46 protein-coding genes, 9 tRNA genes, 3 pseudogenes and 1 riboswitch are annotated in these 53,862 nt (G+C 45.1%); of the genes and pseudogenes, 43 read left to right on the top strand and 15 right to left on the bottom strand.

The annotated features are described in order from the left end of the window. Window positions 1–17 precede the first annotated feature (17 nt). From I8U27_RS16860 to I8U27_RS21075, 10 genes are all read left to right on the top strand, one after another. Window positions 18–93 (top strand) — tRNA-Lys (locus tag I8U27_RS16860). Between the two features lie 364 nt (window positions 94–457). Next, the gene (rocF, locus tag I8U27_RS16865) at window positions 458–1,360 is read left to right on the top strand and encodes an arginase (protein WP_181754092.1); all 903 of its coding nucleotides are present in this window, start codon (window positions 458–460) and stop codon (window positions 1,358–1,360) included. Between the two features lie 390 nt (window positions 1,361–1,750). Then, window positions 1,751–2,539: a class I SAM-dependent methyltransferase gene (locus tag I8U27_RS16870; RefSeq protein ID WP_181754090.1), complete on the top strand. Its 789-nt coding sequence runs from the start codon at window positions 1,751–1,753 to the stop codon at window positions 2,537–2,539. A 60-nt stretch (window positions 2,540–2,599) separates the two neighbouring features. Continuing rightward, complete coding sequence (ppc, locus tag I8U27_RS16875) at window positions 2,600–5,392, top strand: phosphoenolpyruvate carboxylase (protein ID WP_181754088.1); 2,793 nt, start codon at window positions 2,600–2,602, stop codon at window positions 5,390–5,392. A 569-nt stretch (window positions 5,393–5,961) separates the two neighbouring features. Continuing rightward, entirely contained in the window at window positions 5,962–6,789 is an 828-nt protein-coding gene (gene cdaA, locus I8U27_RS16880) for a diadenylate cyclase CdaA (RefSeq protein WP_181754086.1), read from the top strand. Then, complete coding sequence (locus I8U27_RS16885) at window positions 6,782–7,984, top strand: CdaR family protein (RefSeq protein ID WP_181754084.1); 1,203 nt, start codon at window positions 6,782–6,784, stop codon at window positions 7,982–7,984. The genes cdaA and I8U27_RS16885 overlap by 8 nt, the downstream gene beginning before the upstream one ends. Before the next feature lie 209 nt (window positions 7,985–8,193). Beyond that, window positions 8,194–9,534: a phosphoglucosamine mutase gene (gene glmM / locus I8U27_RS16890; RefSeq protein ID WP_181754083.1), complete on the top strand. Its 1,341-nt coding sequence runs from the start codon at window positions 8,194–8,196 to the stop codon at window positions 9,532–9,534. 384 nt (window positions 9,535–9,918) lie between these two features. Beyond that, window positions 9,919–11,745 carry a glutamine--fructose-6-phosphate transaminase (isomerizing) gene (gene glmS, locus I8U27_RS16895; protein ID WP_181754082.1) on the top strand — a complete coding sequence of 609 codons (1,827 nt, stop codon included), beginning with the start codon at window positions 9,919–9,921 and terminating at the stop codon, window positions 11,743–11,745. A 310-nt stretch (window positions 11,746–12,055) separates the two neighbouring features. Next, window positions 12,056–12,310: a DUF3021 domain-containing protein gene (locus tag I8U27_RS16900; protein ID WP_258567806.1), complete on the top strand. Its 255-nt coding sequence runs from the start codon at window positions 12,056–12,058 to the stop codon at window positions 12,308–12,310. Next, on the top strand, window positions 12,262–12,441 hold the full coding sequence (locus I8U27_RS21075; protein ID WP_258567805.1) for a DUF3021 domain-containing protein: 180 nt from the start codon (window positions 12,262–12,264) through the stop codon (window positions 12,439–12,441). Before I8U27_RS16900 ends, I8U27_RS21075 begins: the two co-directional genes overlap by 49 nt. Before the next feature lie 62 nt (window positions 12,442–12,503). On the opposite strand, the gene I8U27_RS16905 is transcribed toward I8U27_RS21075, so the two are convergent. The 4 genes and pseudogenes from I8U27_RS16905 to licT form a co-directional block, all read right to left on the bottom strand. Next, entirely contained in the window at window positions 12,504–13,943 is a 1,440-nt protein-coding gene (locus I8U27_RS16905) for a glycoside hydrolase family 1 protein (RefSeq protein WP_181754081.1), read from the bottom strand. Window positions 13,944–13,997: 54 nt separating this feature from the next. After that, window positions 13,998–15,403 (bottom strand): annotated as a pseudogene (locus I8U27_RS16910) (6-phospho-beta-glucosidase). Window positions 15,404–15,485: 82 nt separating this feature from the next. After that, window positions 15,486–16,898, bottom strand: a pseudogene (locus I8U27_RS16915) (glucose PTS transporter subunit IIA); the annotation flags it as partial. 300 nt (window positions 16,899–17,198) lie between these two features. Next, a pseudogene (licT, locus tag I8U27_RS16920) lies at window positions 17,199–18,068 on the bottom strand (BglG family transcription antiterminator LicT). A gap of 469 nt (window positions 18,069–18,537) precedes the next feature. Here licT and I8U27_RS16925 point away from each other — a divergent pair. Further along, a complete protein-coding gene (locus tag I8U27_RS16925; protein ID WP_181754079.1) occupies window positions 18,538–19,176 on the top strand; it encodes a C40 family peptidase in 639 nt (212 codons plus the stop codon). Window positions 19,177–19,592: 416 nt separating this feature from the next. After that, entirely contained in the window at window positions 19,593–20,405 is an 813-nt protein-coding gene (locus tag I8U27_RS16930; RefSeq protein ID WP_181754078.1) for an inositol monophosphatase family protein, read from the top strand. 134 nt (window positions 20,406–20,539) lie between these two features. Here the strand turns inward: I8U27_RS16930 and I8U27_RS16935 are convergent, their stop codons facing one another. Beyond that, window positions 20,540–22,249: a N,N-dimethylformamidase beta subunit family domain-containing protein gene (locus I8U27_RS16935; RefSeq protein WP_181754076.1), complete on the bottom strand. Its 1,710-nt coding sequence runs from the start codon at window positions 22,247–22,249 to the stop codon at window positions 20,540–20,542. A 312-nt stretch (window positions 22,250–22,561) separates the two neighbouring features. Beyond that, a riboswitch (Lysine riboswitch) is annotated at window positions 22,562–22,749 on the top strand. Window positions 22,750–22,849: 100 nt separating this feature from the next. On the opposite strand from I8U27_RS16935, the gene I8U27_RS16940 reads away from it, so the two are divergent. The 4 genes from I8U27_RS16940 to I8U27_RS16955 all read left to right on the top strand — a co-directional run bounded on the left by I8U27_RS16940 (window position 22,850) and on the right by I8U27_RS16955 (window position 28,837). Then, window positions 22,850–24,352, top strand: a complete 1,503-nt coding sequence (locus I8U27_RS16940; RefSeq protein ID WP_181754075.1) for an amino acid permease — start codon at window positions 22,850–22,852, stop codon at window positions 24,350–24,352. A gap of 219 nt (window positions 24,353–24,571) precedes the next feature. Next, complete coding sequence (locus tag I8U27_RS16945; protein WP_181754073.1) at window positions 24,572–25,120, top strand: hypothetical protein; 549 nt, start codon at window positions 24,572–24,574, stop codon at window positions 25,118–25,120. A gap of 527 nt (window positions 25,121–25,647) precedes the next feature. After that, a complete protein-coding gene (locus tag I8U27_RS16950; protein WP_181754071.1) occupies window positions 25,648–27,273 on the top strand; it encodes an acyl-CoA dehydrogenase family protein in 1,626 nt (541 codons plus the stop codon). Window positions 27,274–27,319: 46 nt separating this feature from the next. Next, window positions 27,320–28,837: a class I adenylate-forming enzyme family protein gene (locus tag I8U27_RS16955; protein ID WP_181754069.1), complete on the top strand. Its 1,518-nt coding sequence runs from the start codon at window positions 27,320–27,322 to the stop codon at window positions 28,835–28,837. Between the two features lie 74 nt (window positions 28,838–28,911). On the opposite strand, the gene I8U27_RS16960 is transcribed toward I8U27_RS16955, so the two are convergent. Both I8U27_RS16960 and I8U27_RS16965 read right to left on the bottom strand, forming a co-directional pair. Continuing rightward, complete coding sequence (locus I8U27_RS16960; RefSeq protein ID WP_181754066.1) at window positions 28,912–29,415, bottom strand: GNAT family N-acetyltransferase; 504 nt, start codon at window positions 29,413–29,415, stop codon at window positions 28,912–28,914. A 201-nt stretch (window positions 29,416–29,616) separates the two neighbouring features. Beyond that, window positions 29,617–30,180 carry a TVP38/TMEM64 family protein gene (locus I8U27_RS16965; protein ID WP_181754064.1) on the bottom strand — a complete coding sequence of 188 codons (564 nt, stop codon included), beginning with the start codon at window positions 30,178–30,180 and terminating at the stop codon, window positions 29,617–29,619. 259 nt (window positions 30,181–30,439) lie between these two features. Between I8U27_RS16965 and I8U27_RS16970 the strand changes: the two genes are divergently transcribed. Together I8U27_RS16970 and I8U27_RS16975 are read left to right on the top strand one after the other, a co-directional pair. Next, entirely contained in the window at window positions 30,440–31,954 is a 1,515-nt protein-coding gene (locus tag I8U27_RS16970) for a N,N-dimethylformamidase beta subunit family domain-containing protein (protein WP_181754062.1), read from the top strand. Between the two features lie 247 nt (window positions 31,955–32,201). After that, entirely contained in the window at window positions 32,202–32,570 is a 369-nt protein-coding gene (locus tag I8U27_RS16975) for a hypothetical protein (protein ID WP_181754060.1), read from the top strand. An 83-nt stretch (window positions 32,571–32,653) separates the two neighbouring features. Here the strand turns inward: I8U27_RS16975 and I8U27_RS16980 are convergent, their stop codons facing one another. The 6 genes from I8U27_RS16980 to I8U27_RS17005 form a co-directional block, all read right to left on the bottom strand. Next, window positions 32,654–34,141 carry a flotillin family protein gene (locus I8U27_RS16980; RefSeq protein ID WP_181754058.1) on the bottom strand — a complete coding sequence of 496 codons (1,488 nt, stop codon included), beginning with the start codon at window positions 34,139–34,141 and terminating at the stop codon, window positions 32,654–32,656. A gap of 4 nt (window positions 34,142–34,145) precedes the next feature. Continuing rightward, window positions 34,146–34,457 carry an NfeD family protein gene (locus I8U27_RS16985; RefSeq protein ID WP_181754056.1) on the bottom strand — a complete coding sequence of 104 codons (312 nt, stop codon included), beginning with the start codon at window positions 34,455–34,457 and terminating at the stop codon, window positions 34,146–34,148. Window positions 34,458–34,507: 50 nt separating this feature from the next. Beyond that, the gene (locus I8U27_RS16990; RefSeq protein WP_181754054.1) at window positions 34,508–34,678 is read right to left on the bottom strand and encodes a hypothetical protein; all 171 of its coding nucleotides are present in this window, start codon (window positions 34,676–34,678) and stop codon (window positions 34,508–34,510) included. 110 nt (window positions 34,679–34,788) lie between these two features. After that, window positions 34,789–35,253 (bottom strand): hypothetical protein, encoded by a 465-nt coding sequence (locus tag I8U27_RS16995; RefSeq protein WP_181754052.1) that lies wholly within the window; start codon window positions 35,251–35,253, stop codon window positions 34,789–34,791. A 31-nt stretch (window positions 35,254–35,284) separates the two neighbouring features. Next, window positions 35,285–35,572 (bottom strand): antibiotic biosynthesis monooxygenase family protein, encoded by a 288-nt coding sequence (locus I8U27_RS17000; protein ID WP_181754050.1) that lies wholly within the window; start codon window positions 35,570–35,572, stop codon window positions 35,285–35,287. Between the two features lie 108 nt (window positions 35,573–35,680). Further along, window positions 35,681–36,175 (bottom strand): AbrB family transcriptional regulator, encoded by a 495-nt coding sequence (locus tag I8U27_RS17005; protein ID WP_181754049.1) that lies wholly within the window; start codon window positions 36,173–36,175, stop codon window positions 35,681–35,683. Window positions 36,176–36,456: 281 nt separating this feature from the next. Here I8U27_RS17005 and acpS point away from each other — a divergent pair, with 281 nt between their 5' ends. The 12 genes from acpS (at window position 36,457) to I8U27_RS17065 (ending at window position 47,480) form a co-directional block, all read left to right on the top strand. After that, window positions 36,457–36,837, top strand: coding sequence for a holo-ACP synthase (gene acpS / locus I8U27_RS17010; RefSeq protein ID WP_181754048.1), 381 nt, complete (start codon window positions 36,457–36,459; stop codon window positions 36,835–36,837). Between the two features lie 64 nt (window positions 36,838–36,901). After that, on the top strand, window positions 36,902–38,440 hold the full coding sequence (locus tag I8U27_RS17015) for an NAD(P)H-hydrate dehydratase (protein WP_181754047.1): 1,539 nt from the start codon (window positions 36,902–36,904) through the stop codon (window positions 38,438–38,440). Window positions 38,441–38,494: 54 nt separating this feature from the next. Then, entirely contained in the window at window positions 38,495–39,523 is a 1,029-nt protein-coding gene (locus I8U27_RS17020; RefSeq protein WP_181754046.1) for an outer membrane lipoprotein-sorting protein, read from the top strand. Window positions 39,524–39,649: 126 nt separating this feature from the next. Then, window positions 39,650–40,081, top strand: a complete 432-nt coding sequence (locus I8U27_RS17025; protein WP_181754045.1) for a hypothetical protein — start codon at window positions 39,650–39,652, stop codon at window positions 40,079–40,081. Continuing rightward, the gene (gene alr, locus I8U27_RS17030; protein WP_181754043.1) at window positions 40,062–41,240 is read left to right on the top strand and encodes an alanine racemase; all 1,179 of its coding nucleotides are present in this window, start codon (window positions 40,062–40,064) and stop codon (window positions 41,238–41,240) included. The genes I8U27_RS17025 and alr overlap by 20 nt, the downstream gene beginning before the upstream one ends. Before the next feature lie 370 nt (window positions 41,241–41,610). Continuing rightward, window positions 41,611–41,862, top strand: a complete 252-nt coding sequence (locus I8U27_RS17035; RefSeq protein WP_181754098.1) for a CopG family ribbon-helix-helix protein — start codon at window positions 41,611–41,613, stop codon at window positions 41,860–41,862. A gap of 5 nt (window positions 41,863–41,867) precedes the next feature. Continuing rightward, on the top strand, window positions 41,868–42,218 hold the full coding sequence (locus I8U27_RS17040; protein ID WP_181754041.1) for a type II toxin-antitoxin system PemK/MazF family toxin: 351 nt from the start codon (window positions 41,868–41,870) through the stop codon (window positions 42,216–42,218). Window positions 42,219–42,434: 216 nt separating this feature from the next. Then, window positions 42,435–43,442, top strand: a complete 1,008-nt coding sequence (locus tag I8U27_RS17045; RefSeq protein ID WP_181754039.1) for a PP2C family protein-serine/threonine phosphatase — start codon at window positions 42,435–42,437, stop codon at window positions 43,440–43,442. A gap of 55 nt (window positions 43,443–43,497) precedes the next feature. Continuing rightward, window positions 43,498–43,833: an STAS domain-containing protein gene (locus I8U27_RS17050; RefSeq protein WP_181754037.1), complete on the top strand. Its 336-nt coding sequence runs from the start codon at window positions 43,498–43,500 to the stop codon at window positions 43,831–43,833. Further along, window positions 43,830–44,318, top strand: coding sequence for an anti-sigma B factor RsbW (gene rsbW / locus I8U27_RS17055; protein WP_181754035.1), 489 nt, complete (start codon window positions 43,830–43,832; stop codon window positions 44,316–44,318). Before I8U27_RS17050 ends, rsbW begins: the two co-directional genes overlap by 4 nt. Further along, window positions 44,281–45,069 carry an RNA polymerase sigma factor SigB gene (sigB, locus tag I8U27_RS17060; protein ID WP_181754033.1) on the top strand — a complete coding sequence of 263 codons (789 nt, stop codon included), beginning with the start codon at window positions 44,281–44,283 and terminating at the stop codon, window positions 45,067–45,069. The genes rsbW and sigB overlap by 38 nt, the downstream gene beginning before the upstream one ends. 254 nt (window positions 45,070–45,323) lie before the next feature. After that, complete coding sequence (locus I8U27_RS17065; protein ID WP_181754030.1) at window positions 45,324–47,480, top strand: Tex family protein; 2,157 nt, start codon at window positions 45,324–45,326, stop codon at window positions 47,478–47,480. Between the two features lie 35 nt (window positions 47,481–47,515). On the opposite strand, the gene cmpA is transcribed toward I8U27_RS17065, so the two are convergent. Further along, the gene (gene cmpA, locus I8U27_RS21195; protein ID WP_332310909.1) at window positions 47,516–47,791 is read right to left on the bottom strand and encodes a cortex morphogenetic protein CmpA; all 276 of its coding nucleotides are present in this window, start codon (window positions 47,789–47,791) and stop codon (window positions 47,516–47,518) included. On the opposite strand from cmpA, the gene I8U27_RS17075 reads away from it, so the two are divergent. Genes I8U27_RS17075 through I8U27_RS17085 form a run of 3 tightly spaced genes read left to right on the top strand, consistent with a single transcriptional unit; the run spans window position 47,741 to window position 49,716 of the window. Further along, window positions 47,741–48,214: a SprT family protein gene (locus I8U27_RS17075; protein WP_181754028.1), complete on the top strand. Its 474-nt coding sequence runs from the start codon at window positions 47,741–47,743 to the stop codon at window positions 48,212–48,214. The genes cmpA and I8U27_RS17075 overlap by 51 nt on opposite strands. A gap of 15 nt (window positions 48,215–48,229) precedes the next feature. After that, window positions 48,230–48,796, top strand: a complete 567-nt coding sequence (locus I8U27_RS17080) for a thioredoxin family protein (RefSeq protein ID WP_181754027.1) — start codon at window positions 48,230–48,232, stop codon at window positions 48,794–48,796. 17 nt (window positions 48,797–48,813) lie between these two features. After that, window positions 48,814–49,716 (top strand): NAD(P)-dependent oxidoreductase, encoded by a 903-nt coding sequence (locus I8U27_RS17085; RefSeq protein ID WP_181754026.1) that lies wholly within the window; start codon window positions 48,814–48,816, stop codon window positions 49,714–49,716. Between the two features lie 371 nt (window positions 49,717–50,087). Here I8U27_RS17085 and I8U27_RS17090 read toward each other — a convergent pair whose 3' ends face one another. After that, a complete protein-coding gene (locus tag I8U27_RS17090) occupies window positions 50,088–51,116 on the bottom strand; it encodes a ThiF family adenylyltransferase (RefSeq protein WP_181754096.1) in 1,029 nt (342 codons plus the stop codon). Between the two features lie 148 nt (window positions 51,117–51,264). Here I8U27_RS17090 and I8U27_RS17095 point away from each other — a divergent pair, with 148 nt between their 5' ends. The 10 genes from I8U27_RS17095 to I8U27_RS17140 all read left to right on the top strand — a co-directional run bounded on the left by I8U27_RS17095 (window position 51,265) and on the right by I8U27_RS17140 (window position 53,553). After that, window positions 51,265–51,591, top strand: a complete 327-nt coding sequence (locus I8U27_RS17095) for a hypothetical protein (RefSeq protein WP_181754025.1) — start codon at window positions 51,265–51,267, stop codon at window positions 51,589–51,591. Window positions 51,592–51,808: 217 nt separating this feature from the next. Then, window positions 51,809–52,522, top strand: coding sequence for a Bax inhibitor-1/YccA family protein (locus I8U27_RS17100; RefSeq protein ID WP_309506173.1), 714 nt, complete (start codon window positions 51,809–51,811; stop codon window positions 52,520–52,522). 328 nt (window positions 52,523–52,850) lie between these two features. Beyond that, window positions 52,851–52,925: transfer RNA gene (locus tag I8U27_RS17105), tRNA-Asn, on the top strand. A 6-nt stretch (window positions 52,926–52,931) separates the two neighbouring features. Next, window positions 52,932–53,024 (top strand) — tRNA-Ser (locus I8U27_RS17110). A gap of 11 nt (window positions 53,025–53,035) precedes the next feature. Beyond that, window positions 53,036–53,111: transfer RNA gene (locus I8U27_RS17115), tRNA-Glu, on the top strand. Between the two features lie 6 nt (window positions 53,112–53,117). Then, window positions 53,118–53,193 (top strand) — tRNA-Val (locus I8U27_RS17120). Window positions 53,194–53,223: 30 nt separating this feature from the next. Beyond that, window positions 53,224–53,300: transfer RNA gene (locus I8U27_RS17125), tRNA-Asp, on the top strand. A 16-nt stretch (window positions 53,301–53,316) separates the two neighbouring features. Then, a tRNA-His gene (locus I8U27_RS17130) sits at window positions 53,317–53,392 on the top strand. A 3-nt stretch (window positions 53,393–53,395) separates the two neighbouring features. After that, window positions 53,396–53,470: transfer RNA gene (locus I8U27_RS17135), tRNA-Gln, on the top strand. 7 nt (window positions 53,471–53,477) lie between these two features. Next, window positions 53,478–53,553: transfer RNA gene (locus tag I8U27_RS17140), tRNA-Lys, on the top strand. Window positions 53,554–53,862: the final 309 nt, after the last annotated feature.

A 53,862-nucleotide genomic window follows, 5' to 3' on the forward strand; every position in this document is an offset into this window, starting at 1 on the left:
TCCCCAGCCAATATTACGAGCCATTAGCTCAGTTGGTAGAGCATCTGACTTTTAATCAGAGGGTCGAAGGTTCGAGTCCTTCATGGCTCACCATTAATATGAGGTGCCGGGAAGTTAGAGTATCCGGTCAAATATCACCTGCCACGGAATCATCTGAAAAACTCTTTGGGATGACTAAGAAGCCTAGCAAGTCAACAAAGTTGATTTGCTAGGCTTTTTTGTATCTTTATTGCTATAAGGGGTTCATATTTTTGCATCATTATGATTGATTGGTTGGAAGGCTAAATCTACTATTTTGATATTGCAGCTATAAAATAATTCAATATATTGGCTATTAAATATACTGGTAAATGAATAATTATCCCAATAAAGCATTTTCATATCCATAATATTTTTGTTAGTAAACTATATCTATGTTACAATGAAATCGTTATTCCGCTTTAAAGGAGCTAATACGATGGATAAAAAACCAATAACGATCATTGGCATGCCTATGGACCTGGGACAAGGGCGGCGCGGTGTCGATATGGGGCCAAGCGCCATTCGGTATGCTTCTGCCCAAAACTTATTGAGACAACTGGGGTATGAAGTAGAAGATATCGGTGACCTTTCTGTGCCCAGCCCTGAGTCTGTCAACATAGGAGATCCACAACTTAAATATCTATCAGAGATCAGACAAGTATGTGAAAAATTGGCGGATACGGTGTCGGGTGTTGTTGAGCGCGATCGTTTCCCCCTTGTTTTTGGCGGAGACCACAGCATGGCAATTGGAACGGTTGCCGGAGTGGCAAAACATTACCAAAAGCTCGGGCTTATCTGGTTTGACGCACATGCTGATTTAAATTCGGGTGAAACCTCACCTTCCGGAAATATACATGGAATGTCATTGGCGGTCAGCCTGGGTGTGGGTCACCATGAACTTGTTAATATTGGAGGATTTGCCCCCAAAGTTCATCCTGAGCACGTTGTAATTATCGGAGCAAGGTCATTAGATCCGGGTGAAAGGGAGCTGATCCAGCACCTGGGGATAAAAGTATTTACCATGCATGATATTGACCGGATTGGGATGGCACGTGTGATGGATGAGGCGATAAGTATTGTATCCAGAGAAACTGATGGCGTTCACTTAAGTTTGGATCTTGACGGACTGGATCCAAAAGATGCTCCTGGAGTGGGTACCCCTGTCCCAGGAGGAATGACTTTCCGTGAAAGCCATTTAGCAATGGAGATGTTAGCAGAGGCACAGGTGATTACTTCAGCCGAATTTGTTGAGGTCAATCCTATTATCGATCGTGAAAATCAAACGGCGAAAGTGGCCGTGGATCTTATGGGGTCTGTGTTTGGGAAAAAAGTATTATAAGTGATTTCACTTTTTTGCTCCTTTTGCAGGCGTAATCCGGGTTTTAAGGATTGCGCTTTTTTATATGGAAAATTAATTCGGGTGGTTTTGCATTCTTCACTGTGGCATAATAAAAAAAACGAAATGAATGTTTATGCATAATACAGTATTTTCTACATTAAACAATTAAAAAGACATATTTGTGTGTATTTTGGGACTTAATTTACTTTAAAATGAAACTGAACATGATATAAGAAGACTAATCTGATAAGACAGTTAAAATTGTATGATAACAAATAGTTTGCTACAATATTAATATATTTTGAAACATTGTTCCGTTGTTTGGAACTTCGAACCCCGAAGGATTAACGTTTCCTTTCACAGATGTTCAAAAAAGGAGGTCCTTCCAGATTGACCGATAAAAAACAGTTGGTAAAAAATCAGTTTGGTCAAACAGCACCGGGGTATTTACACAGTGAAATACATGCCAAAGGAAAAGATTTAAAATGGCTCACAGAAGAAATTATTCGCGTACATCCACACCCCTTATTAGCGCTGGATATTGCGACCGGAGCCGGCCACACGGCGTTCGCGTTAAGTTCTTGTGTACAAAGAGTGGTGGGGCTCGATTTAACCTCGGAAATGGTTGAGACGGCCAAAAAAGAAGCGGAGCGTCTGGGAATACAGCATGTAACCTGGATGGTGGGAGATGCAGAAAAGATTTCCTTTCCGGACCGGCTCTTTGATATTGTTACCTGTCGCATTGCTGCTCACCATTTTCCTTCCCCTCTTCAAGCGTTTAAGGAAGTGCATCGGTTGTTAATTTCAAACGGATTATTTATTCTCATCGATAACTATGTACCTTCAGACCCGGAGATCGAAAGGTTATACAATGAAATAGAACTTTTGCGGGACCCCTCACATGTTCATGTATATACTCTTGAAAAATGGTCTGCCTTGCTCACTGAGGCGGGATTTTCATCGGTGAGGCCAGCGAAAACATGGAGCAATACCATTCAACTGGATGGTTGGTTTGACAGAGCTGCCACTCCGCTTTCGCACAGAGAAAAAGTGATAGAGCGCTTATCCGGAACACCAGAGGAGCAACAACAGGTGCTTGGCTATGATCCGAAGAGTAAAATCCCGGAACTCATTTTGCGAAAGTGTATGTGGGTGGCAACAAAAGGTGAAACAAACTGAAGTTTAACGATTTTTCCTTAAAAGGGATGCCGAAATACTTTTGGGAAAAGAGGTGTTCACATGAAATCCGGAGATCAATTAACGGATCATATTTCAAAAGATATTCCATTGCGTCGGGATGTTAAGTTTTTAGGGCATATTCTGGGAGATGTGCTGGTGATGCAAGGAGGGAAAGAGCTTTTGGATCATGTAGAAAAAATCCGTGAACTTACCAAACAGCTCCGTACCTCATTTCAACCTGAACTGCTCAAGCGTTGCAAAGAAGAGATTGAACAGCTTTCTCCCGAGATGCGCCAGGATGTGATACGCGCTTTTGCCATCTACTTTCAGCTGGTCAATATCGCCGAGCAAAATCACCGCGTGCGCCGTCATCGATATTATCGCCGTTCTAAAAATGGGGAAATCCAACCTCACTCGATCGAAAGTGCCGTTCGCCAGCTGAAGGAAAAGGGATTCACAGCGGATGAGGTGGAGCGGGTTCTGGAATTTCTTTCGCTGGAACTGGTGATTACAGCTCATCCCACGGAAGCGGTGAGAAGAACCGTTTTAGACATTCATCATCGGATTGCCAAGGAAGTGGAGCGACTTGACCACCCCTTTATTACGGAGAGCGAGCGTGAGGAAATAAGAGAAAACCTGCTTGGTGAAGTATGCACTCTCTGGCAAAGCGATGAGCTGCGCCTGCGCAAACCGACGGTGATGGACGAGGTGCGTAACGGTCTATACTATGTTGATGAAACTCTTTTTGAGGTTCTGCCGCAGGTTCATAAGGAGTTGGAACGCTGTTTGTCTGAGTATTATCCGGAACGAAGGTGGCATGTACCATCGTTCTTAAGGTTCGGTTCCTGGATCGGGGGAGACCGGGATGGAAATCCGTCAGTGACTCCTGAAGTGACATGGAATACACTTGTGATGCAACGGGAACTTGTGATCAGCAAATATGAAGCTGCTATTATGCAGTTGACCAAAAAACTAAGTTACTCGACCAGAAAAATAAAGATTACTGAAAAGCTGGCCCAGTCGATTCGCCGCGATGAGGAAACGGTTCATCTGGAGGACGTAGGGCAGGGAAAATGGAGAAACGAGCATGAACCTTATCGCCGTAAATGTACGTTTATGCTCGCCCGTCTAAAACACACACGTACAGGCGAGAAGGAATTGGGAGTTTATGAAAGTCCCGATCAGCTGTTGGAGGATTTAAAGTGTATAGATGAAAGTTTGCGGACACACCATGCGGAAGCCATCGCGGATCATGAACTTGCCCGATTGATTCGCCAGGTGGAGCTGTTCGGATTTCATCTGCTCACCCTGGATATTCGACAGCATAGTGCCGAACATGAAAAAGCCCTGACTGAAATCCTCTCAGTGCTTGGGATCGAGCCAAATTATAATCACTTGACCGAATCCGAAAAAATTCGCTTGCTCAGCGACTTGTTAAAAGATCCCCGACCGCTCACCTCTTCCTTTTTAAACTACTCTCCGGAAACGAAACAATGCATAGAGTTGTTCCGTGTTATTGCCAGGGCGAAGGAGGAGTTTGGAGAGGATGCGATTCGCAATTACCTGATCAGTATGACCCAGGGAACCAGCGATCTGCTTGAAGTGGTTTTACTGGCCAAAGAAGTAGGGCTGTACAGACAGCAGGGAACGGAAAAAATTTCCCGTCTGCATGTAGTGCCGCTTCTGGAGACGATTGATGACCTTCATCGTGCGGGAGAGATTATGGAGACTTATTTCCAACATCCCTCTTTTGTGCCGGGTAAACGGGACAATCACCCTGTTCAAGAAATCATGCTCGGTTATTCAGACAGCAATAAGGACGGCGGTGTGATCAGTGCCAACTGGGAGCTTTACCGGGCCCAATTGTCCCTGTCACGTTTGGCCCGCAAATACGGGATGGACGCAAGATTCTTTCATGGAAGAGGAGGTGCACTGGGCCGCGGGGGAGGAACCCTGAACCGCAGCATCATGGCAAATCCGGTTTCTGCTGTGTTAGGGGGAGTGAAAATTACCGAGCAAGGAGAGGTATTATCCTCCCGGTACGCTTTAAGGCCGATTGCCCTGCGGAGCCTGGAGCAGGCCACTTCGGCTCTGCTGCTGTCAGCGGCGGCAGCCTCCACCGGTGAAAAACACGATCTAAACCAGGAGTGGATTCGGGCAATTGAAGAAATATCAAATGAGTCCCTGAAGAGATACCAGAGCTTAGTCTTTGACGATCCCGCTTTCTTATCTTTCTTCCATGAGGCAACACCATTGCCGGAAGTGGGAGAATTAAAGATCGGCTCCCGTCCCGCAAGGCGGAAAAACAGCCAGCAGTTTGAAGATTTAAGGGCGATTCCCTGGGTATTTGCCTGGACCCAGACCCGTTATCTCTTCCCGGCCTGGTTCGCGGCCGGTTCAGGTTTAACCAATTATTTGTCCAGGTATCCAGAGAAGGGACTGAGCCAGTTGCAAGAAATGTATCAATATTGGCCTTTCTTCCGGTCGCTGATTGACAACTTGCAAATGGCACTGGCCAAAGCTGATTTGGTCATCGCCAGAGAATATACTTCACTGGTTAAAGACCGAAAAGCCGGGGATCGCATTTTTAAACTGATTGAAGAAGAGTTTCATCTCACTCGTGAACGGGTTTTAGAAATCACAAAACAAAAAGAGTTGCTGGATCATGTACCTGTAATCCAGGAATCGATTCGCCTTCGTAATCCTTATGTTGATCCGCTCAGCTTTATCCAGGTCTTTCTGTTAAGGGAATGGCGCAACCAGAGCGGGGCAGAACCGGATGCCAGCCTCCAGCTTGAGCAAGTTCTGCTCACGATTAACGGAATTGCCGCGGGGCTGCGCAATACAGGTTAAGGGGTCCGTCAAAGCAGGTTATTATGCCTTATTGAAATGAGGAGTTTACCCGCTCACTAATCATACATCTGGTTCTGTATCAGGAGAATACGATGATCCTGTAAATAAGATAACAAGTTGTCCGGAGGCTTTCTCTTTATTGGGAAGCCTCTTTGTCTTTTTTAAATAATGGTGCATCAGGAAGCAAAAAAATGACCCTGTGGGGCACAGGCAGAAATACTTGTTATATACAAGCAGAGTACAGGTTTCAGCACTTTCCGAATTTCCAAATATAGCCTAAGGCATTTCTTTTTTATTATACTTGTCGCATAATGAAGAGATGAACTACTCTTCCCTGACGCGGCAGAGCTTATCGTTTTATCTGTCGTGGCAACTATTCCTTCCCTGCCACAACCCTATCTGTTATTAGTTCAAAAAGCAGGATTTATGTGCTTACCTATAGACAAAAGTTTGGTCTAATCATCTCCACAAGGAGATACTGAACAAAATGGTCTATCATTCACTCCGCTAAGATGGGGAGTTTTCCCTCTCGCGATTCATAAAAGGAAATAATCTTTTGGAGGCACCTGATGCAATCATTGGATGGAATCACAAGCTATGTAAATGATGTTGTCGATATATTGATTGTGAGTTATGTTATTTATCAATTGCTCGTTTTATTGCGCGGAACAAGGGCAGTCCAATTGTTAAAAGGAGTAACCGTGCTGATCGCGATCTGGCTGATCAGCAATGTTTTCCATTTATCTACTTTGCAGTGGTTAATTGAAAATCTGTCTTCTGTGGGAGTTATCGCAGTTATAATTATTTTTCAGCCGGAACTCCGGCGCGCCCTTGAGCAGTTAGGGCGGGGAGGCTTTTTTAACCGCAGCCGCCAGGTAAAAGACCAGATCGCTGCAAAAGTGGTTGGTGAGGTCACAAAAGCGGTTTCCTATTTTGCTGAACACCATATCGGAGCCCTTATCGTGATTGAAAGGCAAACAGGGCTCTCTGATTATATCGAAACAGGGACCGTACTGGAGGCAAAACTCAGTTCGGAACTCCTAAAAAATATTTTTTTACCGCTCGCTCCCCTTCATGATGGTGCGGTCATCGTGCGTAACGGACAATTGATGGCTGCCGGATGTTATCTCCCTCTCTCGGAAAACCCTTTTATCAGTAAAGAGTTGGGAACACGACATCGCGCCGGAATAGGCATGAGCGAGATTTCTGATGCAGTCACCGTTATTGTTTCCGAAGAAACGGGACAGATCTCCCTTGCGATTCAAGGAAATCTGGAGCGGGGGCTGAGTGAAGAGGAGTTTGTCTCGCGGTTATATGAAGAGTTAAAACCTCCTGAAAAAAACATTCATATGTTCTGGAACTACAGGGAAAAGGAGGGGGACAAGAGAGATGAGTAAATGGCTGGAAAGGGATGTCGTATTGCGATTGGTTTCAATCGGAGTTGCCATTATGTTGTGGATTTCGGTAACGGATGCTTCCATTCTGACTCCCGTTGACGAATCCAACAGCACCCGGATTCGGGATGTTACGGTGGAAGCAAAGTACGATAAAAGCCGGTTTGAACTGGTCAAGATGACAGATAAAGTGGAACTCATTTTATATGGAGATAAGTATACGCTAGAATATTTACCGCCCACTTATCATATATATGCAGATCTGAGAAAGCTGGGGCCGGGGGTTCACCACGATGTCCCCCTCCAGGTGGACGGCTTGCCCGCCGGAGTGAAAAAAAAAATAAAGCCGGCGAAGATTGATGTCAAGTTAGAAGAAAAGATCCAAAGGGAAATGCCTGTACAGGTTGATCTGATCGGAAAATTTCCGAAAGGTTATACAGCGAGTGTGCCGATTGTGAATCCGACCAAAGTTTTTGTCCGTGGTTCGGAATCAAAGCTGGATGAGGTTACTGCCGTGAAGGCTGTAGTAGCAGTCGATGAAACAACAAAATCGATCAACAAATTAGTAAAATTACAAGCCTATGGAGAAAAAGGGCCGCTCAATCGCGTCGATGTGTACCCTGATGTAGTGAATGTCCAGGTGGCGGTGAATAGCCCAAACAAAGAAGTGCCTTTAAAGCTTGAGATTGATAAAGGTCCTCCTCCCGGTTATGCAGTGGAAAGCATACAACCCAAGAAGGAGACAGTAACTGTTTACGGGCCGCAAAACTATTTGGATTCCCTTCAGTACTATATGGGGCCAAAGTTAAATTTGGAAAATGTCACTCATGATATAACGATCCGAATGCCAATCCCAATTCGTGATAACGCGACAAAAGTGGAGCCCAAAGAGGTAGAAATCTATGTTAAAATGGTTCCATCCAAGACAAAATCGTTTGAGACAATTCCGCTTCAAGTGACAGGGGTTGGTGAAGGACTGAAGACCAAAATTCTTTCACCAGAGAGTGGAAACTTGAATATCACTCTCTCAGGGGCACCAGAACAGTTGGAAAAAGTGGATGCCAGTGATATTAAAGCATATGTCGATGTTTCTAACCTGCCAAAAGGAAAGTATGAGATTCCGATCCGTTTTTCCCTGCCCTACCACATTCAAGTGGTTGGACAAAAAGATTTCAAGGCAACGGTATCGTTGGATTGACAGCCAGGCGCATCCGGTAAGGTTAGGATGAACAAACAAGCCCCGAATAAACTACAAAATGAGAGGTGAAAACCTGCTGCATATAGAAAAATATCTGATTAATTTGTGGCCAGGCCAATCCGTCTGTGAAGCAGTCATAGAGATGGGGCTGCAACTGAGCCATGTGTGATATTGGATATTTTTCTTGGCTTTATGCAGCAGAATAAGGTATGGGAAGATATTTTGGAACAGACGGAGTAAGAGGAGTAGCCAATACGGAGCTGACACCGGAGTTGGCATTTCGCCTGGGCCGTTATGGTGCCTATGTGTTAACGAAGGATAAAAAACGCCCTAAAATGGTGGTGGGCCGCGATACCCGCTTATCTGGAGGGATGCTGGAATCGGCCCTTATTGCAGGTATGCTTTCAATCGGATGTGACGTGATCCGTTTGGGTGTTGTCAGCACCCCCGGAGTTGCTTTCTTAACCCGTCATTTAGAGGCGGATGGAGGCGTGATGATCTCTGCTTCCCACAATCCATTTCAAGATAACGGAATTAAATTTTTTGGGGCTGATGGTTTTAAATTATTAGATGAAACAGAAGCAGAGTTTGAAAATTTGTTAGAAATAGAGCAAGATGATCTGCCGCGTCCCACAGGCGGTGAGCTGGGGCGTGTAACAGATGATCACGGCGCAGTTAAAGCTTACCTGGAACATTTAAAATCCACCATCGACACAGATCTGTGCGGGCTTCATATTGTCGTCGATTGTGCAAACGGCGCCGCATATGAACTTGCCCCCCTGTTGTTGCGTGATCTGGGGGCAGATGTAACAGCGATCAATGTGAAACCGGATGGAATCAATATCAATGTTGATTGCGGTTCGACTCACCCACAGCGTTTACAAGAAGAGGTACTGAAAAAACAAGCCCATCTCGGACTTGCATTTGATGGCGATGCAGACCGCTTGATCGCCGTGGACGAGAAAGGCGAGTTGATCGACGGAGACCAAATCATGTGTATTTGTGGCGAATATCTTAAAGAAAATGATTTGCTTGCACGAGATACGATTGTCACAACCGTGATGAGTAATATCGGTTTTTTCAAAGCAACCAGGGAGATGGGAATTGCTACAGAAAGAACAAAAGTGGGTGACCGCTATGTCATGGAGAAAATGCGTGAGGGCGGTTACAATCTGGGTGGAGAACAGTCGGGACATATCATCTTCTTAGATCATAACACTACCGGGGACGGTATGCTGACTGCCGTTCAGCTGCTCCGTGTCGTGAAGGAAAAAGGGCTTACCCTGAGTGGCCTGGGAAGAAAAATGACCAAATACCCCCAACTGCTCGTCAATGTTCGTGTGAAAGATAAAACGGGTTGGGATGAAAATGAAGCGATCCGGGCCAGGATCGAAGAAGTTGAAAAAGCACTTGGTGATGATGGTCGCGTCCTGGTTCGCCCATCCGGTACAGAACCCCTGATTCGTGTCATGGCAGAAGGACCGGATGAAGAAATGTTAAAAGAATATGTCGAGCAGATCGCCGAAGAAGTACGCAATCAGTTGAGCTGAAATAGATTTGAGCGGCATCTTTTTTTGATGTCGCTCTTTACTTTTTACCCATTTTTGAATAGCATAAGAACATAAGTGAATTGAAGCATTTCAGTAAAGGAGGTGATGGCGGGAAGGAAGGGTGAAACTAATTTCAAATTTGTTGTAAAGCGCCAGGACTGCAGGAAACGGAAAGCACTGCAGTTGACGAGGTGGAGGAATATCGAGAACAGATCGGCGGATACCTCCCGGTTTTGCGTCAGAACCGCGGAACCACAGTACAAACCGGCAGGGTGACTTGCTGAACAAAGACTGTGGTATGACGCTTGACAGTCGCGTGAAGATAAAAAAAGAAAAAACAGAGAGAAAAAATGTTGTCATATTTTTTAGGGGGTAATTGAATATATGTGCGGAATTGTTGGTTACATCGGGTCTAAGCAGGCACAGGGAATCTTGCTGGAAGGCCTGAGTAAGTTGGAGTACCGCGGGTATGACTCTGCCGGCCTTGCCGTATACAATGGTGAAACCATCGGTGTGAATAAATCCAAAGGCCGTTTGACCAACCTGCAAGATAAACTGAAAGTCCGTTCTCTGCCGGGGCAACTGGGAATCGGGCATACCCGCTGGGCTACCCACGGAAAACCTTCTGACGAAAACTCTCATCCCCATGTGGATCATGCCGGACGTTTTGCAATTGTTCACAACGGGATTATTGAGAACTATATCGAGCTGAAGGAAGAGCTGATTGCCAAGGGGTATCAGTTTACTTCTGAAACAGATACGGAAGTGGTTGCAAAATTGCTCTCCGAGCTCTGGAACGGAGATCTGGTCTCCACTGTACAAAAAACGGTCGCCCGGCTTGAAGGCGCCTATGCTCTTGGGATTGTCAGCGAGTACGAGCCGGATAAACTGGTGGCTGTTCGTTATGCCAGCCCGCTCGTTGTGGGAATCGGTAAAGGTGAAAACTTTATCGCTTCCGATATTCCGGCAATCCTGAAACATACGCGCGATGTTTATATCCTTGAAGACGGAGAAATGGCTATTCTCAAGGCAGATGAAGTGACGCTGATGAAAGTGGACGGTTCCCTGGTTGATCGTGAATCGTTACGGGTGAACTGGGATATTGCCACCGCGGAGAAAGGCGGATATGACCACTTCATGCTGAAAGAGATTCACGAACAACCGAAAGCGATCCGTGATACGCTGGCTGGCCGGATCAAAGATGGGCTGGTTGATCTTTCCCAGGAAGTTTCCCTGTCCGGAGATGAGATTCGGGGCATTGAAAAAATCCATTTTGTTGCCTGCGGAACGGCTTATCATGCAGGTCTTGTCGGAAAATATGTCCTGGAGGATCTCGCGAGAATCCCGGTTGAATGTGATGTTGCTTCCGAATACCGCTACCGCAACCCGATCATAACGGAACGTACCCTTGTTGTAGTCGTCAGCCAATCAGGGGAAACGGCGGACACACTTGCTGCTTTGCGTGAAGCCAAAAAGCACGGAGCCCGTGTGATCGCGATTACCAACGTGGTTGGCAGCAGCGTTGCCCGTGAAGCAGATGATGTGATCATCACCTGGGCTGGCCCGGAAATTGCCGTTGCCTCTACGAAAGCATACACTTCTCAGCTGATCGCCATATATCTCCTGGGAACCTATTTCGCTCAGGCTTGCGGACATAAGGCTGAGGCAGAGTTGAGAGAGATTGTGTCCCATCTGCAAAATCTGGCAGAGAAGGCTGAAGAAGTTCTCAAAGGAGAACCGGCAGTTGAACAATTTGCCCGTTCCATCGCCAAACACCAAAATCTGTTCTTCCTTGGCCGCGGGCTTGACTTTGCCGTCGCTCTTGAAGGCTCCCTCAAGCTGAAGGAGATCTCCTACATCCACTCTGAGGCTTACGCTGCCGGAGAGCTCAAGCACGGAACCCTGGCCCTGATCGAAGAAGATATCCCGGTGATCTCCCTGGCTACACAGCAAGCCGTTTACGACAAAATGGTCAGCAACATCCAGGAAGTAAAAGCGCGCGGCGCCAATGTCCTCGGGTTGGCTGTTGAAGGAGATACAGAATTGAACAAGTCGGTCGATGAAGTGATTCACATTCCAGCTACGATTGACCTTCTTTCACCGGTCCTGGCTGTCATTCCCCTTCAATTGCTCGCCTACTATGCATGCGTAGAGCGCGGATACGATGTGGATAAACCGCGTAACCTGGCGAAAAGTGTGACAGTGGAGTAAATCGAAAAAGATATGTCAGCGAATTTTCTTCCTGATATTTAGATCTTCCCCATGTAATAAATATTTAGTTGGGATATGAGAGGGAAGAGAACGGAGAGAACAGCGGGAGAAACACAATATCTAACCAATAGTATTTCACTGTTATTCAAATCGGTTTTAGAATTAAAAATCAATACAAATTCAGGCTGAATCCAATAAGGGTTCAGTCTTTTTCTTTATGCCCATATCCCTTCACTGTTCGGGATATGAGGTGAAAGCAACGTGAAAAAATTACTAAGCCGAGTAGTTGGTGGTTTTGTCATCGGGCGTGATGATCGGACAAATCGTACGGAGAATATATACCCGTTGTGGTTATTTTCTCTCTTTCTTTGTCAGTGAGATGACAGCTGTCATCGTGCAAATACTGTTAACAGGGATTATTGGTGTTACATTTGCTACAAGTTCGTTCATTTTTAACATAGTGAAGTGGAGTCTGCTGAAACAGTACATCGTTCACTTTTGCATAACTGCACTAGTATGGATACCAATTGTGATGCTTCTTTGGATGCCACAAAATCGTTCATAAGTACACTGATTTTCTTCATTAGTTTTTTAGGTACGTATGTGATCACGTGGGTTATTCAATACATGATTTCAAAAAATGATATTAAACAAATTAATGCTGCGATAAAGCAATTAGAAGAGAGGGGAGATTAATCCAAATCTCCCCATTTAATAGCTATTACTATTTTCAGCCAGGCACCTTCAATTATGCCAATTTACAGTTTCTCACCATTTGTTACAATAACCTCTTTATACCAGAAAAATGACTTTTTCTTCCTGCGTTCCAAGGTTCCGCTTCCATCATCATGTTTGTCGACATAAATGAAACCATAACGTTTGGAGAACTCGCCTGTGGACGCACTGACAAGGTCAATGCAGCCCCAGCTCGTATAGCCTATTAGATCAACACCATCTGCAATTGCCTCACGCATTGCCTTAATATGTTCACGTAAATAATCAATCCTGTAATCATCATGGATAGAACCATCTTCCTCGACTTGATCATATGCCCCCAATCCATTTTCAACGACGAAAAGGGGAACTCTATACCTGCCATACAATTTGTTCAAGGAAATTCTAAGTCCGATTGGGTCAATTTCCCAACCCCAATCACTTGCTTTTAAGAATGGATTTTTTACCCCTGGTATAATATTTCCATGGGCCTTTTCCTGTTCGGTCTTTTCTTTTTTCTCAGTACGGGACATGTAATAACTGAAACCAATATAGTCGACGGTATGTTCCCTGATTAACTCCAGATCACCATCGTGAATTTCCAATTCAATTTTATGCTCTTTGAAATAGCGATTGATAAAGGTTGGATATTCCCCGCGCACTTGAACATCGGCACAAAAATAATTGAAAAAGGATTCTTCCTGAAGTGCATATATTACATTTTCCGGATTGCAGTCATATGCGTAAACCGGTGCAAATAAAATCATACAACCGATCTTTGAATCCGGAATAATTTCATGGCAGGCTTTTACAGCCATGCTGCTGGCAACAAATTGATGATGGAATGCCTGGAATGTCGGCTGATAACGGTCTTCCTCTTTTTGGATGGAAAAACCCAGACCCATGATTGGCATTATCAAACCACTGTTGATTTCATTGAATGTCATCCAATACTTCACTTTATTTTTATAACGTTTAAAAATGGCATTCACATATCTTTCAAAGAAAGTGATAACCTTACGATTTCTCCAGCCACCATATTTCTTTACAAGATTTACCGGCATTTCATAGTGGGAGATTGTCACAACTGGTTCAATTCCATACTTATGCAATTCATCAAAGACCCGATCATAAAAAGCCAAGCCTTCTTCGTTTGGTGCTGACTCATCACCATTCGGGAAAATACGCGTCCAGGCAATAGACATACGGAACGCTTTGAAACCCATCTCTGCAAACAACGCGATATCTTCTTTATAACGATGATAGAAATCAATGCCTTCATGATTCGGGTAGTATTTTTCTTTATCAATCTCGAAATTAAATCCAGGTTGATTCAATACATGAAGACGCTCTTTTCCGCCTGGCAGAACATCTGCAATACTTATTCCTTTATTACCTTCATGAAATCCCCCTTCCATTTGGTTTGCCGCAGTAGCGCCTCCCCATAAAAAACCTTCCGGGAATTTTTTTTCGTTTTGTACCATCTTCTATTCCTCCTATTGCAAAATGTCCATTCATGATCAATAAAAATACTTGGTTCAATTATTCAATTCATCATTAAGTATTTCACCGTTTGTTTCAATCACTTTTTTGTACCAGTGAAAGCTCTTCTTTTTGATTCGTTTTAATGATCCGTTGCCATCATTATCCTTGTCCACATAAATATAGCCATAACGCTTTTTCATTTCGCCCGTGGAAGCACTGATAATGTCGATTGGCCCCCAACTTGTATACCCGATAATCTCCACGCCATCCTGGATGGCTTCAGCCATTTCCACAATGTGTTTTTTTAGGTATTGAATCCGGTAATCGTCATTGATTTCCCCTTCAGGAGTTACTTCATCGACAGCACCAAGCCCATTTTCAACCACAAACAAAGGCTTTTGATAGCGATCATACAACTGATTCGCTGTAATTCGGAAGCCTTTAGGATCGATGGACCAACCCCATTCTGACTTTTCCAGATAAGGGTTTTCAACAGAACCAAATACATTCCCGCTTGTCATATTTTTTAATACTTCAGAATCCGAACTTGTCGTCCTGCTTGAATAATAGCTGAAGCCGATATAATCAACTGTATGATTCTTCAAAAGCTCTTCATCCTCTTTTTCCATCTCAATGGTCAGATTGTGATCTTTCAAGAATCGCTTTGCATAACCCGGATATTTGCCTCGTGACTGCACATCAATGAAGAAAAAGGACTCTCGGTCTTTTTCCATGGCACTAAAATATCTTCCGGATGACATGTGTATGGGTAGGTAGCCCCTGCTGCCAGCATGCAGCCAATTTTTGCATTCGGTATGATTTCATGGCAGGCTTTCACAGCAAGTGCACTTGCGACAAGCTGGTGATGAGCTGCCTGAAATTGAATTTGCTTTTTGTTATCCCCTTCTTTAAAAACAAGCCCGGCACCCACAAAAGGCAAGTGTAGAAGCATATTGATCTCATTAAATGTCATCCAGTATTTCACTTTATCCTTGTACCTGTTAAAAATGGTCCTTGCATACTTTTCATAGAAATGAACAAGCTTTCGGCTTCTCCAACTTCCATACTTTTCAACGAGGTTAACAGGCACATCAAAATGAGCTATCGTGACCACCGGTTCAATTCCATGTTTTAATAGCTCATCAAATAAATCATCATAAAACTTTAAGCCAGCCTGATTAGGCCGTTCATCATCCCCATTTGGGAAAATCCGTGCCCAGGAAATGGAAACACGCAATGCTTTAAAACCCATCTCTGCGAATAGGGCGATATCTTCTTTATATCGGTGATAAAAGTCAATTGCTTCATGGGAAGGATAAAATTTCTCTTTACACGGTCCGGCGGGCAGCAGGTCAACCGTTGTTAATCCCTTTCCGTCTTCCAGATAGGCACCTTCAGCTTGATTGGCAGCGATCGCACCGCCCCATAAAAACCCTTCAGGAAATGAGTACTTAGACATATGAAAACCCCTTTTCTATATACCGATTAGAAGGAAAGGCCTTATTTAGATATCAGATACCTTCCCGTTTTTTAATTAAGACCTATTTTGCTTGTAACTCGATTAAACGGTCACCGGCTTTTAATTCAGTTTCGCCTGTGGCTATTAAATGGTATTGATCATGGTTGGTCACAACTACTGGTGTAGTCACAGCATACCCAGCCGCTTTGATTTCATCTATATCAAACTCAATAAGGATCTGACCTTTTTCTATACGCGAGCCTTGTGCAGTATGCGAGGAGAAAAATTGCCCGTCCAACTGTACAGTGTCGATTCCGATATGAATTAAAAGTTCTGCACCTTGATCTGTTATAATTCCAATGGCATGGTTTGTTGGGAATAAAGCTGAAACAGTGCCATATACCGGTGAAAATAATTTCCCCTCAGAAGGCTCAATGGCAACACCTTTGCCAAGCGCACCGGATGCGAATGCCGCATCATCAATTTCAGATAGTGGTTTAACTTCACCATTAAAAGGACTTGAAATTACTTCATTTTCAACTTTAACTCCTGTTTCCGTTTGATCTGAAATCTTTGTTGCAACCGCTTCTTCATGTGATGGTTTTCTGTATTCCTTTTCTTTACCTGCCCCAAACAAATAGGTGAGAACAAAACCTAAAACAAACGCAACAATAATCGCTATAACTGCACCCCATAATCCAAATGTAATTCCTTCTTTCGGGCTGATGAAGGATGGAATACCAAAGATTCCAAGACCTCCAACCATATAGGTTTGTGTACCCCACAGTCCCGAGATCGCTCCTCCGATGGCTGCAGCAATACAGCTAATAATAAACGGCCTTTTCAGAGGAAGAGTAATCCCGTAAATAGCTGGCTCTGTGACACCGAAAATCCCGGAAATAAAAGCTGGAACGCTTAGTGTTTTTAACTTTTGCTGTTTCGTTTTTATCCAGACCGCAAGCACAGCCCCGATCTGTGCGAATGATGCCGCAAAAACCATGGATAATAGAGGGTCTGAACCATGTACAGTCAGGTTATTAATCGCAATGGGGATTAACCCCCAGTGAAGGCCAAAAATAACAAATATTTGCCAGAATCCACCCAAAAAAGCACCGGCAACTGGCGGGATCAAATGATAGATCCATAGCGTTACTTGCCCTAAAAGTTGACCAGTCCATGTTGCAATGGGTCCAATCACAAAAAATGTGATCGGCACAACGACAAGTAATGTGAAGAAAGGTACTAAAAATGTTTTAACAACATCAGGAATGATTTTCTTAAAACCGTGTTCTGCTTTTGCTCCGAAATAAGCCGCAAGAATAATCGGAATAACGGATGATGCATAACTCATTAAAATAACCGGTATTCCCAAAAAGGTAATATGAATGGGTGATTCAAACATCGTTCCCGCAAATAATGTGTAAAGTGGCTTACCCGCTGTTAAACCGGACAATGTTGGATAAACGAGTGAAGCCCCTATTGCTCTCTTATAAAATGTTTTTCACCTCCTTTAACTCGGGTAATTTTGTCCTCCATGATCACTCTTGGATCAGGAAACAAATGATGGTGACAAAATAAAAACCTGAGCTAATTTGAACCTGCACAATCATTGCATTGCGCTGTTCAAATCAGTTCAGGTTATGCCCGTATTGGTAACATTCCTTTAAAGATATTCAATTTATAAAATCATGTTATATATGTTAACTCTTTCTTCGAGCTTTCGACAAAATGTTAAAGGATAACAGAATTAAATATATCCACCTAAGGTATTGGAATCTAGCAAACCCTGCAGGTTTTAATCGGTGTATTCAATTGCACGATTGAATTCGTGACGGTTGGTGACACGATGAATATGCAATGTCAAGTATATTTCCTCATCACTGGATATTGTCCAGTCATAGGTTTTCTCCAAATAGGTCACAATCTTTTGGGTACATTGAAAAGCTGAAGGATACTTTTGTTTTACCTGTTCATATAAGAAATCATCATTACTGTCGGCATCTCTCTCTTTTCGAATAAACCGCATTGCAAAGAAACGGAGATGAGTCAGAAAGCGTTCATAATTGACCGAATTTACATTTAGTTCCATTTGAAAATGGTATTTTACAATGTTCAAGATGTTATTAACCATTTCGGTTACTTGAACAGCCGCAGCCATATTCTCCCCTGAGAGTTGGCTGTTTACTAAATGCAGAGCAATCGAAGCTGCTTCATCTTCAGCAAGGCGGACTCCTGTCTCGTTTTCAATAATATCCAGGGCTTTTAAAGCAACTTGAAATTCCTACTTATAATATTTCCGAATTTCCCATAACAGCGCATTTTTCAAACTGATTCCCTGTTTGTGTCTGCTGATCGCAAAACTTAAGTGATCCGTTAATGCAACATATAAATAATCATCCAATTTGTATGGGAGTTGGGACTGTGCATATTCTAAAATTTGTGACGAAATGTTCAGGTATAGCTCAGAAATATCTCTCAATAATTTAGCAAGCTTATCAGAGACACCGTCTTTTTTTAGCACAAAAGTCTTCTCTACTTTAGAAGCATCAATGACATCCCCTACTTTTTTTTGAAAAGCTAATCCCCTGCCCATAACGACTAATTCCTGGTTAGATTCATTAGTCGTCATAATTACGTTATTATTTAAAATCTTTCTAATTTCCATTTTCTCACCTGCCTTGATTCAGGTCTTAGTAAAACCCAAAAAAAACCTAAATTTGCATACAAGAATAACATTCTTTGTTATTCTCTCACAAAATTAGGTTTTGCCTGCCGGACAGTAACAATCCTATTATTTAATTGTAAACGGTTTCTTTTCTTTCATTTTTATCATACGGTTGTACACTTGTCAAGCAGGGAAACGGGTGGATCTGGTGTGTTGCAATGACTAAAGTCATTCTTATGATTCGCATCCGCATGAATAAAATAAATGGTTTCACACATATATAGGGTTGGAAATGCAATAATTTTTTACTGAACCTTCCTTCCAAGCGATTCCTAATTAGGTTCATCTGTAATAAAATACGTCTATGGTCTTAGTAAAAATACACCCACGGTTCACTCCAATCGTAGGTGTATTCTTTTATACTTAAAGAGAAGATTGGGATTTAACTGACATGACCTGGGTGATAAATATGAAAAAGGCCGAACAAACAAAATCTGTTTATATTCTTCTAACAGATACAGGGACTTTGTTTTCCAGAACCATCAAACTGTTTACAGCTGCTCCTTATAATCATGTTTCCATATCACTTGATCAGAGACTGGATGAGCTTTACAGCTTTGGCCGCAAACATCCGAAAAATCCTTTATATGCCGGTTTTGTAAAAGAAGACGTCTATAATGGGATCTATCGATATTTCCAAAATACAAGGTGTATCTTATTTGAATTGTGCGTAACTGATCAGCAACTGGATCAGATAAAGCAAATGATTCGATCTTTTGAAGCTCAACAGGAAATCTATATGTATAATCTTGTTGGGTTATTCGGAGTGATGGTTAATTATCCGATTGAATTAAAAAATGCATATTTCTGTTCCCAATTTGTTGCGGAGGTTTTAAAAAGAAGCGGAATCCAACTGTGGGATAAGCCATCAGCACTTGTGACTCCAAACGACTTTTTGCAACATCCTTCATTTAAGTTCATTTATGAAGGGAGATTATATGAGTATTCACGGCTGCAATCAGAACTGATATCATTTTATGAACCACTGCCGTTGCGGAGAAAATTTTCCCTTTTCCCTTATAAGAAAATAAGGAGATTTTTTATTTGAGTAAATTATATCTTTGTAAAACGCTCTTATAAGAAGTTTATCCATTATTGTTTATAACCAATAAAATAATTCTCCAAAATAGAAAAGAAGCGGTACTTTTTCGGGCAGGGAAAGTATCGCTTCTTTTTCCGGTGATTGAAATATACTTCCCGATGACCTGCCCACTCGGATTTTATCCCCTCTCCCGGAATTCATATCTTTGCGATAGTTATACGGTTTGCCGGAACCAGGGCAGGTTCCGGAAGAGCAGTAATGAAAAAGACGGAGTTGGAAATGTAATAAACCCCTCTAATTATCGAAACTTACAAATGAAAAAAGGGTAAAATATTATTTGAAAGAGATATCTATAACCTGTCTTATATAGAGTATTTGGCAATAGCTGAAAAAACTTGATATATGATCACAGGGGGATGATTATGGGACAGAACCATGAACAGATCTATCAACGGGCACAGGACTGGGTGAGAGAAGCAGGCGCAATGGTCAAAAACTTTCTTGAAAATAACGAAATCTTACATGAAACCAAAAGCCATCAAGCAGACCTGGTTACGGTGGCAGACCGGTCAGTGGAAAAATTTCTGGTTGAGTTGATTCAAAAGCATTATCCCGACCACAAACTGTTGGGTGAAGAGGGGATGGGTGAAAATACTAAGGAATTCAGCGGTTATGTATGGCTGATTGATCCGATCGACGGCACGGCCAATTTTGTGTCACAGCAAGCTGATTTTGTGATCTCTGTGGGTTTGTACCTTGACCAACAGGGGGTATTCGGCATTGTCTATGATGTAATGAGAGATGAAATGATTCATGCATTAAAGGGGAAAGGGGTGTTTTTTAATGATAAGCGGATCGAAAAGATGGACGAGCAACTTGCACTTATAGACTCAATGCTTTCCTATGAACATTCATTGCGTACAGAAGCTCAGGTAAAAGCAGGGCAAAAATTGCTGGAGTTATATCCCAGAGTCAGGGGAATCCGATCTTATGGAGTGACAGCCCTGTCCCTTGCCAGGGTCGCCATAGGCAGGGTAAATGGGTTTATCACCATGGGTACCAACCCCTGGGATCATGCCGCCGGGGCATTTCTGGTACAGGAAGCAGGGGGCAAGGTGACCGATTTTGACGGAAATGATTTGCCGCTGGATCGCAGAAGTAGCGTAATTGCCTGTAACCCGGGGATTTATGACGAGATTTTACAGTTTATACGTGAGCGAAAGATTCATGTTTAGAAGCGATTTCAGTATCAAAGCGCGGCAATTTGAGATTTGTTGAACGGAATTTTCCCTATTTCAATGGCAATATAGTTCACCATCAAAGAAAGACCTTGGGATTCCATTATCCAAGGCCTTTTTCTTTAGAGGTTTCACTGATTGATATCCCTCTTTGTAAAATGGTTTAATACATTTTTTACTATCCGGCTTAGCCTCTCATCAATAACTAAGCTTCCGCCAAATGAAATTGATCCGACGGAAAAGACACCGCCTCCGCCATGATGGTCATAGTACACCATCTCAGCCCCCCCTTTGTCAGGATTGGTTCCTTTGGCAAGCAATACAGCGTTCTTTGGCGTGAACTTGTCCATTTTGTCGGTTTCATGGCCGGAAGCTCCGCCGCGGTTTAACCCTCTCTCTCCTATAAGATCACCATTTTTCAGGTTGGTGCCTTTAAACACCCAGTGATCTGCTTTTTCCACACGGTACGGATGAAATGTCATATATCCCTCCGGTGTATAGCGAACACCTAAAACATATGATTCGGAGCGGTCAAGATTGAACCATAACCCTCCCCTTTCCCCGTTCAGCAGGTGATAACCAAATTTTTTTCTTACCTCCGGCTTGTCCTTTTTGAGAACTGTTTTCCAGTAAATGGCATTGCCCGAAAGGGTAAGCAAATTTCCTCCCCTGTTTAAAAAGCGCTCTAAAGCATCATACATACTTTCTGTCCAGTATTCTCCGTGCGTGTTGATAATGAGAGTGCCGAATGAATCCAACAAATCGGGGTTTTGGTCAAGATCCCAGTCAGAGATGACACTGTATGGATAATGATTTTTTTCAAGCCAGCCGAGGATCAATTTTTCCGCATTTGCCAGATGTTCAGGATTCCCCATGGGGGAGGCCGCCGGATTGGGCCGTTCTGTGCTGACCATTTGTGCATATGCGGGCCGGATATCTTCTTCATAAAAATATTGATAGAGAGAAGCACCTCCCCAGGTATTGTAAGCAGCCCAGGTGTTGGTAGAAGACAGCACCGCAATTCTTTGTTGTTTGGGTATATTTTTGTCAATTCGGCTGATCAGAAATGACACGTAAAATTCATTTTCTAATTGATCATATAATCTGGCGGCGTATAATCCGCTCTTCCAATCTTCCGGGACTTTGAAACGATAGCTTGAATCCCAGCCGGCTCCGTTTCGGTATGCATATAAGGGGTAGTTTTGTCTTTTGCCTGGAATATTTTTTACTTTAGAAACCACATGTTCTTTCTCTCCATAGCGAATGAAATCGACAGAGAACCGTGCCTGGGTAGAATGGACTTTTAATTCGATCGTCTCGCCGGGAGCGTAACTGACCCGTGAAGTGTATCCTTCAATAGGCTGGTTGTTGACAATTTGTTGCGGTGTTTTCTCCACTACCACAGAACCGGACAGAAAACGAAAACCGTTCCCTTGATCCCTGATATCGATGTACATCTGGTTTCCGGCGATCATTTCAGGGGACAAACTTAAAACAAGGTCAACAACCTTGTCGTCCACTTTCTGCACTTTGTGAAGAAAGGCAGGAGTAGTTGGTTTGATTGGGGTGCCTTCGGCCAGAATCGTCCCTTTTTTGTTGACAACGTTTACCTGGAGCTTGTCCGGGATCTTGCCGGCATACCTGAGCTTTAAAAGAGCTTGCCCCACTCGGTCAAAATCTTTGATCTGAACAGGGACTTTTTTTATCCCGGTAACCGAGTTAGCAGCAAAGGCTGTAGGTTTTTCCTTTATCCACTTTAAAAATGTACTGGCACCCGAGACAGTAAAGCACATTGCAAAAAACGAGGATGTTTTGATAAAGTCTCTCCTGTTGATTTTCATGATGAATGCTCCTCTAAGATAAATACAGATATGTTTGATCTACTTATTAATTAGTTGTCGATAAATAGAAAAAGGTTCATCTTTTAATAATGTTTTTTTACTTATATACGATGAAAAGTAAAAAAAATCTCAGTGAAACGTAAAGATGATAGATTTAGTTTGTCAAATGTTTGTATCTGCTTCATTTATATGAACCGCTGATATAATATCTATATACATACTCCAATATTTACCTCTTGTTATATATGTTCAAAGTTTCTTATACTAGAAACGTTCATTTTAAAAATCGAATCAAAAAACCCTCATCGGTTTCGGTGAGGTAGAGGTCGCAGCTTTTAGGAGTATTCTGTACGAGATCCGGAGAAGATTGAGGACTGCAGAAGAAAGGAAAAGTTGCCGAAGTTCACCTGTTTTCTCCGGGCAGGCGGGCTGGGGCTGTTTCCGAACAGGGACAGAACTGTCACGTTTACAGCCGGTAAGCGTGGTGTGCTATCTTCAGCGAAGGTTTGGTGTGGGTGTTTCTCATACCGTTCATATTTGTGGCGGTATTTTTTATTGCCCTAACAGCCTCGCTTATTTAAAGAGGGGTGTTTTTTTATAATGACTGATATAATGTTAACAGCTTCCGATCAAACAGAAACGGAGCCGAAAGCAGACGTCCGCCTGCAACGGGGGCTAAGAGCGCGGCATCTGTCGATGATAGCGATCGGAGGGTCAATCGGGACCGGCGTTTTCCTGGCCAGCGGCACGGCGGTACAGTCAGCAGGGCCGGGCGGGGCGCTGCTCGCTTATCTGGCAATCGGTGTCATGGTTTACTTTCTGATGACCAGCTTAGGGGAAATGGCAACCTTTATGCCGGTATCGGGGTCATTTAGCACCTATGCGAGCAAGTTTGTCGATCCTGCCCTGGGATTTGCTCTCGGGTGGAATTACTGGTATAACTGGGCGATTACTATTGCTGTTGAATTGTCTGCCGCTTCATTGGTGATGAAATTCTGGTTTCCGGATTATCCGTCTGTGTTGTGGAGTGCCCTTTTCCTTGTCCTAATGTTTGGATTGAACTACTTATCTGTGAGAAGTTACGGGGAATCGGAATATTGGTTTTCATTTATTAAAGTTGCCACGATTATCATTTTCCTGATTGTTGGAGTCCTGATGATCTTCGGGTTTATGGGCGGAGAGGCGGTCGGTTTTAAAAACTTCACCATTGGAGAAGCTCCCTTTAAAGGTGGATTGGCCGCGATGCTTGGTATTTTTATGGTGGCCGGCTTTTCGTTTCAAGGGACGGAATTGGTGGGAGTTGCCGCAGGAGAAAGTGAAAATCCAAAGCAAAATGTTCCCAGGGCGATTCGGCAAATTTTTTGGAGAATCCTTCTGTTTTACGGTCTTGCGATTTTAGTGATCGGTTTACTGATTCCGTATACTCATCCCAACCTGGCCAGCGACGATATTGAGAGTATCGCCAAAAGTCCGTTCACTCTCATTTTTGAAAAAGCCGGACTGGCATTTGCCGCTTCTGTGATGAATGCCGTCATCTTAACTTCGGTCCTGTCGGCGGGGAACTCTGGCATGTATGCGTCAACCCGGATGCTGTGGACGCTGGCCAAAGAGGGGAAGGCACCCAAACTCTTTGCCAGAGTAAATCAACGGGGCGTTCCTGTTTATGCATTAATCCTTACATCACTGGTAGGAATGCTTGCTTTCCTCTCTTCTCTGTTTGGAGAGGGAGAGGTATACATCTGGCTGTTAAACGCTTCAGGATTATCCGGCTTTATCGCATGGCTGGGAATTGCTATCAGCCATTACCGCTTCCGCAAAGCTTTTTTGGCCCAGGGACACGATTTAAGCCAGTTAACATATCAAGCCAAATGGTTTCCATTCGGTCCGCTTTTTGCCCTGATTGTCTGTGGAATTGTGATTCTGGGGCAGAATTACACGGCGTTTCTGGGTGAACAGATTGATTGGAACGGCGTTTTGGTTTCCTATATTGGCCTGCCATTGTTTATCCTGGTGTGGTTGGGGTATAAATGGCTCAATAAGACAAGAGTGATTCCTTTGCAGGAATGTGACTTGAGTGATCAATCTGCTGGGGAAAAAGCATAAGGAATGCTAAATAGCAGGGAAAGCAGCAACGCTTTCTCTGCTTTTTTGTCCTTGCATCTGAAGACGCTGAGAAGCTGGCCATCATTCATGGCCATTGCTTCAATGCAACTTTTGAAACTGCTTTCCCGTCTAAAGCGTAAATCTTCTAAATACAAATCCCTCTGTTGCATAGGTTTGCGGATGAGGTGGGGGATTTTTATCCTGTAAGGAGAGAACAATATGAAAAAAGCGCGAATCATCGCCTGTTGCTCTGCCTTTTTCCTTTTGGTCTATTGGCTGTTCCCGTCACCTGTCCATGCTTGCAGTTGTGTTGTTCCCGGGCCGCTGGAAGAAGAACTGGCGGAAAGTAGTGCAGTTTTTTCCGGAAAAGTGATCAGGATCGATGAAAATAAAGCCAAGTTAAAAAAGGAAGTTGTTTTTAAGGTAAATGAGATATGGAAGGGAGTAAATGAGACACAGATTGTGGTGGAAACTCCCAATCAAAGCGGGGCATGTGGTTTTGACTTTGTAGAGGGACAGGAATTTCTCGTCTATGCCAGGGCGAACGCTGACGGAAAGCTAAAGACAACGATTTGCAGCCGAACAAAGGCTATGTCTGCAGCAAAAGAAGATTTGAACGCTCTGGACAAAGGAAAGTCTCCGGCAAAACAAGTTGAAGTGGAACAGGGGGCGGGTGGAAAAACCAATATTCTTGTGTGGAGTGTCTTCATTTTATCCGGATTTATTATCACAGCTGTTTATTTTCTAAAAAATGGAGCAAAAAAATGACATAGATAATGGGATCATGACGGTATGAGATTTCGGAGTAAGTTTACCATCCGGTCTGTTTTGTTTTAGTTGGCCAGATGGTTTTTTATTTTTCCTTTTTAATGTAGGCAAGATTTTTGGCGATACTGAAACTGCTGTATGTTTTTTATAAAAATAAAACAACTTATAGAATTTGTCGGATAGATTTATTATATTTAATTTATAAATAATTTTAGATGCCTCCGCTTTTCAAATTAGGGGATAAAATTTATTTGAGAAAGGGAAAAGCTATTATGTACGGAGGATCTGTGAGAGGAGGTAGCCTTATAACGACAGAATCATCAAGCTTGGATTTTACCTTGGGAGATTCCGTATCTGGGAAATATTATTTTAAGATTCCGTACAGTTGGAATTCATGTGCCGGGGAGTTCTTTTTGCAGCAAGTGAAGAAATAAAGGCCTTCACCAGTCGGTTTCCCGCAAGTGTCAAGCAGGTAAAAGAAAAGGTTATGGCAGGGAAAAAGAATCCATGAGAGGGGATTTTGCAAAATGGACCCAACCACCCGTAAGCAAACCTACAGCTTTCAGGAGTTTTTAGACCGGCGGGATACATATGACTTTTATCGCGACAACCCATTTTTTCAGGAACTTTTAAGGTCATTTGTCAGTGAGGGTGAGTTTCCGGCCCTCCATGAACAGCTGTTGCAGTTCTCACCCAAAGTCTCCAATCGCTGGAGGGACTTGGCGGAGCAAGCAGCCAGGCCGGAGTTGCATCCTGTATTACAACATTATAATGCATATAATCAACGGATTGACCGGATTGTGCGCTCTGAACAAGCACTGGCCCTGGAACGGGAAATCTTTTCTGAAGGGTTGTTTTCCGGGAAAACCGCACCCTGGGAACTGATTAGCAAACGTTTTCTCCTTCACCAAAATGGAGAAGCAGGGGTGATGTGTCCGCTCGCCTGTACAGAGGGGCTGATCGCCTTGATTGAACATTTTCCAGAAGATCAGACTCCTGAACTGGAGCATATCCTGGCCCATTGCAAAGAAGGAATTGAGGGGGATTTTGCGATGGGAGCCCAGTTTATGACCGAGATTCAGGGAGGTTCCGATATACCGGCAAACCAATTGGAAGCAGTTCCGGAACCGGATGGGAAAAGATTTCGCCTATACGGACAGAAGTTTTTTTGTTCAGCCACTCAAGCTGATTATACCGTGGTCACTGCCAAAGTAAGAGGAAGTGATAAAGTCTCCACCTTTATTGTTCCGTCCTGGTTACCGGGAAATAAGGAGAAAGAAATCAGAAATGATTACACGATCCGTCGTTTGAAAAGAAAGTTGGGCACAACTGAACTGCCGACAGGGGAGATTGAATACCAGGGAGCGGTCGCTTATCCGGTAGGGCCTCTTCACAAAGGCGTGGCCGTTCCGGTAGGCATTGTGTTAACTCTGTCCCGCATGGATATCGGGTTAGCCAGCGGAGCATTTATGATGAGAGCGGCCAGAGAAGCGCAGATGTATGCCGAGTTTCGCAAAGCGTTTGGAAGAAGAGTGATTGACTTTGCGATGGCTGCAGGACAGGTCCGTGCAATTGTTCATGCCGCCAGAAGGACAACAGCAGGAGCTTTTAAGATCAATGAATTATATATTCGCCTGGGCAGAAAACACCGGACGGGTTTACCGGTCGATCAGGAAGACAATATCCAAAAACAACATTTTATGCTCCGCATCCTGATCCTGATGCAAAAAGTGACTGCAGCTAAAGAAGCCGTAGATGTTCTGCGGCAAGCGATCTCACTGTTTGGGGGAAACGGGGCCATTGAGGATTTTTCATCTCTGCCCCGGATCTTCAGGGATGCGATGGTGAACGAGTTGTGGGAAGGCCCTAAAAATGTTTTATTGACACAGATTTACCGCGACTTAGGGCGGGTTCAAAACTTGATCAGCCCGAAGGAGTTTGTGTCAATGGCTTTAGCTGGTGCACCGCAGGAGGTTCAGAACCATTTGTCACGGGAATTGCTGCAACATTTAACTTCCTCTTCTTTTTTGGCCGGGTCCACCGATGAAGCGATAAAGCAGGCGGAGGATTGGGAAGATTTTGTTGACCATTTTTTCAAAACTTATCAACAGATTGCAGTAGAGCCGTTTGGCAGTCTTCCGGTTCTCAACTAGGTTTGGACTCAGAAAAAATTTATACAAAATTGCAGGAGGGTTACGGATGAAAATTAATATTGGTCAATTGTTGACGAAACGCGCAGAATATTCCCCGTATGTGGAAGCTGCCGTAGATGCATATTCTCGGTGTAATTTTCAGCAATTCAACCAACAAGTTAACCAATTGGTAGAGTGGTTCAAAGAGCATCAAGTGGAAGCGGGGGACCGGGTAGCGATCCTCTGCAAAAACAGCACTTCACTTGTCACCATCTTTTTTGCCGCCGCTAAACTGGGAGCGATTACTCTTCCGATCAACTGGAGACTGAAAGTGGATGAGCTGGCATATATTTTAACGGATAGTGAAGCTAAAATCCTGTTTTATGATGAACAGTTTTCAGATGAGGTAAACCACCTCAGAGGTTTTGATTTCCTGCGCTACTTTGTGCAAGTCGGCAACTCCCCCGGCACTGATATCCCGTTTTCTTCCATTTTTTCAGATCGACAGGCAGCTGAACCCGAGATTGTGGCGGGCGGAGAGGACCCGGCTGTAATTATGTATACCTCGGGAACAACCGGAAAGCCAAAGGGAGCAATGATTTCCCATGAGAACTTATGGTCGGCTGGTGTCGGGATTTTGCATTCTCTGGATTGGCGGGCAGTGGACCGCTTCCTGTGTGTGGCTCCTATTTTTCATATTGGCGGGTTTATGCCGGTAATCACCTCTGTCATCAGGGGAAACACGGTTGTCTATATGCACGAGTTTCACCCGGTCTATATCTGGCAGCTGATTGAGGAAGAAAAGATTACACAGATGATGTCCGTTCCGGCAATGTTGAAGTTCATGCTGGAAACACCGGACTGGCTGTCCAGGGACATCAATTCATTACGTTATATTATCTGTGGAGCTTCGACGGTTCCACCGGAGTTAATTCGTCAATATCACTCCTACGGTGTCCAGGTAGTGCAGGTGTACGGATCAACGGAATGCACAGGCCCGGCCACTTTTTGGCTGCATGAAATGGGACTGGATAAATGCGATACGATGGGAAAACCGATGGTTCATACAAAGATCAGAATTGTCGACCCGGAAACCGGAGAAGATTTGCCGGCAGGTAAAATCGGGGAGATTGTGTGCAAAGGACCACAGATATTTACAGGTTACTGGAACAGGCCTGAAGAGACAGAAAGTTGCCTTATCGACGGCTGGTATTATACCGGGGATTTAGGGAAACTGGATGAAGATGGCTTTGTAACGGTGATTGATCGCTACAAAGATATGATTATCAGCGGCGGGGAAAATATTTATTCTGCTGAAGTGGAGGCGGTCATTCAAAACATTGAAGGAGTCGTTGAAGTGGCCGTAATCGGTGTTCCGAATGAAATATGGGGTGAAGTTCCCAGGGCTTATGTAGTGAAAAAGCCCGACTCCAATCTGACGAAAGAAGATATTATAAGAGTTTGCCGGGAGAAAATCGCTCATTTTAAATCGGCCAAGGAGGTCCGGTTTATTAGCGCACTGCCGAGAAACTCGGTGGGAAAAGTAATGAAACACGTGTTACGAAAGCGGGCCGAAGTTGAATAATCGGTATACGTTTGCCTCACTGGCGTGTCCATTTGCCAGTGAGGCAATATGATATAAGATGGATGGAACAGGATTTAAAGGACCCTTCTGTACCTGAGTGAATAGTATCCTTCCTCTTCCTTGCTTGCGAAGGTGGGTACCCGTCTAATCCTCTTAAATCCCCTCGCTTCATAGAAAGGAATCCCTTTCTGGTTGTTTTCTGAAACGGAAACCCATTGCTCTTTTGCGCCCTGTGACTTTTGCACTTCTGTGATGGCATTCAGCAATAATGTGCCGATGCCTTCCCCTCTCCGCTTCGGGTCAAGATAAAGAACAAACAATTCACCGGTGCCTTCACTTGTTAATCCACCGGCTCCCGCTCCTGTAACACGCCCATGATCCAGCGCCACGAACCAGCCGTCCCAGCCGGATTGGGGTTCCAGCTCTTTCAGGATTCGTTCAGGCTGATAGAACTCCTGAATCACTCTCTCGATGTAGGAAGCTGAATGTGTCTCCTGATAGGTGTCACGGTAGCCAGCTGCACAAACTTTACAAATCCCTGATACATCTTGCTGAGTGGCTCGTCGAATGGTAATCAAATGGATTCATTCCTCCCAAATTTTGAATATTAATATTAATGGTACAGTAATCAGGGAACCATTTTAAATCCTGGTAACACTGCATAAATCGGTCAGATTCTCTGTTTAAGCGGGTGCCAACTCATTTCCTCCTTCTGTCAGCCTTTTAGGCCAAAGTGAACGACATTGGAAATTGACTCTCCCCTGATCCAGGATCTTCTCTTATGAGCGATCGTCCCCTGCTTTCTTCCTTCTCAGTGCCAGATATCCCAGACTAACAGCAAACAGGGTAACAGTCAGGCGAATGTAATTTTCCTGAATATGAATGAGATCGTGACTGACGAGTGCTTCAAGGAGGATTGACGGAATCTTTCCAATCGCTGTGGAGATAAGGAAAATAAAAAACGGAACAGATGTGAGAACGGCGGCTATATTGACAAGTCCGGACGGAATGAAGGGAGTGACCCGGGCCAGGACGAGGAGCAAAGTTTGCCTGGTGCCGGACAGACGGTTTAAAGATTGTACCCAATCCCAATTCCGGTGTTTTTGCATCTTTGTCAGTTGTAGTCCTTTACGGTAAAACAAAAAAGCAGCCATGGAGCCGATCACTTCCCCCAGCCAGGATAACAGACCGCCCAGCCACGGTCCCCAGACCCATACATTGGCGGCGGTGACAAACACAGAAGGAATAAACCCAATGATGTTGATGAAAGTATTAATCATCAAGCTGATTGGAATTGCCCACAGACCGAGCTCTGAGAAGAATGTGAACAGGGAACGGACCATGATAACCTCCATAGATGAGATAATAATTTAATAGATTAATTTTTGATTGACAAAATAATATATTTTCAGCTAAGCTTCTCAAATATATAATTAATACTATAACGCTTTTATATGATGATCCATAGATCTATTATTTTTCAGCTTCCAGAACATTCCGACTCCTTTCCATTCCCCATCTGGCGAAAAAATTCCCGGCACAACCTGTGTTTATCCATTTATTTATTTAAAAATAGTATATGGCGAGTAGGAGAATGATCAAGTGGACAAGTATGACAGACTGAGTAAGATGATGGAAGATAGATTCAAAAAAGAGTACACCCGCCGTCAGTTGCTGTCTAAAATCCCCAAAGCAACCGGTTATTTTCTCGGATCAGCACTGCTCACTTCCGGGTTGATCAAAACGTTGACCGATGAAAAAGAAAATCCTGTAAAGCCAGCGAACGTATATGCTGACCAGCCGAAGAAAAAGAAGCCTCCTCAGCAAAAGGGGACGGACCAGTGGAAAATTACTAAACCAGGGAGGAGCAATCTCCAGGGATACGCTTCCAAGATTTCGGTACAGCCGAATGAGTGGATCACTTTTTTTGTCCACAGTCTGAGGCCTTACCGTATGGAAATTTATCGGATGGGGTATTATGAAGGATTGGGCGGAGCCTTGATGGAGAAGTTTTACGGGTTTCGTGAGATGAAGCAAAATCTGACCCCTGATCCGGATACCAGGGGTTGTTCCTGGGAAGTCAGTTTTACATATCAGATTCCTCCTCATTGGCCTTCCGGATTTTATCTTAACAAACTGGTCGATGAGAAAGGAAATGAAAGCTATATCCCGTTTGTGGTCAGGGAGGCCCGGCCGGCCGCCGACTTCGCCGTACTCCTGGCAACCCATACTTATCACGCCTATAATAACTGGGGTGGCAGAAGTTTATATACCTATAACAGCAAAAATGGAAAGCAATCGGCCAGAGTATCCTATAATCGTCCGTTTAGGGATTATTACGGAGCCGGTCTCTTTTTTCAATTTGAGTACAATATAATCCGCTGGCTGGAAAAAGAAGGGTATTCGCTTACCTATATCACCGACATGGATGTGCATAATGGCATCCTGGAACAGTCGGATATAAAAACCCTTCTCATTGCCGGGCACAGTGAATACTGGTCGATGGAAATGCGTGAAAGTGTGGAAAGATTGTCCGCTTCTAAAATCAATCTCGCAGTATTTAGTGCCAACGTGGCTTACTGGCAAGTGCGCATGGACCCTGATGAAGAGGGCAATCCCAATCGGGTGATCACCTCATATAAGCAGTTTGCGACTAAAAAAGATCCATATCGTTTCAAAGACAAACGATTGGTGACATGCAGATGGCGGGAGCGTCCCGTCACCATGCCGGAAGACCGGATGTTTGGGATTATGTATAGCGGAATTCCGGATGCCACTGTCCCAATGGTTGTGTCAAACCCTGATCACTGGTTGTATGAGGGAACGGGGTTGAAAAGAGGGGATCAAATTCAGGGTGTGGTTGGCGGTGAAGTTGATTCCTATTTGGGAAAGATTCCGGGGGTAGAAGTGATCGCCCATTCACCAGTGATTGTATACGGCAAAACACGGTTTGCCAATGTTGTCTGGTATCAAAAGCCGGAGGGTGGAAAAGTTTTTGCTGTAGGGACATTTTATTGGAACTGGTTTTTAGATTCTACCCATTATATCAACCGTGCCAGTGAAAACAGTGCAATCCAGCAAATCACCCGCAATGCTCTCCAAGAGTTGATAAAGTAAGTTGAAGCGTGCTTCATCATATAGATGGGGCACGCTTTTTGAATAGAGTGGGGTATCGGGAATGCCTTCCAAATATATAAAAGGGAAGGGAGGTTGTTACATGCATATCGGAATGGCCCCTTATCGCCCTATTATTTCCTCAATCCGCCTGTAAAAGAAGCCCTGTGCCCATGTACCCATCGATCAGCCAACAAAGCGTGGCGGGGCCGAAGAATATCATCATTGGAGATGTAAGAATTCAGATGATGTGTTTCTCAGTTTCCAAAATGTGATCCGTGCTGATGCATCGCCTCCGTTTATCATTGGCCCGAAGACCAATATTCAGGATTATGTCCTGATACACTGTCATCCTGGGCTTACGCTTCGGATGAACGAGGAGCAAGCGGATGCCCTTCCCAAGGTACCCGAGTCATATCTGTCCTCAAACCCGAGCATCGTTGATTACTATTACCGCCTCGAAATCTTGCCGCAGTTATACACCTTTGTTTGTTTAATCGAGTTCCAGAAAAAACGGACAGCACATGTTGGTTTTTTTCAATCCTTGCAAAAGCGGTCATTTTTCATCTTTCATCGCAAACGGAAAGAGACCGCAGAAATCGTCGAATGGGTAACGTGAACGTTCTGATGCTTTTTAACAACCCGAAAAAGATGCTCCATAACTTTATAGTTATATGGAGCAAGGAAAAGGTCATATTCTGATTAGTTTTCTGTTGGAGGGTCCACTGGCTCTTTCTTCTGCTCGGTCAGTCCCTGGATCATCTGGTTCAAGTCGATGCCGGATACTTGTTTGACCATTTCAGGGGCCTGGGCCATCAGTTTGGTCACATAGTTGCTTACTTTTGCGGCACCGTCCCCCTCACTGGAAGCGTCGACAACGGTCAATTTCTCAATGTTGCCCAATGGCTGGGAAATTTGTTTCGCCAGTTCCGGCAGCATTTTGGCTACGAGATCCAGGACAGCAGCCTGTCCATACCTCTCGAACGCTTCAGCCAACTTTTGTTTTGCTTCTGCCTCCGCAAGTCCTTTGGCCCGAATAACATCAGCAGCTGCGATCCCTTCCATCTTCTCCACTTCCGCTTTGGCCATGCCGCGCGCTTTTGTCGCTTCGGCATCGGCAAGACCTTTCGCTTTAATGGCTTCCGCTTCGGCACGGGCGCGCGCTTCCGCTTCAAAACGAAGTGCTTCTGCCGCCTGCTCTTTGGAATACCGGTCGGCGTCCGCTTTTTTCCTTACTTCGGCATCGTATTGCTTTTCACGCCGGATAATTTCTTTTTCTTCCAGCTCGATTTGCTTTTGTTTCTTTACTAATTCAATCTTCATCTCTTCATCGACGACCTGTTGCCGATACCGGTTTTCTTGCAAGTGGTAGGCTTGATCCGCTTCCGCCCGTTTCATATCCTGTTCGATTTTGAATTCGGCAATGCGAAGTTCTTTATTTTTCTGGGCTTCAGCGATATTTGTTTCGGAGATAAGGGATGCTTTGGTGCCTTCTTCACGGGCTTTTGCTGTCTGAATCTCGGTGTCGCGAACAGCATTGGCTTCGGCAATATCGGCGTCACGGCGCACCATGGCGATCCGGGGGCGTCCGAGAGCGTCGAGGTAGCCGTTTTTATCGCGGACGTCTTTAATTGTGAAGGAAACGACTTGCAAGCCCATTTTTTTCAAATCTCTGGCTGCGACAGCCTGTACTTCCTGAGCAAATTTCTCACGGTTTTTATAGACTTCTTCAACCGTCATCGTCCCGAGAATCGCGCGCAAATGCCCCTCCAATACTTCGCGTGCCTCGTCATTGAGGGTTTCATCCGTTTTGCCCATAAATTGTTCGGCTGCTGTTGCCACATCTTCGATAGAGCCGCCGATTTTTATAATCGCCACTCCATCTACAAGGATCGGTACCCCCTGCTCGGTATACACCTCCGGAGTGGACACGGTCAGCTTGTGCGACAGCAGGCTCAATCTTTCGGCCCGTTGGAAAATGGGGATGATAAATGCCCCGCCGCCGCGGATAATTTTAATCTTGCGCCCGGAGTCGTCGCCCATAACATTTTTGCTTCCCAGCAGGCTGCCGGTGACAATCATCGCTTCATCAGCGCCAACTGTTTTGTAACGGGCCCAAAAAGCGATTCCTAATACAAACAGGACACCGACAACAATAATCACGATTTGGAAAGATAGAAAAGTTAACATTCGCTTAAGATGTGCCCTCCTCTTCAGGATGATGATGCATGGAAACCAACAGAATGTGATCCTGGATATCCAAGACGATCACGGTTGAACCCCGGGGAATTTCCACCTTGTTTACACTTGCAGCAATTTGGTTGGTATGTCCACCGCTTGTTAAGACCATAACCTCACCGTAGCCGCGGGCAGGGATGGTCACCGTGACCTCTCCAATTTTGCCTTTTAAGTCATCCAGGCGAAACCCTGCTGAGTTTTCAGCTGTTTTTGTCGGCCGGACATAAAAGGCATATAAGAGGAAAAACGAGAGCATGGCGGCTGTCATTGCCCAGATGACCAGATATGTATCTGAGAGTTCTGTCAGTTGATTGAGGATTAATCCGGTACCGCCAAAGACGGTGACAGTCCCGACCAGGGTGACTGGTTGAAAGGAAACCCGATGTCGAACAGAGCATCCACGATACCGGCGAGCAGATCACCAATCAGGACGATGAGGATCGTGAAGACCACGCCAAAGATGAGACAACCCCAGAAGACAAGCTGCAATGTCCTGTGCTCCCCCTTTTCGTGTCGTCTATGTCAATTATACGAAATAGTTGGATGTTTCGGGTTGAATGGATGTAAAAAATCCATGGCATGACCATGGATTTTTATCTTCATATTTTGACAGTGACGAAAAAGATCAGGATAACCATACACAGCAGAGAGAGGTTAAGCAGCATAATGTAGCGTTTCAAAATGGATTGTCCTGTTCCGCTGTCAATCCCGGTCGCCTGGATCTGCTTCAACAGCTTTTTTCCGTAAAAAGCGATAAGGACAATGAAAAGAATGACAAATAAGCTGCCGAAACGTTCCTTCATCATGACCCAGAGAGGTTTATTTTCCAGTTGAAGCAGTTTCATCTGCAACATCATAAACACGCCGGTGATCAAAACGAGAACCGAGGTTGGGATAAACATGGTCAGGTTCCAGCGTTGAGCCTTCCCAAGGGCATAGGACATGGTTTCCAGATTATTGGAACGGGTTGCATCGCGCAAATACATTGCCATCATGCTGACACCGCCAAACCAGGCAGCCACACAGACAATGTGAATAAAAAGTGCAAGGCTGGTCGCATTCATTTCTTTCTAACTCCTTTTTATATGAGTGATTTTACTTGATTACAACATGGTAACCCGTAATGTTGACACGGCGTTCCTTTCCGCTGTCTCCACCATGTGCCTGCCGAAAATGCTCACTTTCTGTCCACTGAAGAAAATGATCTTTGGTTTCAAAAATGGACTCCACTATCATATGGGAGCCGTCTTCTGCCTCCAACAGCCGAAACGAAACGAATCCCGGAACTTGCTTCATCGATTCCGGGGCATTACTAAACATTCCCTTTAGAATTATTAAGTGCTCAGGGGAGGTGATTTCAATTCGATTATTTACCTGATACATTTTTTGCCCTCCATTTGGCCTGTCATCTTTCTCTTCAACAAATACTATACCATTCTTTTTCATCTATTAGGGTGAAGTCAAAAATATGTAAAGAACGGCACGCTGACGTTAACGAAATAATAGCTTTATGATAATAGGAACAGAGATGATTACTGTAACCAATCGAACCATATGTAAAGCGGTTACTTTAGAAATATCTGCGCTGGTGTTATTGGCCAACAAAACCAAATCAGTCATTCCGCCGGGAGCGGAAGAGAAGAAACTGGTAATCGCACTCCATCCTGTAACTTTGCTAATGATCCAGCCAACCCCCAGACCAAACAAAAGAGTCATGATGGAGATGAGTAATGCCGGCAGCCAGGCCGCTTTCAGCTCTAGTACACTTCCCCGGTTGATTTGCAAACCGATGTTGGCCCCAAGAATCACTTGCAAAATAAAGAGAGTCCAACCGGGAATTCGCACTAATGGCAAACCGCTTAAATTGGCCAAAGCCACTCCGCACATCGAACCAATCATCGCCCCAGCGGGTATTTTCAACAGATATCCCAAATAACCTCCTGCGAGTGCACAACCGAGCGTAAGCAGTATTTTGCTTAAATCCATGTTGATCATCCTTTCTGTCATCTTAAAATATGATTGCGGGTTCATATCAGTTGAAATTCATTGGGGCCTGTCTTTAGTTTCAACAACGACTGCTATTATTTACTCTATCGGTAATGGTGAAAGCTGTCACCGATTTTATTTCGTAGAACGAAGTTTAGCAGAAGAATATTTGCTAAATGGTTTATGATGAAAGGAAAAAGAGAAAGTTATGATGTTGGGAATGTTAAACAGAAAATAAGTTTTCATTTAAAATGATTGGGCTTAACGATGGGGGTGAAAGGATGATTAAAGGAATTGGTACCGATATCGTGGAGATCAAGCGGATTGAAGAGATGGGGATAGAACGGTTGGCGCGGCGCATTTTAACAGAAAAGGAAAGAAACTTGCTGCCGGAACGAGAGAGAAGGAGGCTGGAGTATATCGCCGGCCGGTTTGCTGCGAAAGAGGCGATTTCCAAAGCTTTGGGTACTGGTATTGGACAGTGTGTCTCATTTACCGATCTGGAAATTGTCAATGTTGAAAAAGGTACCCCCCGGGCCGTTTTGTCAGCATCTGCCCAACAGCGCTTATTTGGCGGAAGCCGCATTCATATTCATCTGTCCATCTCCCACAGCGACCATTATGCGACAGCCATGTCAATTGTAGAGGAAATGAAGGATTGAAGCCTTGTCTGCATATCTAAAGGCAGGGGGACATACATATATAACGCGGTTAGGAGGGACAATCGTGTATCTGGTTACAGCAAAAGAGATGCGCAATCTGGACCGCTATACGATCGACCATCTGGGAGTGCCCGGAGTTGTGCTGATGGAGAATGCCGGAAAAGCCGTTGCAGAAGAAATTATGCACCGGTTCCCCGAGCCGAAAACAGCAGTGATTCTTTGTGGCAGCGGAAACAATGGAGGAGATGGCTGGGTTGTGGCCCGCCACCTGCAGTTTCGCGGCTGGAAAGTTTATCTGTGGCTGGTGGGTGCGGTGGAAAAAATGGCACCGGATGCCCGTGTTTTCTATGAGGTTTGCCAAAGGCTCACCCGGATTGAGATTGATCCGCAACAAGAACGGGATCAACTCCGCCGCCATTTAGAACAGGCCGATGTAGTGGTAGATGCTTTGTTGGGTACGGGTGCCACAGGTCAGTTACGGCCGCATATCGCCGAAGTGGTTGCCCTTGTCAATCAACAGAGCAAGGCGTTTGTTGTGGCGGTTGATCTGCCGACAGGGGTTGATGCCGACACGGGAGGCGTGCTTACAGAAGCCGTACAAGCTGATCTCACTGTCACCTTTGCCTTTCCCAAGTGGGGACATTACCTGCGACCGGGGGCAGACTACTCAGGAGAGGTAAAAGTAGCGGATATCGGGCTTTCACCCTGTGCCAGCCCTGAACTGGAACCATCCGCACGGATCAATCTTCCGAGCGACTGGCAACATCACCTGCCACCGCGGTCCGCCTGGGCTCACAAAGGAACTCATGGACATTTATTAGTTGTCGGCGGTTCGCGGGGTATGCTGGGTGCAGCGGTGATGGCGGGCGAAGCTGCTTATCGTACCGGAGCCGGCCTGGTGACAATCACTGTTCCATCATCTGAGCAATTGCCTCTGTCTGCCAAAGTTACACAGCAAATGGTGTGGAGTTGGCCTGGTGAATCAACGTTCTCACCGGACAGCTGGCAGATGATAGAGGAAAGGAGAACACGTTTCTCAGCGGTGGCAATCGGTCCGGGACTGGGTCGCTTTGCGGGCGAAGCCGATTGGTTGGGGGAATTGATGAAGAGGATGGAAGTTCCGATGGTGCTGGATGCTGATGCCTTAAACATTTTGTCAGACCATCCTTCTCTGCTGCAAAAACGTCCGTCACCATTCGCCACGGTCTTAACCCCGCATCCGGGGGAGATGGCCCGGCTTCTTGCCTGTTCAGTAGCACACGTAGAATCTTCCCGCCGTCAGGCAGCCGGGGAACTAGCGCAAAAAACGGGGGCGGTTGTGGTTTTAAAAGGAAGATATACCATTGTCGCCTTCCCGGATGGAAAGCAAATATTGAATCTGACTGGCAGCCCTGCTCTTGCCAAAGGGGGGGCAGGGGATCTCCTTACCGGGATGATTGGCTCCCTGCTCGCCCAACGTATCCCTCTTGGAGCAGCTGTCCCGATGGCGGTCTATCTTCATGGAAAAGCCGGTGAGCTGGCTGTGAGCTCCGTGCCTCACAGTGTGATGTTTTCAGACATCCTGTCCGCGATTGGTCCGGCTCTCCGGCAATGTTGTCAATAATTGTCCCTGCCTGGCCGACACATTTCCCGGGAAATTGACGAAGGGGAGGATACCATGCGTCGAAAGCCATGGATTTACCTGATCATCCTGGCGATTGCGACAAGTTTGGTCGGCTGTGGTGTGAAAGATGCCAACGAAATTGTCAGTGATTTGTCGAAGCGGTCGGAAGAGTTAGAGTCATATATCAGTCATGGAAAGATGACTATTCATACAGGGCAAGAACCCCTGGAATACGATGTGGAAGTATGGTATAAAAAGCCTCACTTTTACCGGGTTGCTCTTAAAAACTTAAAAAAGGATATTGTGCAGATTTTGCTTAAAAATGATGATGGCGTTTATGTGCTGACTCCTCATTTGAAGAAAAGTTTTCGTTTTCAAAGTGATTGGCCGGCATCGAGCGGACAGGTTTATCTGTATCAAACTCTTCTTTCCAGCATTGTGGACGATCAGCAGAGACAATTTCAAACCGGGAAGAAAGAGTATCTGTTTGAAGTGGCCGCCAAATACTCACTGAATCAAAATTTGAAGACACAGCGAATTTGGCTTGACGAAAATCTTTATCCCAAAAAAGTAGATGTTTTAAATGAGGACAATGAAGTCATGGTAAATATGGTATTTGACCGCTTTAAGGCAAATGCTTCATTTGACAAGGATGCTTTTGAGATGCAGAGGAACCTGAACAGTTTGCCCGGTAAATCTGAGCAGACGATGGGAAAGTTACAGGGAGCAGAACGCAGCAAAGAATCGGTAGAAGCAGTAACTCCGGGCTATATCCCGTCCGGCAGCCGCCTTGTTGATGAACAAACGATACAGACTCCGGATGGCCCGGTCGCGATTATGAGGTTTAAAGGAGATCAATCATTTACTTTGACACAAAGACATCCGCAGGCGATTGAAGCAAGTGTGACTGCTTTTGGGCAACCCGTGGACTTAGGCCAAACTGTCGGTGTTTTACTGGAAATAGCAGGGAAAAAGCGCCTGACCTGGACTGATAACGGGACAGACTTTGAATTGCTGGGTAATCTGTCAACAGAAGAAATGAAGCAAATTGCCAAATCCGTCTTTGAACAACCTTTGAAATAATATACGATTTTCATGGACAGGTCTAAAGGCTGTCCATTTTTTATACTCATTACCCAGCGGCGAAATTTTGCTATAATATACTAGGTAGCAAATGGACTCTGGTAAAAGTTAAGGATGAGAAAGATTATGGAGAATCAACCGATTATAGAGGAAAAAACCTCTTACGGAGTTCTTCTCTATCGGAAAAACCGGGCACTTCGTCTTCTGGAGTATGCTCTGTTCTTATTGGGCTTTGCTTTTCTTTTATGGCAGTTTGAATTCCGCAGTGTCTCAATGATCGCAGGAATCATCCTGTTGGGAATTGCTGTGATGCTGCTTGCACCTGCTGTCTATCTGGCTTTTGCTCATCCGCGTTACACGCTTTATAAAGATAAACTGGTCATTCAACTGGGACAAAAGGAAGAATCCATTCCCATCACTGAGGTTGAAAAAGACTTTGATTTGCGCTATTTTTTTCTTATCAAAAAGAAACGGACTCCCTTACTCGTCAGTGATCGTTTTATCGATGAATTAAATGTCCGTTTGGAAGTGATAAAACGTGGATGGGAATCCAAATAGACCTCCTGTTTACGGCAGGGATACGGTCATTGAAGTTGATTTGGACGCATTGAGACACAATATTAAAGAGTTCCGCAGGCATATTCCGGAGAGATCACAGATCATGGCGGTAGTGAAGGCAGACGGATACGGCCATGGGGCAGTTCACGTTGCCCGGGCGGCACTTGAGGCTGGAGCCACTTATCTCGGAGTTGCTTTTGTCGATGAGGGGATTGAGTTAAGGCAGGCAGGAATCAAAGCGCCAATCCTTGTCTTAGGGTATACCCCCTCCTATGCGGTTGCCGATGCCATCCGGCATCAATTAAGCTTAACGGTATTTTCCAGAGAATCATTAGAAGTTATCGAGAGAGAGTCGGACCGGTTCAATACCAAAGCCAATATCCACATAAAAGTAGACACAGGGATGGGGAGGATTGGCTTGCAACCTCAAGATACCTCTGCCTTTTTGCGTCTGGCCCGTCAATGCAGCCATGTGCGGGTAGAAGGATTGTTTACACACTTTGCTACGGCTGATGAACGGGATAAAAGCTACACCCGGTATCAGGAGGAATTGTTTGCCAGTGTTGTCCGGGAGCTGAAGGAAGATATTCCCCTCATTCATATCGCCAATAGTGCGGGTGCGATTGAATTGCCTTGCCGTACCTATGATATGATTCGTTTGGGCATCAGTATGTATGGCTTTTATCCTTCTGTAGAAGTGAATCAACAATCAGTAAAATTAAAACCGGTATTGACACTGAAATCAAAAATTGTTCACCTTAAACAACCTCCCCCGGGAACCGGGATCAGCTACGGAAAAACTGTGACGGCGACCGGTTCTGAGTGGATTGCCACTATACCTGTCGGCTATGGGGATGGTTTTAACCGCCACCTGTCCAACAAAGGGTTTGCGCTGGTAGGCGGTGTAAAAGTTCCCGTCTTTGGCCGGGTTTGTATGGATCAACTCATGCTGGATGTAACCCGGGCGATGCCCGTACGGGTTGGGGATGAGGTTGTTTTATACGGGAGACAGGGGACCAAGAGCATTCATGTGGATGAGGTTGCCGAAATTCTGGGCACCATTAACTATGAAGTTGTATGCATGTTAAGCCACCGGATTCCGCGAATCTACCTCAGAAACGGAAAGCCTGTGCAAGTGGTCAACCGTTTGAGACAGTGACTTTTTTCTGTAAAAGTGTGTCTAAGGGGAAAGGCGGAATTTCTGTCTCGCTCCCCGGAATTCTGCTTCTCCGGCATGACTCAACTTTTCATCTCCGGGTTATCCCAATCCGGTAATAACGGTTTACTAATGGAGATCAATGAACCTTTCCTTTGTGTCCGGTTAAGAGTTTACTTTTTTTAGCTTTTCTCTTTAATTGGAAGGAATTTTGGCAACAAGAACGAATAGATTTAACTATGTCTGTCGTTTCAGTGCACGGGGACTTATTTTAAGTATATTTTTGCAACAGGTTCGACATAATGGTAGTATTGATATTGCTAACGGTGATGATTGGTTGGGGGTGCGACAGTTGTCCAGTACCAAGAGAATTATGATCAGCCTACCAAAAAATTTGCTTCAAGAAGTAGATGGTATGGTGCAAAGAGATAACTCCAATCGAAGTGAGTTTATTCGACAAGCGATGAAGATGTATCTTCAGGAGCGAAAAAAACGTTTGATCCGCGAGATGATGCAAAGAGGTTACATGGAAATGGCCAGGATCAATCTTAATATTGCCTCAGAAGCTTTTGTGGCGGAAGAGGAAGCAGAAGATACTTTGGATCGATTGGTTAGCGGGGTGTAACCGGTTTGATTGTCAAACGTGGCGATGTCTATTTTGCTGATCTTTCCCCCGTGGTCGGATCCGAACAGGGTGGGGTGCGTCCTGTTTTGATTATTCAAAACGATATTGGCAATCGGTTCAGCCCCACCGTGATCGTCGCCGCGATTACAGCACAAATTCAGAAGGCGAAATTGCCTACACACGTTGAAATCGATGCCAGAGCTTATGGGTTTGACCGGGATTCAGTCATCTTGTTAGAACAAATCCGTACGATTGACAAACAACGGTTAACGGATAAAATTACCCATTTAGATGATGAGATGATGTCCAGAGTCAATGAAGCTTTACAAATCAGTCTTGGTTTGATTGACTTTTAAGCAGAGAGCGGATAGGAAATTCCGTTCTCTTATTTTGTTTGTTCATTTTTTTGTGTTATTATGATATTTTTAATACGAGTTAGTCTCGTAAGTTACTGTTTTTATCTTTTGCTCCCTCATCCGACCCTGGAGGAAAGCTTCAGATTGGATCCTCCCTCTAAATTAAAAAAAGAAAAATCGCATCGGTTTGAAGCCTTATTCAAGGGGACCTTCAATATGGACATTCACTTACAAAAGCAATATGAGAGGTTACTTACCTCATATATTCAAGACCCGAAAGAGGATCACTTATATAGTGCCCAACAATTGAGAAAATGGATTATGGAACATCGAGTTCCGCCGGAAGAAGTGGTTAGCTTCCATATCAACACGATGAAAAAGCTTCTCCCCGACCTCCCCCCTGAAGTAAAAAACTCATTTGACCTGTTAATTGAAGTAATGATCGGCTACGGAGTAGCTTATCAGGAAACCGAAAAGCTGGTCACTCGACAACGTGAGTTGGAGTACGAGATTGAAGTGGCTGTGGGGATGCAACAAACTCTGTTGCCTGCCAGCCCTCCCCCATTACCCGGAGTAGATATTGGGGTTTTAAGTGTAGCTGCCAAGCGGATGAGCGGAGACTATTATAACTTTGTTGATCATGGCATGGGGTCGCTTGGTGTTGCCATCTCAGATATCATCGGAAAAGGGATTCCTGCGGCACTTTGTATGTCTATGATTAAGTATGCGATGGATCGCCTTGACGATAACCAGCCCCTGTCTCCTTCAGAAATCTTGCGCGGCTTAAATACGGTAGTGGAGCGAAACGTAGATCCCAGTATGTTTATTACCATGGTCTACGGGGTATATGATTCGTTGAATCATCACTTTCGTTATTCAACAGCTGGCCATGAGCCCGGATTTTTCTACAATTCCCGAACGAACCGTTTTAGGGATTTGAAAACGCAGGGACTTGTTTTAGGTGTTGCCAGAGATGTTGATTATCGGGAATATCTGCTTAAACTATCCCCTGGTGATGCCATTATCTTATTTTCTGATGGTGTAACCGAATGTAAAGTGGACGGGCAATTCCTGCAACGTCGCACATTGAAAAAGTTAATTCGTGATCATTTGAAACTGCCTGCCCAGGAAGCTGTTGAAGGAATCCATCAAAAGCTGGTTGAAATGGCAAATTATCAAATTAAAGATGATCAGACCATTCTCATCATAAAAAGAGTTGAATAGGGTAAGAGCCGGGTCAGGACATAAGGAGTAAATACAGGTTGGAGGTCGAAACGGTATGAATGTGTTAATTAAAGATATAATGAACGAGGAAAAAGATATTACCATTCTCGTTGAAGGAGAAATCGACGTATACACGGCACCTCAACTGAGAGAAAAATTACTTCCCTATTGTCAAAATGGAAGAACGATAGTGATCGACCTGTCTAAAGTAGATTATATCGACAGTACCGGGATCGGAGTATTGATTGGAGCATATAAAGCCCAGCGGGCCACCTATGGCAAACTCATTTTAACAGGCATGAATGCCCGCTTGTTAAGGATCTTTAAAATTACCGGATTACATGAAATTATAGAGATTGAAGAAAGAACGCAGGAGGATGGCCAATCATGAGTGACCAACTCTTAGATTTGGTAAATCTGACGATTCCCGCCAAGCCGGACTATGTTGGGATTGTCAGGCTGGCAGTTTCTGGTGTTGCCAATCGTATGGGTTTCTCATATGACGAGATCGAAGATTTAAAGTTGGCTGTGGCAGAAGCATGTACGAATGCTGTTGATCATGCTTATTGCGGTGGTGAGGGAGAAATCGAGGTCAGTTGCAATATTTTTGCGAATCGCCTCGAAATCGCCGTCATTGATCGCGGGAACAGTTTTGATGTCAGAGAAGTGGAAAAACGGACCGGACCGATCAGCATCGAACCGTCCATGAATGCTGTGCGTGAACGCGGATTAGGCCTTTTTCTGATGAAAACATTAATGGATCATGTAGATATTAAAGGTGATAACGGAGTGATTGTGACGATGACCAAGTATATCCGAAAGGACGTGGTGGAGTCACATGTCGAGTCGTCCACATCCTACCCCTCTAACCGATGAAGAAGTCCTTCAGTTAATCCGAAAATTTCAAGAGGATGGGGATGGGGAGGCACAAGCGAAATTAGTGGATCACTATAAAGATTTGGTAGAGACATTGGCGTTCAAGTTTGCTCGTGGCTCCGAACCCTATGAAGATTTGGCCCAGGTTGGGATGATCGGTTTGCTTGCCTCTTTGAAAAGGTATGATCCTTCCTTCGGCCGCAGCTTTGAAGGATTTGCCATTCCGACGATCATAGGAGAGATTAAACGGCACATCCGCGATAAAACCTGGAGTGTTCATGTTCCAAGACGAATTAAGGAACTGGGTCCCCGTATTAAAAGTGCGGTTGAAGAGTTGACCACTCAGTACCAGCGATCCCCCCAGGTAGAGGAAATCGCCGATTATTTGGACGTGACAACAGAAGAAGTATTGGAAACGATGGAAATGGGACGGAGCTATAACGCAGTCTCGGTAGACAGTCCGATTGAAGCCAGTACGGACGGGAGCCAGGTTACTTTGCTTGATCTGGTTGGAAGTGAAGATAACGGATACGACCAGATTGACAAAAAATTATTGCTGGAAAAAGTATTTTCGGTACTGACTGACCGCGAAAAAGAAATCCTGCAAATGACTTTTTTTGATAATCTGAGCCAAAAACAAGCGGGAGAAAAACTAGGCATCTCCCAGATGCATGTTTCCCGCCTGCAACGAAGAGCATTACAAAAACTGCGCCAAGCGATTCGCATGGAGCCGTCCGAGGTTATAAGATGATGGAACAGACATAAAAAAGTGTACCTCTTGACATTGCTTTGTAAATGATGAGCGCGAGAGGTACACTTTCTTTCATGTGTGAAATTTACCGGCGTGTGATCGTTCTCATCAAAATTCCCCTTTTTCTTTCGCAAAATTGTGCGCATTTTCATAGAAACCGGCACAAAGGATATGTAAAAATGATAACATCATTTTTGTTTATTATCGCATATAGCTTATCTGATCGATGAAGAAAAACAGGTGGTGGAAAGCAGATGGACCGACAACAGATGTTTCAAATCGTTGCTGGCGAATTGTCCCTGAAAGTGAGCCAGGTCAAAACCAGTGTAGAGTTGATGGAAGAGGGAAATACGATACCCTTTATCGCCCGGTATCGCAAAGAGCGGACCGGAGAGCTGGATGAGGAGCAACTGAGAGAGATTGAAGAGAGATTCCAGTACCTTTCTCAACTCAATAAACGTAAAGAAGAGATTATTCGCCTGATTGATGACCAGGGGAAATTAACAGATGAACTGAAACAGAAAATCGACCAGTCAACACGGCTGCAAGAATTAGAAGACTTATATCTCCCTTACCGGCCAAAACGTAAGACAAGGGCTTCCATAGCCAAAGAGAAAGGGTTGGAGCCTCTGGCTAAACAGTTGCTCCGGCTGACAGATGAACAGGAGATTGAAGAGACCGCATCTGAGTATATTAACGAGGAACTGGGTGTGGAAACAGCGGAGATGGCACTTCAGGGAGCGATGGACATTCTGGCGGAGGAACTTTCCGAAGATGCCGAGATCCGAAAATGGGTGCGCGAATATACCTGGAAAACAGGACTGCTTGTCTCAAAAGCAAAAGACCCCGAACAGCGCTCCGTCTATGAAATGTATTACGATTACAGTGAACCCGTACATAAAATGCCGTCCCACCGTGTTCTCGCCGTAAACCGGGGCGAACGGGAGGAAATCCTTAAAGTAAAAATTACCGTCGAAGAGGAGCCTATTTTACGCCGTCTGGAAAAGTGGTTTCCATCCCGGCCCCATACTTTTTTAAAACAAGCTGCACAAGACAGTTACAAACGGTTAATCGCCCCTTCAATTGAACGGGAAGTACATGCCGCCATGACCGAACAAGCGGAAGAACAAGCGATTCATATTTTTGCAGAGAATCTGCGTCACCTACTGCTGCAACCCCCGATTCCGGGCAAAATGGTTCTGGGTGTTGACCCGGCCTACCGTACGGGGTGTAAGCTGGCAGTCGTTGATGATACCGGAAAATTGCTTCATGTGGATGTGATTTACCCTACTCCGCCACAGAATAAAATCGGTGAGTCTAAACAAAAGGTTCTTGATTTGCTCGCCCAATATCCCATTGAGATTGTTGCGATCGGAAACGGAACGGCGTCACGGGAGACAGAAAGTTTTATCGCCGGGGTAATTAAAGAAGCGAACCGGCCCATCCACTATGTCATTGTCAATGAAGCGGGAGCCAGTGTTTATTCGGCATCCAAACTGGCGAAAGAAGAGTTCCCTGATCTGGATGCGGCCCGCCGCAGCGCTGTTTCTATCGCCCGCCGCTTACAGGACCCGCTTGCTGAACTGGTGAAAATCGATCCCAAATCGGTTGGAGTCGGACAATATCAGCATGATGTATCGCAAAAGAAGTTGAGTGAGAGTTTAACCAATGTCGTAGAGTCGGCGGTTAACTATGTGGGAGTTGATGTCAATACCGCTTCCCCTGCTCTTTTGCAGTATGTATCCGGGGTGAGTGCATCAGTAGCCAAAAATATCGTCAAGCGCAGAGAAGATGTGGGCCGGTTTAAAAGCCGCGATGAATTGAAAGAAGTTCCGCGCCTCGGGGCAAAAACGTATGAACAGTGCATCGGCTTCTTACGCATCAATGAGGGCGGCAATCCGCTGGATAAAACACCGATTCACCCGGAATCTTACTCTGTTGTGAAGCAATTGCTCACATTGTTGGGGATGACGGCCGACCAAATCGGGACTGAAGAGTGTAATCAACGCTTGCGTCAATTAAATGTTGAGGAAACCGCACAAAAATGTAACTGCGGGGTACCAACTCTGCGCGATATTATTGAAGCGCTGCTCCGTCCCGGCCGGGACCCGCGTGAAGAATTGCCGGCTCCTCTGTTGCGGTCAGATGTGTTGAAAATAGAAGATCTGCATGTGGGGATGCATCTGCAGGGAACCGTTCGCAACGTTGTTGATTTTGGAGCTTTTGTAGATATCGGACTGAAAAACGATGGTCTTGTCCACATTTCCAAGATGAGTGAAAAATTTGTGAAGAACCCGATGGATGTTGTCACTGTCGGCGATATTGTCGATGTTTGGGTGATAAACGTAGACGTAGAAAGGGAGCGGGTCGGGTTAAGCATGCTTCCTGTGAAACAGGAGAGCCTGGCATAGCCGGAGTCGGCGAACGGCTCCTTGTTACCTGACTCTCATGCGCGTTCTTTTTGTTGGAAATGAAACCAACATTTATTTAAAAACCTGATTTGCCGCCGGTCTTTATCATGGAAGGCTCGCATGAGCTGTTTGACCAGCCACCTGGGCATCCCGCCGCCTCCTTTCGCATTGGTTTGTTGTTTTAGTTTATGTAGGCAGGGGGATGTCCGTGTCTTACTGTCTCTTAATTCTGTTTGTGTGCCGCTGAGAGGGGAAATAGTATGACAGACCAGGAGTTGCAAAGATGGGTGGAACAACTGTCCCTCATGCATTTTGGGATTCCTTTTGCCCACCTGGCCCGGTTTAATTCCCGTCTGCGCACAACCGGGGGGAGATATCACCTGTCCGACCATCGGATTGAGATGAATCCGAAGATGTTGGAAGTCCACGGCAGAGAGGTGTTTACCAGGATTATTTTGCACGAGCTCTGCCATTATCATTTGCACATACAGGGAAAAGGTTACCGCCACCGGGACCGTGATTTTCGCGAACTGCTGGAGCAAGTGGGCGGTCTTCGTTATGCCCCTCCCCTGCACCCCTCTGCGAAAAAAAATCAGATTGCAAAGGTTTTGCTCACCTGCAAACACTGTGGAAAAACCTATTACCGCAAACGAAAGGTGAATCTGGCCCGCTATATTTGCGGGGATTGTCGTGGCCCGCTGGAGCAACAAATCCTGACTTCAAACCAACCATAAAGGGGGAATTGTTTGATGCATCTCAATGACTGGTTTCAAAAAGGGATGACTTATGAGCAATATGTGGACAGCATGAATGTAAATCGGGACCGCATGCTTGAGATCTATGATAACGTTCAGCTTTCCGAAGAAGACCACTCATTTTTCCGGCAAGCGCAAACAAGGAACTGGCGTGTGATCGTGCTGACGGCCGACTGGTGCGGGGATGCCATGCTGTGTATCCCTATCCTGAAACGTATTGCCGAATCAGCCCATTTTGATCTGCGCATGTTGATTCGCGATGAAAACCTGGAGTTGATGGATCAATATTTGACCAATGGGAAATCCCGGTCAATTCCAATTTTTATATTCATAGATGAAGCGGGGATGGAAAAAGCGGTTTGGGGCCCCCGTTCTCCTTATGTACAACAGATGATCGAGCAGATGCGCAGCCAATTGCCCGACAATGATGATCCTCTGTTTGAAGAGAAACAACGCCAGATGTATCGCGAGTTTAAAGACCGGATTTCATCTGACCCATCCATCTGGAAAACTGTGATTGACAGCATTCGCGCACGCTTGACACAGCCCCTGACTAGTTAAGAAAAGAGGCGATAGCAATGGCAACGGAATGGAAAGTAGGCTTTATTGGTTTGGGAATTATGGGGAGGTCGATGTCCCGGCATATTATAAATGCGGGCTATCAAGTCACTGTGTGGAACCGCACAGCTTCCAAGATGGAAGAAGCGGCCGGGTGGGGAGCCCGTAAAGCCCGTTCACCGAAAGAAGTGGCGGAAAACAGCAATCTGATCATCACCATTGTGGGTGATACCCCGGATGTCCGTGAAGTAGTTGAAGGCGAAAACGGAGTCCTGGCAGGGGCTAAGCCCGGTTCTGTGTTGATTGATATGAGCACGATTTCCCCCGACGCCACCAGACAGATTGCCGCCCGCGCCGCCGAACAGGGTGTGGCGATGCTTGACGCACCGGTAAGCGGAGGGGATATCGGAGCCAGGAACGGAACGCTTTCCATCATGGTCGGCGGAGAGGCCTCCGTTCTGGAAAGTGTAAAACCGGTTCTTGAAACGATGGGCAAGTCGATTGTCCATTGCGGACCGAACGGTGCAGGACAGACCGTTAAAGCTTGCAATCAGATTTTGTGCGGCCTGAACTTACTTGGCATGGTCGAAGCGCTCGCCTTCGCCAAAAAAGCGGGTGTTGATCTGGAGAAAATGATTGAGGTTACAACCCGTGGGGCGGGAGGTTCATGGGCGCTTGCCAACCTGGGACCGCGGGTGGTCAAAGGAGACTTGGATCCCGGTTTTTCCGTCCGCTTTCAACAAAAGGACCTGCGAATTGTCCTGCAAGAAGCAGAACGGCTGGAACTGCCGCTATTAGGTACCGCCGCTGTTCAACAACTATTGCGCTCCGTCCAGGCGCATGGAGGAAATGAAGACGGTACCCATGCGCTGATCAGGTTGATGGAACAATTGGGCAATGTGTCAATTACACCCTCGGAGTAACGGGGGAGCAGTCCTTTTGATGTAAACAGGCAATGTTTGTTCATCAGCTTGACTCTTCCTTAGTAAAATGATAATCGTCCAAATACAGATGGATTTTACTTTATCTTTAGAAAAATGATATGTTATTCCAGATATAACAGAGATACTTTGGTCCCAGCCAATAATGCGAAAAAATATTCAAGGGCTATTGAGGTGGGAAAGGTTCCCCACGCGCTCGTCAGTGATGGAGATATGACTGGCAAGTCACCAGAGACGCAGGATCCGCCGCCCTGCCAAATAACCTAAATAGACCTGAGAGCTTTCCTGAAGAGGAAAGCTCTCAGACTGTTTCTTTTTGGCTGGAGATCTCCGCTTTAAGCCAGGGTAGAACATCATAACCCAATATACTTGGCAACAAGGGTTCTTGCAACAGGGATTTCACCTGTACCCTGAACCAGGATACGTCCATCAGGGAAAATGACGAACCGGAAAGATTCCACCTCGGCCCGCAGCATAAACGGATTTCGCGCCACTTTGCCCACCATTTTTAAACGGTCCTCCAGCTGATCCAAATCGATGGAATGTTGTTCCGGGGGCGTGATCTGAACCGTTTCCCGACCACATAAAGAGACTTCCCGCGCCTGTTTGTCAACAGGGTCCAAATAATCATAGTTGTGTTGTTGACAGGCGGGGCAATCTGCTTGCCGCTGTCCGGAAACTTGCAGTGCCGTATCGTGGTTGGCCCATAGCTCAAAATGGCGCAGGCGGGTTTCCAGCGCATTTGTGTCCCCCACCAGCAACTTGAACGCTTCAGTAGCCTGATAGGCCGCCACCACCTGGATAATCGGCCCGATCACCCCGGCAGTATCGCAGGTTTGGGCGGTGCCGGGAGCGGGTGCCTGCGGAAAAAGGCAGCGCAGACAGGGAGTGATTCCGGGACGAATGGTAAATGTGATCCCCCGTGCACTGACCGCTCCGCCATAAATCCAGGGAATCGAGTATTTGATACTTACATCGTTGACCAAATAACGAACGTCAAAATTATCGCTCCCATCCAGGATCAGATCTACATCAGAGAGAAGCTCCTCTGCATTTCTCCAGGTAAGATCGGTGATATGCGGATCAAGGTCAACAGATGAGTTGATTGCTTTCAGCTTTTGAGCAGCCGCTGTCGCTTTGGGCAGGTGATCTTCGGCATCAGCTTCGTCATACAACATTTGCCGTTGCAGATTGCTCGCTTCCACAAAATCGCGGTCAATCAAGCGGACATATCCGATCCCCGCCCGGACCATATGATTGGCTAAAGCAGTTCCCAGCGCACCAAGGCCTACAATTGCAACGCGGGACTTTTGCAGTTTGGCTTGTCCCGTTGGTCCAATCGGAGAAAAAAGCACTTGTCTGGAATAACGGGTGAGATCCATACTCATAAAAAATTCCCCTTATCATAAATTCAAATAATAAGGTTTTCCATTTTTTATTTTCTCATCTCCTTACAAATCTGCAACCCCGGGTGAAATGAGTATGAAGGAGGGAATAATAGGGAAAGAGTGAAATGAGGAGGAGATCTACTTGGAGAAAAAAACCTACTATGTAACTGTGGACATTGGCCCGAATGCGGGTGAAATCCGGGAAGAAATCAATCTAAATGATGCTGTGTATGATTTTGAGATCAGAGCGACCCCCGAAGAAATTTCCCGCTTGGAAAAGCTGTTTGAGGAAACGCAGGAAAACGACTTTCACACGTTTATAACGGCCCACATCCCTTATGAAACGAGAGAGCGATTGCAGGACAGCCGCAGAGAGGATGAAAAAATTGATCAGATCTATCAGATGATTTACCAGTTGGGAACTGAAGAGACGAAGCGAAAAATGAAACAGTCAGGGATTATTCACTGAGGGCTGTGAAAATTTCCGGGAGGATTTTGAGTTTGAGTGGCATAGTGTCTTTTTAATCCTGGAAAAGGGATAAAAAGACACCTCAACCGGAATAGATGAAATATTGGGCGGACTGTTATTTTTGGGATAAATCAACTTCCCCATGAACTTGATCTTCCCATTCATAGGGAATATACTTATTTTAAATGAATTAACTTTTGATGGAGGGAATAGTTTCGTGGAACAACCTCGTTTTCCGGGTATGAACACCGGGACACCTGCTCCGGTAGTTACGACTAATCAACGGCTGATGCAACGAGTTTTTTCCTGGATGTTTGCCGGTTTGATCATGACGGCAATCATCGCTGGCGCTCTCAGCATGAATCCAAATGTGCCCAAGATGCTGGCGTCTCAACCGGTTGTGTTCTGGGGCTTTGTCATCGCCGAATTAATCGTTGTATTCGGGCTGTCCCTTTTTCTCAACCGCTTGTCCGTCTTTGCGGCAACTCTGGGTTTCTTCTTATATGCAGCCTTAAACGGAGTTACTTTAACCCTGATACTGTCTTACTATAACCTTGGAACCATTGGTGCAGCCTTTTTTATCACGGCTGGTATGTTTGGCGTATGTGCATTGATCGGTTATACCACCAAACGTGACCTCTCCAAGATCGGTTCCATTGCTCTGATGCTGGTGATCGGGCTGATTCTGGCATCGCTGGTGAATATCTTCTTCATCGAGAGCAGCCTCTTCTCATGGATTGTCTCTATTGCCCTTGTGGTTCTTTTCTGCGTCATCACTGCCTTCGACGTTCAGAAAATCAAATATATGAGCGAACAGGCATATGATGAAGATACGGTGTCCAAATTGGCGATCTTTGGCGCGTTGATGCTTTATCTGGACTTTATCATTATCTTCAAAAACCTGCTCAATATTCTCGGCAGTGATGACTAAAGGAACACTAAAAAATTCCATGCTTCAGATGATCTCCCCCCTGGAATGAACTTTTCGCCCCGGCCTGGGTTCGCAGGTGATTCCAAGGGGGGTTATTCACTGTTGAACTTGAAATAACAAGTGATTCATGCATACGGAAAGGGTAAGATAAAACGATATTTCCGGGGGAAAAAACACTTGACTCCAACATTTGTTCCGTGCTAATCTATTAAATGTCTTCGGCGAAACAGGACGATGAAGCAATCCACAAGAAATTCAAAAAAAGTCCTTGCAAAATGAAATCAAATCAGTTATAATTGACCCTGTCGCTGAAAAAATTTAAAGTCGTTCCTCAGTAGCTCAATGGTAGAGCACCCGGCTGTTAACCGGTAGGTTGCAGGTTCGAGTCCTGCCTGAGGAGCCATTTTGCGGAGAGATACTCAAGAGGCCGAAGAGGACGGTTTGCTAAACCGTTAGGGGGTCACAAGGCCCCGCGAGGGTTCGAATCCCTCTCTCTCCGCCAGATCAATGATTGGCCCGTTGGTGAAGCGGTAAACACACCAGCCTTTCACGCTGGCATGCAGGGGTTCGAATCCCCTACGGGTCACCACTTTTTGGACGCTTAGCTCAGCTGGGAGAGCATCTGCCTTACAAGCAGAGGGTCGGCGGTTCGATCCCGTCAGCGTCCACCATTGAAGAAAGATTCTTCTTCATATTTTTGCGGAGCTGTGGTGTAGAGGCCTAACATGCCTGCCTGTCACGCAGGAGATCGCGGGTTCGAATCCCGTCAGCTCCGCCATCTATTTTCATTTATGGCGGCCGTGGCGAAGTGGTTAACGCACCGGATTGTGGCTCCGGCACTCGTGGGTTCGATTCCCACCGGTCGCCCCACACTGGGGAGTAGCCAAGCGGTAAGGCAACGGACTTTGACTCCGTCATGCGTAGGTTCGATCCCTACCTCCCCAGCCATTACTATGAGCCATTAGCTCAGTTGGTAGAGCATCTGACTTTTAATCAGAGGGTCGAAGGTTCGAGTCCTTCATGGCTCACCACATTGATAGATAAAAATAAAAAAAGCGTCTCACAGCTGATGCACAATCAGATGTGAGACGCTTTTTTTATTTTGTAAAACATTTGATAAAAAGTTCTATTTAAGCAATATTTGCGAGAAAGAACCTACTTAAAAGCCTGCCGGTATTAAAAGTCCTTTTTCATTAAAAAAGAACTTTAGATGACCTTGTTGCATAACTAAGGTAAAAACCAAGAACCTAACGGTTCCAAGGCGCTTTTGAAGTGTTAAAACCTAACCTTTTATTTATTAAGCGATCGAGTAAATATAACAAAATTACCCACAAAGTATG

The organism is Paenactinomyces guangxiensis, from assembly GCF_016055185.1.
GTDB classification, from domain to species: Bacteria; Bacillota; Bacilli; order Thermoactinomycetales; family Thermoactinomycetaceae; genus Paenactinomyces; species Paenactinomyces guangxiensis.

Excerpts from the sequence above, each read along its gene's own strand:
- rocF (WP_181754092.1), top strand. The coding sequence starts at position 458 with ATGGATAAAAAACCAATAACGATCATTGGCATGCCTATGGACCTGGGA.
- ppc (WP_181754088.1), top strand. The coding sequence starts at position 2,600 with ATGAAATCCGGAGATCAATTAACGGATCATATTTCAAAAGATATTCCA.
- cdaA (WP_181754086.1), top strand. The coding sequence starts at position 5,962 with ATGCAATCATTGGATGGAATCACAAGCTATGTAAATGATGTTGTCGAT.
- I8U27_RS16885 (WP_181754084.1), top strand. The coding sequence starts at position 6,782 with ATGAGTAAATGGCTGGAAAGGGATGTCGTATTGCGATTGGTTTCAATC.
- glmM (WP_181754083.1), top strand. The coding sequence starts at position 8,194 with ATGGGAAGATATTTTGGAACAGACGGAGTAAGAGGAGTAGCCAATACG.
- glmS (WP_181754082.1), top strand. The coding sequence starts at position 9,919 with ATGTGCGGAATTGTTGGTTACATCGGGTCTAAGCAGGCACAGGGAATC.
- I8U27_RS16900 (WP_258567806.1), top strand. The coding sequence starts at position 12,056 with ATGATCGGACAAATCGTACGGAGAATATATACCCGTTGTGGTTATTTT.
- I8U27_RS21075 (WP_258567805.1), top strand. The coding sequence starts at position 12,262 with ATGGATACCAATTGTGATGCTTCTTTGGATGCCACAAAATCGTTCATA.
- I8U27_RS16905 (WP_181754081.1), bottom strand. The coding sequence starts at position 13,943 with ATGGTACAAAACGAAAAAAAATTCCCGGAAGGTTTTTTATGGGGAGGC.
- I8U27_RS16925 (WP_181754079.1), top strand. The coding sequence starts at position 18,538 with ATGAAAAAGGCCGAACAAACAAAATCTGTTTATATTCTTCTAACAGAT.
- I8U27_RS16930 (WP_181754078.1), top strand. The coding sequence starts at position 19,593 with ATGGGACAGAACCATGAACAGATCTATCAACGGGCACAGGACTGGGTG.
- I8U27_RS16935 (WP_181754076.1), bottom strand. The coding sequence starts at position 22,249 with ATGAAAATCAACAGGAGAGACTTTATCAAAACATCCTCGTTTTTTGCA.
- I8U27_RS16940 (WP_181754075.1), top strand. The coding sequence starts at position 22,850 with ATGACTGATATAATGTTAACAGCTTCCGATCAAACAGAAACGGAGCCG.
- I8U27_RS16945 (WP_181754073.1), top strand. The coding sequence starts at position 24,572 with ATGAAAAAAGCGCGAATCATCGCCTGTTGCTCTGCCTTTTTCCTTTTG.
- I8U27_RS16950 (WP_181754071.1), top strand. The coding sequence starts at position 25,648 with ATGGACCCAACCACCCGTAAGCAAACCTACAGCTTTCAGGAGTTTTTA.
- I8U27_RS16955 (WP_181754069.1), top strand. The coding sequence starts at position 27,320 with ATGAAAATTAATATTGGTCAATTGTTGACGAAACGCGCAGAATATTCC.
- I8U27_RS16965 (WP_181754064.1), bottom strand. The coding sequence starts at position 30,180 with ATGGTCCGTTCCCTGTTCACATTCTTCTCAGAGCTCGGTCTGTGGGCA.
- I8U27_RS16980 (WP_181754058.1), bottom strand. The coding sequence starts at position 34,141 with ATGTTAACTTTTCTATCTTTCCAAATCGTGATTATTGTTGTCGGTGTC.
- I8U27_RS16985 (WP_181754056.1), bottom strand. The coding sequence starts at position 34,457 with ATGACAGCCGCCATGCTCTCGTTTTTCCTCTTATATGCCTTTTATGTC.
- I8U27_RS16995 (WP_181754052.1), bottom strand. The coding sequence starts at position 35,253 with ATGAATGCGACCAGCCTTGCACTTTTTATTCACATTGTCTGTGTGGCT.
- I8U27_RS17000 (WP_181754050.1), bottom strand. The coding sequence starts at position 35,572 with ATGTATCAGGTAAATAATCGAATTGAAATCACCTCCCCTGAGCACTTA.
- I8U27_RS17005 (WP_181754049.1), bottom strand. The coding sequence starts at position 36,175 with ATGGATTTAAGCAAAATACTGCTTACGCTCGGTTGTGCACTCGCAGGA.
- acpS (WP_181754048.1), top strand. The coding sequence starts at position 36,457 with ATGATTAAAGGAATTGGTACCGATATCGTGGAGATCAAGCGGATTGAA.
- I8U27_RS17020 (WP_181754046.1), top strand. The coding sequence starts at position 38,495 with ATGCGTCGAAAGCCATGGATTTACCTGATCATCCTGGCGATTGCGACA.
- I8U27_RS17025 (WP_181754045.1), top strand. The coding sequence starts at position 39,650 with ATGGAGAATCAACCGATTATAGAGGAAAAAACCTCTTACGGAGTTCTT.
- I8U27_RS17035 (WP_181754098.1), top strand. The coding sequence starts at position 41,611 with ATGATCAGCCTACCAAAAAATTTGCTTCAAGAAGTAGATGGTATGGTG.
- I8U27_RS17045 (WP_181754039.1), top strand. The coding sequence starts at position 42,435 with ATGGACATTCACTTACAAAAGCAATATGAGAGGTTACTTACCTCATAT.
- I8U27_RS17050 (WP_181754037.1), top strand. The coding sequence starts at position 43,498 with ATGAATGTGTTAATTAAAGATATAATGAACGAGGAAAAAGATATTACC.
- rsbW (WP_181754035.1), top strand. The coding sequence starts at position 43,830 with ATGAGTGACCAACTCTTAGATTTGGTAAATCTGACGATTCCCGCCAAG.
- sigB (WP_181754033.1), top strand. The coding sequence starts at position 44,281 with ATGTCGAGTCGTCCACATCCTACCCCTCTAACCGATGAAGAAGTCCTT.
- I8U27_RS17065 (WP_181754030.1), top strand. The coding sequence starts at position 45,324 with ATGGACCGACAACAGATGTTTCAAATCGTTGCTGGCGAATTGTCCCTG.
- I8U27_RS17075 (WP_181754028.1), top strand. The coding sequence starts at position 47,741 with ATGACAGACCAGGAGTTGCAAAGATGGGTGGAACAACTGTCCCTCATG.
- cmpA (WP_332310909.1), bottom strand. The coding sequence starts at position 47,791 with ATGCATGAGGGACAGTTGTTCCACCCATCTTTGCAACTCCTGGTCTGT.
- I8U27_RS17080 (WP_181754027.1), top strand. The coding sequence starts at position 48,230 with ATGCATCTCAATGACTGGTTTCAAAAAGGGATGACTTATGAGCAATAT.
- I8U27_RS17085 (WP_181754026.1), top strand. The coding sequence starts at position 48,814 with ATGGCAACGGAATGGAAAGTAGGCTTTATTGGTTTGGGAATTATGGGG.
- I8U27_RS17090 (WP_181754096.1), bottom strand. The coding sequence starts at position 51,116 with ATGGATCTCACCCGTTATTCCAGACAAGTGCTTTTTTCTCCGATTGGA.